The organism is Oscillibacter valericigenes (assembly GCF_021531915.1).
In the GTDB taxonomy this organism is placed as follows: domain Bacteria; phylum Bacillota; class Clostridia; order Oscillospirales; family Oscillospiraceae; genus Oscillibacter; species Oscillibacter valericigenes_A.
Map to the genome: position 1 here is coordinate 1 of NZ_JAFBIV010000004.1, position 55,723 is coordinate 55,723.

At 58.1% G+C, this 55,723-nt stretch carries 57 protein-coding genes, 1 tRNA gene, 1 pseudogene, 1 riboswitch and 1 other annotated feature (1 of these 61 cut by a window edge); of the genes and pseudogenes, 25 read left to right on the forward strand and 34 right to left on the reverse strand.

Annotated features, from left to right (window positions below):
• Window positions 1-456: 456 nt before the first annotated feature.
• On the reverse strand, window positions 457-3,384 hold the full coding sequence (locus tag JQM66_RS04370) for a hybrid sensor histidine kinase/response regulator (RefSeq protein ID WP_235228615.1): 2,928 nt from the start codon (window positions 3,382-3,384) through the stop codon (window positions 457-459).
• Window positions 3,385-4,238: 854 nt separating this feature from the next.
• On the opposite strand from JQM66_RS04370, the gene JQM66_RS12565 reads away from it, so the two are divergent.
• Both JQM66_RS12565 and JQM66_RS04375 read left to right on the forward strand, forming a co-directional pair.
• Window positions 4,239-4,373 (forward strand): hypothetical protein, encoded by a 135-nt coding sequence (locus tag JQM66_RS12565; RefSeq protein ID WP_268824323.1) that lies wholly within the window; start codon window positions 4,239-4,241, stop codon window positions 4,371-4,373.
• Between the two features lie 135 nt (window positions 4,374-4,508).
• Complete coding sequence (locus JQM66_RS04375) at window positions 4,509-5,786, forward strand: lysophospholipid acyltransferase family protein (protein WP_235228617.1); 1,278 nt, start codon at window positions 4,509-4,511, stop codon at window positions 5,784-5,786.
• 93 nt (window positions 5,787-5,879) lie between these two features.
• Here JQM66_RS04375 and JQM66_RS12570 read toward each other — a convergent pair.
• Both JQM66_RS12570 and JQM66_RS04380 read right to left on the reverse strand, forming a co-directional pair.
• Window positions 5,880-6,121, reverse strand: a pseudogene (locus JQM66_RS12570) (hypothetical protein); the annotation flags it as partial.
• 448 nt (window positions 6,122-6,569) lie between these two features.
• Window positions 6,570-6,794, reverse strand: a complete 225-nt coding sequence (locus JQM66_RS04380; RefSeq protein ID WP_235228618.1) for a hypothetical protein — start codon at window positions 6,792-6,794, stop codon at window positions 6,570-6,572.
• A gap of 1,080 nt (window positions 6,795-7,874) precedes the next feature.
• Between JQM66_RS04380 and JQM66_RS04385 the strand changes: the two genes are divergently transcribed.
• Window positions 7,875-8,210: a hypothetical protein gene (locus JQM66_RS04385; protein ID WP_235228619.1), complete on the forward strand. Its 336-nt coding sequence runs from the start codon at window positions 7,875-7,877 to the stop codon at window positions 8,208-8,210.
• 60 nt (window positions 8,211-8,270) lie between these two features.
• Here the strand turns inward: JQM66_RS04385 and JQM66_RS04390 are convergent.
• The 9 genes from JQM66_RS04390 to JQM66_RS04430 form a co-directional block, all read right to left on the reverse strand.
• Window positions 8,271-8,346: transfer RNA gene (locus JQM66_RS04390), tRNA-Pro, on the reverse strand.
• Between the two features lie 269 nt (window positions 8,347-8,615).
• A complete protein-coding gene (locus tag JQM66_RS04395; protein ID WP_235228621.1) occupies window positions 8,616-10,148 on the reverse strand; it encodes an O-antigen ligase family protein in 1,533 nt (510 codons plus the stop codon).
• A gap of 16 nt (window positions 10,149-10,164) precedes the next feature.
• Entirely contained in the window at window positions 10,165-11,181 is a 1,017-nt protein-coding gene (locus tag JQM66_RS04400; RefSeq protein WP_235228622.1) for a glycosyltransferase family 2 protein, read from the reverse strand.
• A gap of 114 nt (window positions 11,182-11,295) precedes the next feature.
• Window positions 11,296-11,499, reverse strand: coding sequence for a hypothetical protein (locus tag JQM66_RS04405; RefSeq protein ID WP_235228624.1), 204 nt, complete (start codon window positions 11,497-11,499; stop codon window positions 11,296-11,298).
• A 90-nt stretch (window positions 11,500-11,589) separates the two neighbouring features.
• Window positions 11,590-12,252, reverse strand: coding sequence for a hypothetical protein (locus JQM66_RS04410; RefSeq protein ID WP_235228626.1), 663 nt, complete (start codon window positions 12,250-12,252; stop codon window positions 11,590-11,592).
• An 88-nt stretch (window positions 12,253-12,340) separates the two neighbouring features.
• Entirely contained in the window at window positions 12,341-12,985 is a 645-nt protein-coding gene (locus tag JQM66_RS04415; protein WP_235228628.1) for a permease prefix domain 1-containing protein, read from the reverse strand.
• A gap of 1 nt (window position 12,986) precedes the next feature.
• Window positions 12,987-13,328 carry a PadR family transcriptional regulator gene (locus JQM66_RS04420; protein ID WP_235228629.1) on the reverse strand — a complete coding sequence of 114 codons (342 nt, stop codon included), beginning with the start codon at window positions 13,326-13,328 and terminating at the stop codon, window positions 12,987-12,989.
• A gap of 116 nt (window positions 13,329-13,444) precedes the next feature.
• Complete coding sequence (locus JQM66_RS04425) at window positions 13,445-14,308, reverse strand: DUF3298 and DUF4163 domain-containing protein (RefSeq protein WP_235228631.1); 864 nt, start codon at window positions 14,306-14,308, stop codon at window positions 13,445-13,447.
• Between the two features lie 18 nt (window positions 14,309-14,326).
• The gene (locus JQM66_RS04430; protein WP_235228633.1) at window positions 14,327-15,535 is read right to left on the reverse strand and encodes a tRNA(Met) cytidine acetate ligase; all 1,209 of its coding nucleotides are present in this window, start codon (window positions 15,533-15,535) and stop codon (window positions 14,327-14,329) included.
• A gap of 183 nt (window positions 15,536-15,718) precedes the next feature.
• Between JQM66_RS04430 and JQM66_RS04435 the strand changes: the two genes are divergently transcribed.
• Window positions 15,719-16,924: an acetate/propionate family kinase gene (locus tag JQM66_RS04435; protein ID WP_235228635.1), complete on the forward strand. Its 1,206-nt coding sequence runs from the start codon at window positions 15,719-15,721 to the stop codon at window positions 16,922-16,924.
• Between the two features lie 277 nt (window positions 16,925-17,201).
• On the opposite strand, the gene JQM66_RS04440 is transcribed toward JQM66_RS04435, so the two are convergent.
• The gene (locus tag JQM66_RS04440; RefSeq protein WP_235228637.1) at window positions 17,202-17,405 is read right to left on the reverse strand and encodes a hypothetical protein; all 204 of its coding nucleotides are present in this window, start codon (window positions 17,403-17,405) and stop codon (window positions 17,202-17,204) included.
• 123 nt (window positions 17,406-17,528) lie between these two features.
• Between JQM66_RS04440 and JQM66_RS04445 the strand changes: the two genes are divergently transcribed.
• From JQM66_RS04445 to JQM66_RS04485, 9 genes are all read left to right on the forward strand, one after another.
• Window positions 17,529-18,215, forward strand: a complete 687-nt coding sequence (locus tag JQM66_RS04445; protein ID WP_235228639.1) for a 5'-methylthioadenosine/S-adenosylhomocysteine nucleosidase — start codon at window positions 17,529-17,531, stop codon at window positions 18,213-18,215.
• A 1-nt stretch (window position 18,216) separates the two neighbouring features.
• On the forward strand, window positions 18,217-18,675 hold the full coding sequence (locus JQM66_RS04450; RefSeq protein ID WP_235228640.1) for an S-ribosylhomocysteine lyase: 459 nt from the start codon (window positions 18,217-18,219) through the stop codon (window positions 18,673-18,675).
• Window positions 18,676-18,755: 80 nt separating this feature from the next.
• A complete protein-coding gene (locus JQM66_RS04455; RefSeq protein ID WP_235228642.1) occupies window positions 18,756-19,676 on the forward strand; it encodes a helix-turn-helix transcriptional regulator in 921 nt (306 codons plus the stop codon).
• Between the two features lie 69 nt (window positions 19,677-19,745).
• Window positions 19,746-20,057 (forward strand): 50S ribosomal protein L21, encoded by a 312-nt coding sequence (gene rplU, locus JQM66_RS04460; protein ID WP_235228644.1) that lies wholly within the window; start codon window positions 19,746-19,748, stop codon window positions 20,055-20,057.
• A 2-nt stretch (window positions 20,058-20,059) separates the two neighbouring features.
• Entirely contained in the window at window positions 20,060-20,392 is a 333-nt protein-coding gene (locus JQM66_RS04465; protein WP_235228646.1) for a ribosomal-processing cysteine protease Prp, read from the forward strand.
• A gap of 43 nt (window positions 20,393-20,435) precedes the next feature.
• Window positions 20,436-20,717 carry a 50S ribosomal protein L27 gene (gene rpmA / locus JQM66_RS04470; RefSeq protein WP_235228647.1) on the forward strand — a complete coding sequence of 94 codons (282 nt, stop codon included), beginning with the start codon at window positions 20,436-20,438 and terminating at the stop codon, window positions 20,715-20,717.
• A gap of 146 nt (window positions 20,718-20,863) precedes the next feature.
• A complete protein-coding gene (gene obgE, locus JQM66_RS04475; protein ID WP_235228650.1) occupies window positions 20,864-22,150 on the forward strand; it encodes a GTPase ObgE in 1,287 nt (428 codons plus the stop codon).
• A gap of 164 nt (window positions 22,151-22,314) precedes the next feature.
• Window positions 22,315-22,565 (forward strand) — a binding site (T-box leader).
• Window positions 22,566-22,646: 81 nt separating this feature from the next.
• Window positions 22,647-24,035: a TrpB-like pyridoxal phosphate-dependent enzyme gene (locus JQM66_RS04480; RefSeq protein WP_235228652.1), complete on the forward strand. Its 1,389-nt coding sequence runs from the start codon at window positions 22,647-22,649 to the stop codon at window positions 24,033-24,035.
• Window positions 24,036-24,162: 127 nt separating this feature from the next.
• The gene (locus JQM66_RS04485; RefSeq protein WP_235228654.1) at window positions 24,163-24,822 is read left to right on the forward strand and encodes a CatA-like O-acetyltransferase; all 660 of its coding nucleotides are present in this window, start codon (window positions 24,163-24,165) and stop codon (window positions 24,820-24,822) included.
• Here JQM66_RS04485 and JQM66_RS04490 read toward each other — a convergent pair.
• Complete coding sequence (locus JQM66_RS04490; protein ID WP_235228656.1) at window positions 24,795-26,132, reverse strand: MATE family efflux transporter; 1,338 nt, start codon at window positions 26,130-26,132, stop codon at window positions 24,795-24,797. The two genes, JQM66_RS04485 and JQM66_RS04490, sit on opposite strands and share 28 nt — an antisense overlap.
• 149 nt (window positions 26,133-26,281) lie before the next feature.
• Window positions 26,282-27,451, reverse strand: a complete 1,170-nt coding sequence (locus tag JQM66_RS04495; protein ID WP_235228657.1) for a DUF2974 domain-containing protein — start codon at window positions 27,449-27,451, stop codon at window positions 26,282-26,284.
• A gap of 144 nt (window positions 27,452-27,595) precedes the next feature.
• Between JQM66_RS04495 and JQM66_RS04500 the strand changes: the two genes are divergently transcribed.
• The 3 genes from JQM66_RS04500 (at window position 27,596) to JQM66_RS04510 (ending at window position 30,363) form a co-directional block, all read left to right on the forward strand.
• Window positions 27,596-28,198, forward strand: a complete 603-nt coding sequence (locus tag JQM66_RS04500) for a single-stranded DNA-binding protein (RefSeq protein WP_235228658.1) — start codon at window positions 27,596-27,598, stop codon at window positions 28,196-28,198.
• A gap of 126 nt (window positions 28,199-28,324) precedes the next feature.
• Window positions 28,325-29,248 carry a PstS family phosphate ABC transporter substrate-binding protein gene (locus JQM66_RS04505; protein WP_235228660.1) on the forward strand — a complete coding sequence of 308 codons (924 nt, stop codon included), beginning with the start codon at window positions 28,325-28,327 and terminating at the stop codon, window positions 29,246-29,248.
• Window positions 29,245-30,363 (forward strand): putative periplasmic lipoprotein, encoded by a 1,119-nt coding sequence (locus tag JQM66_RS04510; RefSeq protein WP_235228662.1) that lies wholly within the window; start codon window positions 29,245-29,247, stop codon window positions 30,361-30,363. The genes JQM66_RS04505 and JQM66_RS04510 overlap by 4 nt, the downstream gene beginning before the upstream one ends.
• Before the next feature lie 43 nt (window positions 30,364-30,406).
• Here the strand turns inward: JQM66_RS04510 and JQM66_RS04515 are convergent, their stop codons facing one another.
• From JQM66_RS04515 to yedF, 5 genes are read right to left on the reverse strand one after another with little or no spacing between them, the layout of a single operon-like run.
• Window positions 30,407-30,925, reverse strand: a complete 519-nt coding sequence (locus JQM66_RS04515) for an NUDIX hydrolase (RefSeq protein ID WP_235228663.1) — start codon at window positions 30,923-30,925, stop codon at window positions 30,407-30,409.
• Between the two features lie 3 nt (window positions 30,926-30,928).
• Window positions 30,929-31,102 carry a DUF6472 family protein gene (locus JQM66_RS04520; RefSeq protein ID WP_235228665.1) on the reverse strand — a complete coding sequence of 58 codons (174 nt, stop codon included), beginning with the start codon at window positions 31,100-31,102 and terminating at the stop codon, window positions 30,929-30,931.
• A gap of 14 nt (window positions 31,103-31,116) precedes the next feature.
• A complete protein-coding gene (locus JQM66_RS04525) occupies window positions 31,117-31,353 on the reverse strand; it encodes a DUF3343 domain-containing protein (protein WP_235228667.1) in 237 nt (78 codons plus the stop codon).
• Between the two features lies 1 nt (window position 31,354).
• Entirely contained in the window at window positions 31,355-32,494 is a 1,140-nt protein-coding gene (locus tag JQM66_RS04530) for an aminotransferase class V-fold PLP-dependent enzyme (RefSeq protein ID WP_235228669.1), read from the reverse strand.
• On the reverse strand, window positions 32,491-33,108 hold the full coding sequence (yedF, locus tag JQM66_RS04535; protein WP_235228671.1) for a sulfurtransferase-like selenium metabolism protein YedF: 618 nt from the start codon (window positions 33,106-33,108) through the stop codon (window positions 32,491-32,493). The genes JQM66_RS04530 and yedF overlap by 4 nt, the downstream gene beginning before the upstream one ends.
• Before the next feature lie 233 nt (window positions 33,109-33,341).
• Between yedF and JQM66_RS04540 the strand changes: the two genes are divergently transcribed.
• The gene (locus tag JQM66_RS04540) at window positions 33,342-34,598 is read left to right on the forward strand and encodes a diaminopimelate decarboxylase (RefSeq protein WP_235228673.1); all 1,257 of its coding nucleotides are present in this window, start codon (window positions 33,342-33,344) and stop codon (window positions 34,596-34,598) included.
• A 242-nt stretch (window positions 34,599-34,840) separates the two neighbouring features.
• On the opposite strand, the gene JQM66_RS04545 is transcribed toward JQM66_RS04540, so the two are convergent.
• The 8 genes from JQM66_RS04545 to JQM66_RS04580 form a co-directional block, all read right to left on the reverse strand.
• Window positions 34,841-35,452, reverse strand: a complete 612-nt coding sequence (locus JQM66_RS04545) for a chromate transporter (protein WP_235228674.1) — start codon at window positions 35,450-35,452, stop codon at window positions 34,841-34,843.
• The gene (locus JQM66_RS04550; protein ID WP_235228675.1) at window positions 35,449-35,991 is read right to left on the reverse strand and encodes a chromate transporter; all 543 of its coding nucleotides are present in this window, start codon (window positions 35,989-35,991) and stop codon (window positions 35,449-35,451) included. Before JQM66_RS04550 ends, JQM66_RS04545 begins: the two co-directional genes overlap by 4 nt.
• 15 nt (window positions 35,992-36,006) lie before the next feature.
• Complete coding sequence (locus JQM66_RS04555) at window positions 36,007-36,807, reverse strand: biotin--[acetyl-CoA-carboxylase] ligase (protein WP_235228676.1); 801 nt, start codon at window positions 36,805-36,807, stop codon at window positions 36,007-36,009.
• A 104-nt stretch (window positions 36,808-36,911) separates the two neighbouring features.
• The gene (locus JQM66_RS04560) at window positions 36,912-38,651 is read right to left on the reverse strand and encodes a Na+/H+ antiporter NhaC family protein (protein ID WP_235228677.1); all 1,740 of its coding nucleotides are present in this window, start codon (window positions 38,649-38,651) and stop codon (window positions 36,912-36,914) included.
• Between the two features lie 72 nt (window positions 38,652-38,723).
• Window positions 38,724-38,899: riboswitch (Lysine riboswitch) on the reverse strand.
• 325 nt (window positions 38,900-39,224) lie between these two features.
• Complete coding sequence (locus tag JQM66_RS04565) at window positions 39,225-40,604, reverse strand: uracil-xanthine permease family protein (protein ID WP_235228678.1); 1,380 nt, start codon at window positions 40,602-40,604, stop codon at window positions 39,225-39,227.
• A 266-nt stretch (window positions 40,605-40,870) separates the two neighbouring features.
• Window positions 40,871-41,302 carry a DUF523 domain-containing protein gene (locus JQM66_RS04570; RefSeq protein WP_235228679.1) on the reverse strand — a complete coding sequence of 144 codons (432 nt, stop codon included), beginning with the start codon at window positions 41,300-41,302 and terminating at the stop codon, window positions 40,871-40,873.
• 6 nt (window positions 41,303-41,308) lie between these two features.
• Entirely contained in the window at window positions 41,309-41,683 is a 375-nt protein-coding gene (locus JQM66_RS04575; protein ID WP_235228680.1) for a DUF3783 domain-containing protein, read from the reverse strand.
• A gap of 12 nt (window positions 41,684-41,695) precedes the next feature.
• Window positions 41,696-42,163: an NUDIX hydrolase gene (locus tag JQM66_RS04580; protein ID WP_235228681.1), complete on the reverse strand. Its 468-nt coding sequence runs from the start codon at window positions 42,161-42,163 to the stop codon at window positions 41,696-41,698.
• A 126-nt stretch (window positions 42,164-42,289) separates the two neighbouring features.
• On the opposite strand from JQM66_RS04580, the gene JQM66_RS04585 reads away from it, so the two are divergent.
• Window positions 42,290-43,054: a MerR family transcriptional regulator gene (locus JQM66_RS04585; RefSeq protein ID WP_235228683.1), complete on the forward strand. Its 765-nt coding sequence runs from the start codon at window positions 42,290-42,292 to the stop codon at window positions 43,052-43,054.
• 140 nt (window positions 43,055-43,194) lie between these two features.
• Here the strand turns inward: JQM66_RS04585 and JQM66_RS04590 are convergent, their stop codons facing one another.
• Window positions 43,195-43,647 (reverse strand): YjbQ family protein, encoded by a 453-nt coding sequence (locus tag JQM66_RS04590; protein WP_235228684.1) that lies wholly within the window; start codon window positions 43,645-43,647, stop codon window positions 43,195-43,197.
• An 86-nt stretch (window positions 43,648-43,733) separates the two neighbouring features.
• On the opposite strand from JQM66_RS04590, the gene JQM66_RS04595 reads away from it, so the two are divergent.
• From JQM66_RS04595 to JQM66_RS04605, 3 genes are read left to right on the forward strand one after another with little or no spacing between them, the layout of a single operon-like run.
• The gene (locus tag JQM66_RS04595) at window positions 43,734-43,982 is read left to right on the forward strand and encodes a Smr/MutS family protein (protein ID WP_235228686.1); all 249 of its coding nucleotides are present in this window, start codon (window positions 43,734-43,736) and stop codon (window positions 43,980-43,982) included.
• A 12-nt stretch (window positions 43,983-43,994) separates the two neighbouring features.
• Window positions 43,995-44,810, forward strand: coding sequence for a carbon-nitrogen hydrolase family protein (locus tag JQM66_RS04600; protein ID WP_235228688.1), 816 nt, complete (start codon window positions 43,995-43,997; stop codon window positions 44,808-44,810).
• Window positions 44,807-45,115: an MGMT family protein gene (locus tag JQM66_RS04605; protein ID WP_235228690.1), complete on the forward strand. Its 309-nt coding sequence runs from the start codon at window positions 44,807-44,809 to the stop codon at window positions 45,113-45,115. The genes JQM66_RS04600 and JQM66_RS04605 overlap by 4 nt, the downstream gene beginning before the upstream one ends.
• Before the next feature lie 3 nt (window positions 45,116-45,118).
• On the opposite strand, the gene JQM66_RS04610 is transcribed toward JQM66_RS04605, so the two are convergent.
• From JQM66_RS04610 to JQM66_RS04630, 5 genes are all read right to left on the reverse strand, one after another.
• Window positions 45,119-45,871 (reverse strand): M15 family metallopeptidase, encoded by a 753-nt coding sequence (locus tag JQM66_RS04610; RefSeq protein ID WP_235228692.1) that lies wholly within the window; start codon window positions 45,869-45,871, stop codon window positions 45,119-45,121.
• Between the two features lie 122 nt (window positions 45,872-45,993).
• On the reverse strand, window positions 45,994-47,007 hold the full coding sequence (locus JQM66_RS04615; RefSeq protein WP_235228693.1) for a Gfo/Idh/MocA family protein: 1,014 nt from the start codon (window positions 47,005-47,007) through the stop codon (window positions 45,994-45,996).
• A 74-nt stretch (window positions 47,008-47,081) separates the two neighbouring features.
• Window positions 47,082-48,110 carry an ABC transporter permease gene (locus JQM66_RS04620; RefSeq protein WP_235228694.1) on the reverse strand — a complete coding sequence of 343 codons (1,029 nt, stop codon included), beginning with the start codon at window positions 48,108-48,110 and terminating at the stop codon, window positions 47,082-47,084.
• 1 nt (window position 48,111) lies between these two features.
• A complete protein-coding gene (locus tag JQM66_RS04625) occupies window positions 48,112-49,614 on the reverse strand; it encodes a sugar ABC transporter ATP-binding protein (protein WP_235228695.1) in 1,503 nt (500 codons plus the stop codon).
• A 164-nt stretch (window positions 49,615-49,778) separates the two neighbouring features.
• The gene (locus tag JQM66_RS04630) at window positions 49,779-50,756 is read right to left on the reverse strand and encodes a sugar ABC transporter substrate-binding protein (RefSeq protein WP_235228696.1); all 978 of its coding nucleotides are present in this window, start codon (window positions 50,754-50,756) and stop codon (window positions 49,779-49,781) included.
• A 525-nt stretch (window positions 50,757-51,281) separates the two neighbouring features.
• Here JQM66_RS04630 and iolE point away from each other — a divergent pair.
• The 4 genes from iolE to JQM66_RS04650 form a co-directional block, all read left to right on the forward strand.
• Window positions 51,282-52,184 (forward strand): myo-inosose-2 dehydratase, encoded by a 903-nt coding sequence (gene iolE, locus JQM66_RS04635; RefSeq protein WP_235228698.1) that lies wholly within the window; start codon window positions 51,282-51,284, stop codon window positions 52,182-52,184.
• Between the two features lie 322 nt (window positions 52,185-52,506).
• Window positions 52,507-53,310, forward strand: a complete 804-nt coding sequence (locus tag JQM66_RS04640) for a 5-deoxy-glucuronate isomerase (RefSeq protein WP_235228700.1) — start codon at window positions 52,507-52,509, stop codon at window positions 53,308-53,310.
• Window positions 53,311-53,327: 17 nt separating this feature from the next.
• On the forward strand, window positions 53,328-55,256 hold the full coding sequence (iolD, locus tag JQM66_RS04645; protein WP_235228701.1) for a 3D-(3,5/4)-trihydroxycyclohexane-1,2-dione acylhydrolase (decyclizing): 1,929 nt from the start codon (window positions 53,328-53,330) through the stop codon (window positions 55,254-55,256).
• Window positions 55,257-55,343: 87 nt separating this feature from the next.
• On the forward strand, window positions 55,344-55,723 hold the 5' end (the start) of the coding sequence (locus tag JQM66_RS04650) for a Gfo/Idh/MocA family protein (RefSeq protein WP_235228702.1). It continues 658 nt past the right edge of the window; 380 of the gene's 1,038 nt are visible here — the first part of the coding sequence; the start codon lies at window positions 55,344-55,346; its stop codon lies off the right edge, out of view.

Genomic DNA, 55,723 nt, shown 5'->3' on the forward strand with positions numbered 1-55,723 from the left:
TTCTCCATGGGCCAGGACATCGCCTTTACCTTCGGCGGCAACGTGGTCCATGTGTTCAGCAAGGAAAACGGCAGGAATCTGGAGGTTTGAACCGAAGTCAAAACCTCCGGCTAAGCCGGAGGCTTGAGTAAGCCCTATAAGGGCTTAATACCGGCACGCGTCTCAAGACGCATCGAAAAATCTTTCGCTCGCATCACTTGCCCCACCGCCCGTAAACGGGCCAAACCTACCGATTGTGAGGCTTTTCAAATCGGTAGCTTTACAATTTGTCATGAATTAGTCTCCGGTTGATGTGAGTTTGGTCGGCAAACCTTTTCTCATTTCAACTCGGGGACTTTTTCTTGTTTACTTTTTCATCGCTATAAGCTCTTTCAGCCCCCCGGCATAGCCGGGGGTTCACTTTGCCAAAGCAAAAGGAAGGCTTTTCATCAAACACGATGAAAAGCCTTCCTCTTTTTAGGTGGTATTGCGTTGACCCGTCAGCTTGGATAAAACGCTCTTTAATATTTTCAAGTCCACAGGTTTTGCAATATGCGCATTCAAGCCTGCCTCCAAAGACTTCTGAACATCCTCCGCAAATGCGTTTGCCGTCATGGCCACAATCGGGATATCCACCGCATCGGAGCGATTCAGTGCCCGAATTGCCCGAGTAGCCTCATAGCCGTTCATCTCCGGCATCTGGATGTCCATCAGCACTCCGTCGTAATAGCCAACAGGCTTGCTCTGAAACATTGACACCGCCTCAAGGCCATTGACCGCCCTCTCGCATGTTACACCCTCCACATCCAAGAGTTCCATAAGAATTTCGGCGTTGATGTCATTGTCTTCTGCCACCAACATCCGAAGGCCTTCCAGAGTAGGCTCATTATTATCAACTGCTTGCTCTTCGAGCTGGCTGCCGCATTCCGAAACTGCCTTCTTTAAGGTAGACATGGCAAAAGGCGCCGGAAGAAAGCCGCTGGCGCCGGCTCGCCGGGCATCTTCCTCCACTGTAATCCAGTTGTTGTCGATGAGGAGTAGCATTGGAAGATTTCCGGACCTGGCACGGATGCTACGGATGGCTTCCAGCACATCCATACCAGGCAGCGTCCGGTCCAGCAGGATCAGGTCAAATGCCTCACTGCCAACCAAGTCCATAGCTGTATGGTCATCTGCGGCATATTGCAATTCCACGCCCGTATTTGCCATCAGGCTTTGGATCGATTGACAGATTTTTTCCTCCGGTCCCAGGATAAGCGCTTTTGAGATGCCCTGTTCCTTCCAGAAGTCCGAAACATTATCTCCCTCCGTTGGGCGCAGCTCCAGCTCCACCTTAAATGTGCTCCCCTGGCCCCGGACACTTTCCACGGAGATGGTGCCGCCCATCAGGTCTGTCAGACTCTTCGTGATGGTCATACCCAGGCCGGCTCCCTGAATACCGCTTACGGTACTGTTGTTTTCGCGGGTAAAGGGATCGAAGATGTGCTGAACGAATTCCTGGCTCATGCCGATGCCGTTGTCCGTGATCTCGAAAAGCAGATGGACATAGCCCGGTGTCGTCTGGGCAAGCCCATGGACAATCAACGCCACATGTCCGCCCTCGGGCGTGTATTTGATTGCGTTGGACAGCAGATTGCCCAGCATCACGCTGAGGCGCAGCTTGTCGCCGATCAGACGATCCAGCGGCACGCCAAAGGCATTGATTTCCAGCGTCTGCGCTTTCTCAAGGGCTTGCGGCTGATATACGGCAGTCAGATCCTCAAGCAGCTCCGAAAGGGAAAACGGAGACAGGTTGAGGGAAGTCTTTCCGCTGTCGATCTTGGACATGTCCAGTACTTCGTTGATCAGCGTCAGCAGGTGCTGCCCGGAAGCATTGATCTTCCGGCTGTAGGAGCGTACTCGCTCCGGGTCATCAGCATCCCGGTCCAGCAAACCGGACAGGCCAATGATAGCATTCATGGGCGTTCGCATATCATGGCTCATGTCGAACAGGAAGGTACGCTTGGCCTCGTTGGCCGCCTTGGCTGACTGATAGGCGTCCTCCAGAGCCTCACGGCTGCGCAGTTCGGCTTCTTTCAGCCCGGTCACATCCTGGGCTGCCAGCAGGACAGAAGTCGCCACTCCGCCCTCCCGCTTCAGACACAGGACGGAGATCTGCCACCATTGGATGCCGTCTCCTTTGATGCGGTTCTCATATTGGAAATAGGGAACATCCTCCGCCAGACGCTCCTGAATATACCGGACGCTGTACTGCTCTTTGAGGGTTCCGTCCCCATCTTCATCCAGGATCCGGGCGAGCCAGTAATCGCGCAGTTCGCTGAACGTACCCTTAGCCGGCAGCTGACCCTCATCAGTCAGGTCATCGTTTGTCAGGATCGTATAGGTATCGTGTTCCAGATTGGCCAGGATGAATCTGCTGAACAGCCGTGAGGTGCTGCTCACGATCTCCCGCATCTGCTGCTTTTCCGAGGTCAGCTTCATCTTCTCTCTGCGGCTTTCCAAAAGCAGCAGAAGGACATAAAGGGCCGACAGGAGCACCAGCCACAGCAGCAGATAGGTTGCAGCAGAGCTGGACTCACTCAGCATCTCGTTGGTGACTTGCATGGGGAAAACCTGGAGCAGCATCCAGTCGCTGTGAGGGAGCTTGGTCACATAGGCCGCGCTGGAGCCATAGGAATTGGTGTAGGTAAAGCTGCCGGAAGTGCCGGTCGACAGAGCATTGGTCAAAAGACCCACGGCTTCCTGGTCTGCGCCATCCTTCTGATCGAGCTCATCCAGGATATTTTTCGGCATTTCTTCTTTAGAACAGGCAATCACGGTTCCGTCTGACAGGCAAAGGTAGGTGTTTGCAGGCTCTCCAAAGTAAGAGGATGTGATGATATTCCGCATCTGCTTCTGCCGGTATCGTCCGGTGAGGACGCCGACCACTTCTCCGTCCTGCCGCATTGGGGCATAGAAAATCACCAGATCCTCACCGCTGACCCGGCCGTTGAAGATCATGTCCATACCGCTGTTGCCCTGCAGTCCATCCCGAACGTAATATCGGTCGGACGCATCAGCCTGCAGGCCCCTGTTATCCGTATAAATACCATCGGCATTTACATAGCCGATATAGTCAAAGACCGTGGACTCCGTCAGTTTATCCAGCATTTCCACATCCGCCTGCGCTGGGTCCATGCTCTGTTCATACATATGGGCGATAGCGCTGATGCTGTTCTCGGCACCTACCAGCAGATCATCGATGCGTTTGGCCGTCTGAGAGGCCGCATCTGCGACATAATTGGCATTTCGCTCCACCGTCATATTGCGGGTCGCATGCAGATAAACGAAAAATCCTGCAAGAATCAAGCAAAGCAGAACACCTGCCAGGATGATTCGCCGCCATAGATTGTGTCTGTCTCTCATATGTGTGCTTCCTTACGTAAGCAGCATAGATTGTGAACGGGTATCCGGCTCAACCCCAAAAATCATGCTTCTTCATAACAGTGTTAGTATATTTATTATACTCCGCTAAAGGTTGATTTCCAAGATTTCTATATCAAAATTTGTCGAAATTTGCGATAGCCTGTCGAATTTTATCAAACCGAACTGTGTTCCGTCTCTCGTTTCATTCAATTTCTGTCATGGGCTTTCCCATTCGGCACAGTGCGTGTCACCGGCGAGATGCCGTATCGGCTACCGCGCTGTTTGGCATGATATGCTCTCCGTGCCTTCTTGTTGGTTCAATATTTAAGGGGGGCTTTCATGATTATTTCCGTTGACCACGGCAACTGCAGCATCAAAGCGCCTGTATTTCTATTCACCTCTGGTATCACGTCGAGCAGAGTTCGACATCAAAAGTAACTATATTTTCTGGGGTGGCAAGTACTATACACGGACAGAGAGGCGCATCTCTTACATGCGTGACAAAGCCAAAGATGGGCGTTTTACATCCTGACCCTGTTCGCCATCGCCTATGAGCCGGAATATCAGAATGTGGAGGAGACTCCGGGTCCGATTGACATCACCCTTCTGGTCGGCCTGCCTCCTGCACACTGCGTCCAGCTCCATCGCCGGTTTATGGACTACTTCTTCCGAGAGCATGAAATCGTTGGTTTCGAGTATAACGAACGGTGTTGCTCCATTCGTACCAATAAAGTCGTAAGCTGCTCGCAGGCTCTGGCAGCAGCTGTGACCCGCTATGACGACGCCAACCACTCGACTATTGAATAACCAAAGCTCCTTGCCTGTTTATCCTGAAGCAGTATCCCAACACGAATTTGCTGACCGGCTTCCACCATGCGGAGACGATAGAGAACACCTGCAAGTCGCCGGGCATTGTCCTCTCCGACGAAGACGCACAGCTCCTCAGCAAGACCGCCAAGCCCGCGCAGGTCATGGAGCTGGACAAGTGATCTGACCACACTATGAAACGAGACGGTTTTCAACGGAAAACCGTCTCGTTTTTTTACAGCCACCGCCAAACATCTTGTTTATCTCTTCTCTTATGGTAAAATACAACATATAAAAATGCTGCAGGAGGACAGAGCATGAAGATCAAGGTCACCGACAAATCCTACGAGGAGGTCATGGCTCTGCCACGGGAAGCGCACAAGAAACCTCTCAAACCTTCTCTCTTCTTCCGCACGCTGCTGAAGCTCCTCTCCGCCGCTGATCTGAAGGCCACCAATTTTCACTGCCGCAGCATCGGCATGGAGCGGCTGGGGGCCGATGAGCCCTGTCTGATCCTGATGAATCACTCCAGCTTCATCGACCTGAAAATTGCCTCCACGATCCTCTACCCCCGACCGTTCAACATTGTCTGCACCTCCGACGGCTTTGTGGGTAAGGAATGGCTGATGCGGCATCTGGGCTGTATCCCGACCCAGAAGTTTGTGTCCGACCTCGGTCTGGTGCGGGATATGCTCTACGCCGTCAAAGAGCTGCGCAGCTCCGTACTGATGTATCCCGAGGCCAGCTACTCCTTTGACGGTACGGCGACGCCCCTGCCGGAGAGCATCGGCAAATGCGTAAAGATGCTGGGCGTGCCGCTGGTGATGATCCGCACCTATGGTGCTTTTGCCCGGGATCCGCTGTATAATGGACTGCAGCTGCGCATGGTAAATGTTTCTGCTGACATGGAATATCTTCTCTCCCCGCAGGAGATCGCCGGGGCCAGCACTGCGGAGATCAACGCACTGCTGGCAGAACGCTTCTCCTTTGACAACTTCCGTGACCAGCAAGAACAGCAGATCCGCATCACCGAGCCGTTCCGAGCCGACGGCTTGAACCGCGTTCTCTACAAATGCCCCCACTGCTACAAAGAAGGCACCATGACCGGCAAAGGAACCACCCTCCGCTGCGGCAGCTGCGGAAAGACGTATCTGCTGACCGAGACGGGTTTCCTGCAGGCGCAGGAGGGTGAAACGGAGTTTTCCCACATTCCGGCGTGGTACCGCTGGGAGCGAAACTGTGTGCGGCAGGAGCTGCTGGACGGCAGCTACCGGTTGGACATTCCTGTGCGCATCTGCATGCTTGTGGATAGCAAATCCATCTACCGGGTGGGCGAAGGGCGGCTGATCCATACCCGGGAAGGTTTTCATCTCAGCGGCTGTGAAGGAAAACTGGATTACAGGCAGAAGCCCAGTTCCTCGTACAGTCTCTACTCCGATTATTTCTGGTACGAGCTTGGCGACATGATCTGCATCGGCAACAGCAAGGTACTCTACTACTGTTTCCCCACCGGACAGCAGGATGTGGTGGCGAAGACCCGCCTTGCGGCCGAAGAACTCTACAAGCTAGCAAAGACAGACCGGCTTCCCGTTTGACCAACGCAAGCTTTTTGCGTATGCTGTCGAATAATGTCACATCTGATGTTCTGAACACTCCGTATCCTCCTTGCCCATAATACGGACAGTTCATCAGCTAATCATGAGCTTGTTTGTTTTCTTGAGGGATTTTGCAGGTATTGATCTATCCAGCTTCCAGGCAATATTCATAGGCCGGAAGCCCTCGTATTTTACATAATTTACAGTGCCCAAATATGTGCGTAATTCGGCAGCGTCGGTCACTCGGTCAGTCTTGAGTTGCGTACAAACAATAGCCCCCCGCTGACGCACTCTGTATGGTTAATATAATGTTGCGCGGTAGGAGTATGCTCGGCATCTCTGCAATCAGCTTGTTGTATTCCATATGGCATTATTTTTCCAGTTTATCGAGTTCGTCGACTCCATCATTACCTTAGCGCAACGGCCCATAGTCGCCGCACCAATCACACTCCCACTGGTCACCCTTCACCATCGCTTGGCTTCCACAGTTTGGACAGCGAATCGTCTTCGGAGCCGGTGTATTATGGCCAGCGGAGTTAGTGTTGCGCGTTCCAACACAAACAACGATCACAATCAAGATTATGATTCCGAGAATAACGAAAGCAAACATAATAATTTCCATCCATTATCTGTGAGGTACTCAGCCCGATTTTTCCCGCTCCTCACGAGTATTGCGGTTTATTAGTCGTCCAAAGGTGACGCCTTTTCTCGACATGATTTTACATCTCTTTTCAAGTCATATCAACTGCACTGCGGATATCTGCCTATTATCGTAACCTACAATCATTCCTGCAGCAGTTGCATTGCCGCATCTATCATCAGAAAATCAGTCACTTCAGGATAGTGAAGTACATACCAAACCAGTCGAATCATCAGGATTGCATATGCAATGGAGTGGTTTTCCAGAAAGAGATATTCCACCTTCTGGAAAACAGCAATAAACCACTCTTCTGCTTCACAGCGCTTCAGCAGAGTTATCTTGGTTTTCCATCCTTTGCAAGGATACATTCATTTTTCTGCATTTAGAATATATCTTGCCCTGATTGCTTTTACTTCAATCCTGCGCCGCAATAAGTCAAAACCTCCGGCTAAGCCGGAGGCTTGAGTAAGCCCTATAAGGGCTTAATACCGGCACGCGTCTCAAGACGCATCGAAAAATCTTTCGCTCGCATCACTTACCCCACCGCCCGTAAACGGGCCAAACCTACCGATTGTGAGGCTTTTCAAATCGGTAGCTTTACAATTTGTCATGAATTAGTCTCCGGTTGATGTGAGTTTGGTCGGCAAACCTTTTCTCATTTCAACTCGGGGACTTTTTCTTGTTTACTTTTTTCATCGCTATAAGCTCTTTCAGCCCCCCGGCATAGCCGGGGGGTTCACTTTGCCAAAGCAACAAAGAAACCCCCTCTGAAATCAACTGATTTCAGAGGGGGTTGGAATTGTTAACAAGTAAGGACACGCTTATAAGGCTACGATTAAAAAAGGTCTCATTTCTTTATATTTCAATAGTTTTGATAGTTATTAAGCGTGTCCACGAAAAATAGTCGGTATAAGTAAATTGGAATTACAAGACTCCCCAAAATAATTATTTTGTCTACCTAATCTGGCAAGATTTCAGAGAGTAGAGACAACGCCTGGCTCCAGATATTTCATCACAGTAGGACGGTAATCCATGCATGAAAATCAAGAATGAAATTTTAAGAGTCTTTGAACGATTGTAAAAGATGCCTTCAAGTCATAACCACCGGCTAAGCCGGTGGCTTGAGTTGGCCCTATAAGTGCCTATTGCCGGCAAGCGTCTCAAGACGCACTGAAATTTATTTCGCTTGCATCACTTGCCCCACAGCCCGTAAACGGGCGATTCCTGTTCTAACGGAAGCTTTCTATTATTGAAAGCTTTCTGTTATAAAATGGAATACCTTGAGTGTTTATATAGCCCCTACATTCATATGTGGGGGCTATATAATCTCAGATAGAATCTCGCGAGTAAATGGCGCTGTTTAGTTGTCCAACTTAAACTCGGTAATTGGCGATGTTTAGGACACCTCAAATCCTGAGCCGCATGAAACAAAGAAAAGGAGAAACTGTATGAGCAATGAAATAGTCAAAAATCCAGCAGAAATTTCTGTTGCTGCTGTGGAAAAATACATCGCATTACAACAGGAAAATTGCAACAAGCACCAAGCAACCATAATCGTCTGCGCTAACGGAAAAGATCTCCGTCCTGGGGTGCGAGATGTATTTGTAAACGTTAGTAAAGATACAGCGGAAATTATAATCGAAGGTCTTTATACTATCTATGGAGATTGTTCAAATAGATTTACTACTGAGGATAGTTCTTTTTCGCTGATTTGCAAAACATTGCAAATCAAGTCAAAGGATGCTTTGGGCTGTCCGATTACTATTGAAATAACAGGAGTCTAAACATTTCTGGAGTTTGAAAATATGAAAACCGCCAGTTTTCTTTAAAAAACTGGCGGTTTTTGGTCCGAGTGGAGCGATTCGAACGCTCGGCCCCGTGAACCCAAATCACGTGCGCTACCAACTGCGCTACACCCGGTTATTTGACTGTCATGATTATAGCACGAAAATCGTGCGATTCAAAGTCTTTTCCTGTCTGTGGTCATTTATGTGGTCAAAGCGGTTTTTGGCCCGGTTTTGCTGCCCGGAAAAATCCCGCAAATGCCCGTGTTGCAAGGGGTTCCGGGCTTTGGCTGTTTCCATCATGGATAGACGGAGGAACGCTCCCAAACCACCCACGCTACCAACTGTGCTAATCCCGGTTATAAGGCAGGGGAAGTTCCTCCCCTGCCCATTTATTTTACAGATTCATTCGGCAAAGTCAAGTTTTTTCTCCGTCAGGCACACCTTTGTACCGGCCAGAGCCATGGCAAACACAAACCAGAAAATGCACATGACCCGGGGATAGTTCCACAGGTAATCTGCAAGTCCGCAGACCATGGCGCCGCAAAGGGCAGACGCCGCGCCGCAGGTGATAGTCCGGGCCGCAGAACTTCCACAGTGGCGGACCGCATGGGCAGACCGCTTGATGTTCCACAGCATAGAACTCACAAAGCCCACCACACCCAGCAGTCCCGCCTGGATCCAGACCTCCAGATAGAAGTTGTGAGAGTGGACAAAGGGTGCCTCTGCATGATAGAGGTTATAGTCCCGGATGTAGGTCTGCGTTGCCGCAGTGCCAAGGCCCGCACCGGAGATGGGTCGATGCAGGATGACCTCCAGCGCCGCCTGGTACAGAGGAACGCGGCTGGCTGTGGAAGAGTCTGCCGGGTTGCCAATGGTCAAAATCCGATTCCAAATGGTAGTGGGCAGGAAAGGCACCGCCAGACAACACAGCAGCGCAAAAGCCGGGATCAGCTTTGGCTTCCACAAAAATACCATGGCCACCATGGCGCAGGCGATGCCTACCCAGCTGGCCCGGGAATAGGTCATGCCCAAAGCCGCCACCCCCACCACGAAGATACCTGCGGCGACAGCCTTACTCACCAAATGCTTGGAGCACAGAATCAGCGCCAGTACCAGAGGCAGCAGCAGGATCAGCACCTCGGCGAAGGTGTTGGGGTTGTCGAAGAAGGACTCCACCCGACCGGGCATGCCGGCGTTCACCTTCAGATCCACGTAGGACTTGTTGACCTCCACGCCCTGAATACGCTGGACGATGCCGTAAAGGCCGGACACCGCCACGCAGACGGCGCCGCCGGCGGTCAGTCGTTTCAAGTCCTCCTCCGTCCGGACGGCGCTGACTGTCACCAGCACGCACAGCGCCGCGGAGATATGATAGAACAGGAACCGCAAAGACAGGTACGGCGCATAGGACAGCAGGACACCCAGAAACACGGCGCCGAAGAAAATCAGGGGATAGAATCCAATGCTGGCCAGGTCCAGCCGCATCTCCTTCCGGTGCATAGCCCCGGCGTGAAACAGCACCAGCAGGAGCACGAAGCCCATGAGACTGTATGCGTTGTTCCACCGGGAAAAGGGGATCACCCACAGCAGCATGATCAGCCACGACTGGGCAATGGCCGTCTCCTCGCCCATGGCAAAGGCCAAGCGGGCGAAAAAGCTGTCCTCAAAGGTCCGCCGCAGAGCGGTATACAGCCGGTGCAGCAGTTCTCCCGGCAGATTGATGATCCAGGTCAACAGGCGGCACAGGCAGCTGTCCGGCCAGGCCCGGGCCACTGCGCCCTCCCGGCACAGCACCCGCAGCACCCGGCTCTCGTCGATCTGCCGGTTACACCAGCCGCCCACAGCGGCCAGGATGCGGTGAACCACGCTGCCGTCGTAGACCGACAACAGCACCGTCCAGAGATGATAGAGATAGCTTTCGCGCAAAAGCGTCATAGATCGGGTCCTCGCTTCAAATCCGGTTTTTCAGGCGGTACATCTGGGTCAGGATGAAGAAGTGTCCGCCCTTCACCAGGTTGGCCACCATCTGCTTGTTGGGCGTCAGCCCCACGGGGGTGATCTCCGCAATGGCCTTGGCCATGTCCGGGCGCTGGCACAGAGCCTGCACGTTCTTCTGGCGCTTACGGGCAGAGATGTCGTTGCCCACAGCGTACTCATTGCCGATGGCGATCAGCAGCCCCGCCCAGTTGGTATTCTCCCGCCACTGGGGCCGGAGCTCCTCCAGCTTGTACTTCTTCACCAGGGCCTCCTTCCGCTCCATAAAACGGTCAAAGACCTTCTGATAATCCTTCATGTACCGGTGGGTGGCGGAGGAGGGATTCAGGAAATAGCGGTACAGGGGCTGTTCCGTCACCGCCAGCTTTTGGGCATTGCAGAAATACTCCATCAGGAACAGCTCGTCCTCCAGATAGGCTCCCTCAAAGGTCAGGCGGGCGGAGCGGATGATGTCGGCGGAAAAGAGATAGCGCCAGATGAAGCCGTTGAACACCGGGGCCGTCAGGCGGTCACCCAGCAGGGGCGCCACGATCTTCTCCCGGATGCCCTCAGCATCGTAGACCCCGGCGGGCAGCAGGGGCTCCACGTACTTTTTGCCGTCGGCATACAGGTTCAGATGGGCACAGCCCACGGTATCGGCGCCGGTCTGCTCCCGCAGGCACCACAGGGTCTCCAGCGCCCGGAACTCAAAGCGGTCATCCACATCCAGGAAGGCAATGTAATCTCCCTTGGCCTCGTTCAATCCCAGGTTCCGGGCGGCGCTGACGCCGCCGTTCTTCCGCTTATGGAACACCCGGATGCGGTCATCCTCCGCCGCGCAGGCATCACAGATGGCGGGAGAATCGTCGGTGCAGCCGTCATCCACCAGCAGCAGTTCCCAATCAGAGAAGGTCTGCTTCACCACGCTCTCCACGCACTTTTTCAAATAGGTCTCCGCCTGATACACGGGGACGATCACAGAAATACTGGGCATAGCACCACTCCTCCAGGATGTCGTAAAATAATATTACATTGTACTCCATTCCGGAAGGAAGGTCAAGGAGGGAAAGGCGCCTTCCCGGCGTCTTTCCCTCCCGGATACGTTCTCCTAAAACACGGACAGGTCTCCCGACAAACCATCCTGGGCCAGATGTCTTGCGTGGGCCTGCAGCTCATCGAAATTTGTGACACCGTCCTCCCGTTTCAGCGCTTCCCGCACATCCGGCGGCAAAGTCTGAAAATACTCATAGGCGGACAGATCCTGGTCCAGCAGGTCCGACAGGCAGAGATAGCCCGGCGTCTGATGCTTCATCTCCATTCACCTCCGGATTTAGCATGTCCGGAAATCATGGAGAAGAGCGGGGAATTTTATGGAAAGCTGTCGAAATATGCTGTCTCTATATCACGGTTCTTCCCAAATCTGATTCTCCATCCACCGCTTGACCAGGACCTTTCCCTGGCTGTCATAAGCGGTGACGGAGCTGCACCAGCTCACGATCTCCGGCGGCAATTGCCCCTGTGGAACAAAAAACCACCGCTCTCCCCTGCTGTCGGTCTCCAGGTTCGCCACGTTCAGGCAAATCGTCTGCCCGTACCATTGCTCTTCCCTATCCATCATCTGCAGGTCGATCTCAAGTTTCTCCACTGCCGGGTCCCAGACGCAACCATAAAAGTAGTCATATCGGCTTGTGGGTTCGCCGTTTTCTCTTCCAAAACCGGAAACATATTCCCGCTCGTAATAATGCCCGGCAGCGAAGGGCCGGCCCTCCTCCCGGTCCACGGCCAGCACACGCTTGCACCGCCAATTCATCCAACCTGCTTTTTGATAGACGCCCAGGCAGACGGCGTCCCGGCTTTGGGCCAGCACCAACCAGTCTCCAAAGGGCGTTACATTCTGATATAACGTCTCAGTGGGCGCCGCCAGCAGGTCCTCCATGGCTCTTTCGTGGACCATCTCCAATGTCAGGTTTCGGGGCAGCAGTACCAAGACCGCCGCCAGCAGCACCATTGCGGTGGCGCACCAGCGGATGGCTTTCTGCCGCCGGGTTGTCACTGGTTTTTTCATGGCAAGGTCCCCCAATCCAGCGGTATGGAAAACGACACATTATAACCATGCTCCTGATAGGACGCCGTCACCGAAGTCTCCTCCGGCCTCACGGGCAGCAAATAATACCAGGTTTGATTCCCCGTAGCGGTCCAGTTGTCCTGTTGGCCAGAAACGGCAAGATACCGCCCCCGGGTGCCCTGCCCAATTCCAGCAGGGACGTTCTGTATGGCCGTACGACCACCACCGCCAGATATCGGTCCCCTGGAAACAGTTCCGCCCAGTTGGTCCCCGGCTGGATCTCCGTCACCCGGGCCGCGCAGACCCGCACTGTGGTCGCGCCGATCTCCACCCGGATGTCGGTATCGTCGCCATTCAGGAATTCGTAGGTCTCCTCGTATGTATACCACTGAGAGGGCCAGAAACGGGTCATCAAATTCTCCTTCACCACGCCCCACTCCACCCGGGTCAGCAGCATCAGCACCAGCGCCGCCGTCAACGCCATGGCGGCCCACTTCAAAATCAGCCATCGCATCGGATACTGCTTATTCAGTTCCCGGCTTACCTCTTCCGGGTCGCCCATGCGCTGCATGGTGCGCTCCTCGGCCAGTTCCTCGTCGTACCCCAGGTCCAGCAGATCGCAGATGTGATCCTCCATGTGGGCGTCCAGCTCCGCCCGGACCGCCTCCCGCTCCGGCCCCGTCAGCCGCCGCAGGCCGGAGAGGACTTGGTCCGTGTATTCCCGCCTGGTCATATCACGCCATGGTCAGGCCTGTGCTGGAACGCAGCACGGCGTTGACAGCCCCGGCATAGCTCTCCCATGCCTCCGTTTCCGTTTTCAGCATGGCACCGCCCTTCCGGGTCAAATGATAGTATTTCCGCATCCGGCCCGTGGGAGCCTCCTGCTGGTAAGCCTCCACGTAGCCATCCTTTTCCAGGCCGTGGAGCACCGGATACAGGGTCCCCTCCTTCATCTCAAAGGTGTGGTCCGATCGGCGGGCCAGTTCCACGATCATCTGGTAGCCGTACATGTCCTCGTTGGACAGCAGGGACAGCACCAGCAGCTGGGTGTGCTCGATGTTCTGCTTCTTTTTCATCAACATCCCTCCACGGAATCTAATACCTAGAAACTCTATGCCTATTATACATAGTAATTCTAGGTATGTCAAATATAAAAACCGGACTGACAGCCCGTCAGTCCGGTTATGTAAATTCATTCACTTTCCAGTCCCAGCAAGGCCCGTCCACGGGCACTGAGATGCGGCTCCAGCCAGTCATAGGAGAGCCGGAAGATCTGCGGTCCCGCCGCGTAAGGCGCCAGCTCGTAAGGGGAAAAGATGACGACCATGCCCTCTTCGTCAAAGCTCACCGTATAGCTGACCCAGTTGGCGATGATGGCCTCATAGTCCTCCCAATACCCCTCCGCCGGGACAGTACCGTCCTCCAGCGGGAGCTGTGCCTGGCGGATGATCTCCCCGCTGACTGCTTCCTGCAGTTCTGTGCCGTCAGTCAGCATCTCCGGTCCGAAGAAGGTCCCTCCCTCCAGGTCGAAGTTCCAGCCCAGCTGCCAGATATTGGGGTGGGCACCGCCGGTATAGCTGTAATAGAGTCCTGCCACGCTGATGATCCGCTCCGTCTGATAAACGGTACAATCCAGAGTCAGCTCATAAGGCATCCACTGGGTATCCCACTCCCGTCTCAGGGCAAGGTCTTCCTCCGCACTGGTCACAAACTCCGGGAACTCCTCCGCCGCGGCCCATTTGCCGAATTTCTCATTGAAGGCCGCCGCAGCAGCCAGAGCCTGCTCCTCTGTTTTGCTCTGGGCATCTGTGATGGGCGTTCCATCCTCTCCGACAACCGTGAGAACCGGAAGCTGAAAGGTATAGGAAGCCAACAGGGTGCCATCCTCCGCCCGGGCTTCCTCGCTCCACGCAGCAAGTTCCACCGTGTATCGGACCATCTCCGACGGCTCCGGGTCGGATGCGGCAGGCGGCTGACTGCCGGTGACCATGGTCATGGCGGAAGCGCCGCAGCCGGTCAGCAGCAGCGTCATCAGCAGCGCGATCAGTGTCCTCATGGGCAGCTCCTTTCAGGTCTATCGGATCACGGGCCCCTCTCTCCACAGGCTGCCGCCCACAGCGGCAGACAATTCGGGAAACGCCAGGGCGTACAGGTCAGCGGCACGGGCTTCCAGTTCAAACAGTTCCTGAGCCTCAGGCCCCAACCGACGGACATCCGCCGGTTTGGTCAGCACAGGCACCAAGGCCGTCTCCCGCATCCGGGCCAGCAGGGTCCGTCCGGTCTCATTGCAGGCCAGCACCCGCAGATAGGGCACCGTCTCCGGGAAGTCGGCGGGAGTTAATCCCAGATACGCCCATAGCACCATCCGCTGCAGCCGGGTATAGGCATACCGCTTCGTCTTGGCGGTCTCCAGAACATTCTCCACAGACACCGCTTTCCGGCTGGCGTCATACAGGCGGTTCCAAAGGCCCTCGCCGCCCTCGTCCAGGGCAGCAAAGTCCGATTCGCTCATGCTCCGCAGCCGGGCCAGAATGGCCCGCTGGCAGGTCTCCCGGAACACCGGGGCCCGTCCCGCCGCTTCTTCCTCCAAATAGGCAGCCTTCATGTCGGGGAGCATCAGGTCCAGGGCCTGCTCCCGCTCTCCGTCCCGCAGCAGGCTTCGGATCAGCGTGGCGGAGGCCAGTCCGCCCTCCAACTCCGTGCCGTGATAGCCTGTCCCCCGCCGGCGGACGGTCAGGGGGCGGATGGTACTCTTCCGGCGCAGCAGGGCCTTGCAATACTCCACCCCCAGAATGTTGTTGGGAGATTCCAGCAAAGCCGCGTCCTCCGACGGCAGCAGGGCCGCCAGAGCCCTCTGCCGGGCAGCGGCATAGCTGTCACCCTTCGCCAGCTCCCGGCGGACCATCTGGTCCAGTTCCGGGCTGAGAAGGGCCTTCGCCATCCGCTGGATGGCATCCACGTCACCGCACTCACTGCCGAAGGCAATATGGCCCACAAGGCCCGTTCCCAGCAGCACCTGGACGCCGCCGTCGGCAAACCGCTCCGCCGAGCCGACAGCCCAGGACAGGGGCAGCTCCAGCACCAGGTCCACGCCGCTTTCCACGGCGGCTTTGGCCCGTGCCTGCCGCCGCAGGATGGCGAAGTCGCCCCGCTGGACGAAATCTCCGCTCATGACGCCGATAAGGGCAGTGTCCGGCCCCAGCAGGCGGCGGGTCTCCTCCAGCAGCCAGAGGTGCCCGTGGTGCAGGGGATTGTATTCTATAATGATACCCGCAGCTTGCACAGATTTCACCCCTAAGTGATGACAAAATAGTGACATTTCGGTAAAAATGGCGGTTGTAACCTGGAAAATCTCTGGTATAATTAAGGTGAGATTTTCCGCCCGAAGGCGGGACCCAGTTTCATTCTATATCATTTACGGAAAAGCCGCAAGGCTTTCCCAACAAAAGAAGAGGAGACGGTAAACATGAACATTCTGGTCATCAACGCTGGCAGCTCTTCCCTGAAGTATCAGCTGCTGAATCCCGAGACCGGCGCCCTGCTGGCCAAGGGCCTGTGCGAGCGCATCGGCATCGACGGCAAGTTCACCTACAAGCCCCAGGTGGAGGGCAAGAAGGTGCTGGACGCCATCGACGTGGCCATGCCCACCCATTCCGAGGCCATCCAGGCCGTGCTGGACGCTCTGGTGGACGCCGAGAACGGCGTCATCGGCTCCATGAAGGAGATCGACGCTGTGGGTCACCGCGTGGTGCACGGCGGCGAGGCCTTCAACAAGTCCGTCCTGATCACCGACGAGGTCATGAAGGCTCTGGAGGACTGCATCCCCCTGGCCCCCCTGCACAACCCCGCCAACATCACCGGCATCAACGCCTGCACCGCCGTCATGGGCAAGGACGTGCCCCAGGTCGCCGTGTTCGATACCGCCTTCCATCAGACCATGCCCGCCAAGGCCTATATGTATGCTCTGCCCTATGAGTACTACGAGAACGACAAGGTCCGCCGCTACGGCTTCCACGGCACCTCTCACAAGTATGTCGCCGGCCGCGCCGCCGCCATGCTGGGCAAGAAGCCTGAGGAGCTGAAGCTGATCTCCTGCCACCTGGGCAACGGCTCCTCCGTCACCGCCGTCGATGGTGGCAAGTCCGTGGATACCTCCATGGGCTTCACCCCCCTGGCCGGTCTGCCCATGGGCACCCGCGCCGGTGACCTGGACGCCGGTATCCTGCAGTATGTGATGAACAAGTACGGCATGAACATCGACGAGATGTTGAACGTGCTGAACAAGAAGTCCGGCGTGCAGGGCGTGTCCGGTGTTTCCTCTGACTTCCGCGACTTGGAGAATGCCCACAAGGAGGGCAACGAGCGCGCCGGTCTGGCCGTGGATATGTTTAACTACGGCGTGAAGAAGCTCATCGGCGCTTATGCCGCCGCCATGGGCGGCGTGGACGCCATCATCTTCACCGCCGGCGTGGGCGAGAACTCCGCTTCTCAGCGTCTGGCCATCGCCAGCGGCCTGGAGTTCATGGGCGTCAAGATGGATGCCGAGGCCAACAACGTCCGCGGCAAGGAGACCGTCATCTCCGCCGCCGACTCCAAGGTGAAGGTCCTGCTGATCCCCACCAACGAGGAACTCATGATCGCCATGGATACCGCCGCCATCGTCAAGGGCTGAGCAGTTTCCTGATTCGAACGCAGCCTTGCTCCTCCGGGGCCCCACAGTGTGGGACAGCGCTTGCGCTGTACAAGCGTTTTGCACTTGTGCAAAACCTTGGCGGAGGGCGAATTCAGTTCGCCCGAGCAGTGAAATCCTATGGGGTCCCCGCGGGGCCTGCCCCGTGGGGAAGCTCATGATCGCCATGGACACCGCTGCCATCGTGAAGGGTTGATTTCTAATCACATGAAAAGGTCCTCTCTGAATTTCAGAGAGGACCTTTTTGCAGTTCTGCCGGTCACGGCTTTGTATTGCCGACCGAGTTATCACCTTTCAGATCATGGTAAACCTTCATGTCCGCGCCGCCGGTGCCGGGGATAATGGGCTTCGCCTTTTCCTTACCGTGTTTGGCCTTACCCTGGATCAGCGGGACAGGCTCCTGATCGTTGCGGGGATGAGTTTGGGTCCAGTCCGGCCGGGCCATGCCCTGTTTCGCCATCATAATCACCTCATCCACAGGGTTCCCTCGAATCACACGGGATATGCGCAAGGCCTCTTGCCCCGGCTCTCCCGCCGTGTTATACTGGGTGCGAACATTTTCCCGCCACAGATGGAGGTATCATCTATGAAAATCGGATTACAATTTGCCATGCCTGCGGAGCTGCACGCGCTGCCCGGGGCCAGGGACCTGACTCCCATGGAGACCATTTCCGGGGTCCCCTTTTTTGAGATTGCGCCGGGCATCCCCGCCTGCGTGGGCGGCGTCAGCAAGGTCAACGCCGCCATGGCCGCCGAGATCCTCTGCCTGCGCTTCGGCGTGGACATGATCCTGAACGCCGGCGTGGCCGGCTGCGCCACGGACCTGCCCACCGGCAGTCTGGTGGTGGCCTCTGAATTCGTTCAGCACGATGTGGACACCACCGCCGTGGGCGACCCCATCGGCCTGGTCTCCACCGTGAACCAGGTGGCCTTCCCCACCTGGGAGCCGGAGAAATGCGTGGATATTTTAAAATCCCTGGGTACCCCCGCTGTCACGGGACGGGTGGCCACCGGTGACTGGTTTGCCGTCAAGGGCGACCGCTCCCGCTGGATCGCCAACACCTTCCATCCCACCCTGGTGGAGATGGAGGGCGGCGCCATCGCTCAGGTGTGCCTGCGGAACGGCGTGAAGTTCGCGGCACTGAAATCCGTCTCCGACCACCTGTTTGCCGACAATCAGGCGGAGGAATATTTTGATTTCGGACACGCGCTGGAGGAACTGGGCAAGGTCGTCCTGCCCTTCGCCCTGGCGCTGCAGAAGGAGGAGCTTTGATATGGAACGCATTGCCAGCTTTACCGTGGACCACAACAAGCTGGTCCCCGGCCTGTATTATTCCCGCCGGGACGGGGACATCGTGACCTTTGACCTGCGGTTCAAGAAGCCCAATACCGGGGACCTGCTGACCAACAGCGAGATGCACTCCGTGGAGCACCTGATCGCCACGCTGCTGCGGAACTCCGAGGACAAGGAGGCCGTCATCTACTTCGGCCCCATGGGCTGCCAGACAGGCTTCTACTTCCTCTTCGACAACCGGCTGCTGTCCCTGGAGGGTGCCATTGAGCTGCTGAAAGAGGTATTCACCGCCGCTGCGGGCTTTGAGGGTGAGATGCCCGGTAAAAGTGCCGTCGAGTGCGGAAATTATGTGAACCTCGATGTGGACACCGGCAAGGCCGTCTGCAAATGGTACGCGGACCTGATCGCCGGTTGGACGGTGGAAAAGCTGAGCTATTGAGCCGCGCAAATACCCTTTGCATTACATTTGGCCCCAGCCTGTGGTAGGCTGGGGCCAAAGTTTTGAGGGGAGGGCTGTCTATGGCATCCGTTGGGACACACATCAAACGCCTGCGCGCCGCCAGACACATGACCCAGGAAGATTTGGCGGAGCGCCTGTTCGTCACCCGGCAGGCCGTGTCCGCCTGGGAGACGGGAAAGGCATTGCCGGACGTGGAGATGCTGGAGCGTATCGCAGCGGCGCTGGACGCGGATGTAGCGGAGATCATCTATGGCACGCCCCAGTCCCCGGACCTCCGCCGGGTAAAACGCCGCTGGGCGTTGATCGGCAGCAGTTTTGCCATTATAATATCCGTTTTATTTTTTATATTACTCAAAAGCGGAACTTATGGTACATACCGCCACGGCCTGGCTTTTCAATTTCACGACTCCAACTACGGCATCTCCTATCAAGACATCCCGGGCAGCTGGTCCGTGGAACTGAATCTGGCGGACCTGGAGAGCAATGTGGGAAAGGTGCTGTACGAGGACGAAAGCGGCTGCCGCATCGCTGTCCAGAAAGTCGATTTTAACGGCAAAACACGCGAGGACGGTTACCGGGTCTGGTTCCGCGCCTACGGTGTCTATGACCGCACCGGCGGACAGCTGGTATCCGGCTGCCAGTCCATTCCTGTGGAGAAAACCACATATACACTGTCCTCCTCCGCCTCCATGACAGCCACCCTGGATGGTATACCCTATCTCTGCACCGAAGCCGGTGCAAGCGGACTGATCTACAAAGACGGCAACATGTTCGGTTTTCATTTGAACCCCCGAACTCTGAACGACTTTCAGCATATTTCCATCAGCAATCCGGAAACAATCACCGTCACAGTGTCCGGACTCACCCACTTTTCTGCCACCGCATTTCCTATTGGGATATTTATTGATTTTTCCGTATTTTTCTTTCAAAAACCGTTGACAAACCGAAAATCCGTTGATATACTTGATAAGCCGCTTTGAATGGGTCTACAAGTGCGCCCCGGCGCCGCCCCCGACAGCGAGCCCGTAATGAAGGAGTTGAAACAAGTAATGAACGCAATCATCGTGACTGGCGGCAAGCAGTACAAGGTGGCTGAGGGCGACATCGTTTTCATCGAGAAGCTGCCCGTGGAGGCCGGCGACACTGTGAAGTTCGACCAGGTCCTGGCTATCATCGACGGCGAGAACGCCACCTTCGGCACCCCCGTGGTGGAGGGCGCTTCCGTGGAGGCCAAGATCGTCAAGAACGGCAAGGGTAAGAAGATCCGCATCTTCAAGTACAATGCCAAGAAGGGTTACCGCAAGCGTCAGGGCCATCGTCAGCCTTACACCAAGGTTGAGATCGCCAAGATCTCTGTCTGAGTATGACCACCGTTACATTCCGCACCGAGGGTGAACGGATCACCGGATTCGACTCTCAGGGCCACAGCGGCTATGCCGAGGAGGGCAGCGACATTGTCTGCGCGGCCATCACCAGCGCCATTCGCCTGGTGGACGCCACCGTCAACGATGTGCTGGGCCTGGCGGCATCGGTCAAGGTCCGGGAGAGCGACGCATCCATTTCCTTCCGTCTGCCCGGGGGCCTGAGCCCCATGGCGGAGAGCGCCTGCCAGTCTCTGCTGACTGGCCTGATGGTCTACTTTGTACAGTTGCGGGACGAGTATCCCGACAACATTGAAGTTTTGGAGGAAGAATGATTCCTCCCCATTCTAAAATTCTTCAGAAAGGATGGTCCGTATCATGATTCGTATTGGTCTTCAGTTCTTCGCCCACAAGAAGGGCGGCGGCTCCACCAAGAATGGCCGTGACTCTGAGTCCAAGCGCCTGGGTCCCAAGCGCGCCGACGGTCAGTTCGTCAAGGCTGGCAACATCCTGGTCCGCCAGCGCGGCACCCGCATCCATCCCGGCACCAACGTCGGTATCGGCACTGACGATACCCTGTTTGCCAAGGTGGACGGCGTGCTCCGTTTCGAGCGCCTGGGCAAGGATCGTAAGCAGGCTTCTGTTTACGCTGCCGAGTAATCGGATTTCTTGTAAAGAGCCCCGAACAAAGAGTTCGGGGCTCTTTTTCAAGAGCAGGCGTCTGCATCCGAGGGCATGACCCTTCGTGCTCCGGGATGCACACGCCTCAACGGGAAATACTATCAAGAACAACGGAGGTGTGTTCCATGGCAACTTCTTTCATCGACAAGGCCCGGATCACCGTCAAGGCCGGCAACGGCGGCAACGGCGTGGTCTCCTTCCACCGGGAAAAATATGTGGCGGCCGGCGGCCCTGACGGCGGCGACGGCGGCAAGGGCGGCTCTATTGTGCTGCAGGTGGACGACAACCTGTCCACCCTGATGGACTTCCGCTACAAGCGCAAATACGTGGCCCCCAGCGGCGCGGACGGCCAGGGCGGCCGCCGCAGCGGCAAGGACGGCCAGGACCTCATCATCCGGGTGCCCCGGGGCACCCTGGTCCGGGACGCCGAGACCAATGAGATCATCAAGGACATGAGCGGCACGGAGCCCTACGTCCTGTGCAAGGGCGGCCGGGGCGGCTGGGGCAACAGCCACTTCGCCACTCCCACCCGTCAGGTGCCCCGCTTCGCCAAGGGCGGCCTGCCCGGCGAGAGCCACGACGTGATCCTGGAGCTGAAGCTGCTGGCGGACGTGGGCCTCATCGGCTTCCCCAACGTGGGCAAATCCACCCTGCTGAGCGTGGTCTCCAAGGCCCAGCCCAAGATCGCCAACTACCACTTCACCACCCTGTTCCCCAACCTGGGCGTGGTCTGGGTGGAGGACGGCGTCAGCTTCGTCATGGCGGACATCCCCGGCATCATCGAAGGCGCCAGCGAGGGCGCCGGCCTGGGCCACGACTTCCTGCGGCACATTGACCGCTGCCGCCTGCTGGTCCATGTGGTGGATGTGTCCGGCAGCGAGGGCCGGGACCCGGTGGCCGACTTCGACGCCATCAACGAGGAGCTGAAGCAGTACAGTCCCGAGCTGGCCACCCGACCTCAGATCGTGGCCGCCAACAAGACGGACATCATGGAGGACCCCGAGAATCTGGAGCGCCTGCGGGCCCACGTGGAGGGCCTGGGCTACACCCTGCTGGAGATCTCCGCCGCCGCCCATCAGGGCACTCGCCAGCTGGTGGGCAAGGTGGCCGGGATGCTGTCTATGCTGCCTCCCGTCACGGTGTACGAGCCGGAGTACGTCCCCAAGCCCCCCGTCATCGACACCTCCGCCCCTCTGGACATCCGGCGGGCCGACGACGGCCACACGTGGCTGGTGGAGGGTCCCTGGCTCCAGCGGCTCATGAGCAACACCAACTTCGGCGACTACGAGAGCCGCATGTGGTTCGACCGGCAGCTGCGGGAGTCCGGTCTCTACCAGCGGTTAGAGGAGATGGGCATCCAGGACGGCGACACCGTGTCCCTGTACGACTTCGAATTCGAATATCAGCGCTGAGATATTTGGCGGACAGGCTGCAGCCTGTCCGCCTCTTATTTTTCCGTCAGCCTTGTGAGAAAATTTGTTGCTTTTTATCGCAGTTTTTGTGCATTTTGAGAAAATATTTTTTTACCCCTTGACAACGCCGGCGAAGGGGCGTACACTTGCGCCAAGTTCAAAAGAACAAACCAATGACGCAGACGAGTAAGCATTGCGGGTTTTTCTCAGAGAGCCGCCGATGGTGGGATGGCGGCAGAAACGCCTTTGCCGAATGGACTGCGGAGGGCGGGCTGAACGGAGCTTTTTTCTCAGTAAGTACCGACGGGCTTTTCCCCCGTTACCAAGGAAAGGCGTGTGATGGCACGTCGCCGAGCGGGCGCGCAAGCGTCAATTTGGGTGGCACCGCAGAAGTTTTCAGACTTTTGTCCCAAAGGAACCTATTGAAAATGGGTCCTTGTGGAACAAAGGTCTTTTTTGTTTCCCCAGACCCGCAAGCATGAAAGGAGCAAACATCATGGCAACCGAAAAGAACAACATCCCCTATAAGATCTACCTCGCTGAAGACGAGATGCCGAAAGCCTGGTACAATGTCCGAGCCGATATGAAGACCAAGCCCGCCCCCCTGCTGAATCCCGGCACCGGCGCCCCCATGGGTTTCGATGACCTGCGCCCGGTCTTCTGCGATGAACTGATCAAGCAGGAGTTGGACAATGACACCGCCTATATCCCCATCCCCCAGGAGATCCGGGACTTCTACAAGATGTACCGCCCCTCTCCCCTGGTCCGGGCCTACTGCCTGGAGGAAAAGCTCCAGACTCCCGCCAAAATCTACTACAAGTTTGAGGGCAACAACACCTCCGGCTCCCACAAGCTGAACAGCGCCATCGCCCAGGCCTACTACGCCAAGCAGCAGGGCCTCAAGGGCGTCACCACCGAGACCGGCGCCGGTCAGTGGGGCACGGCCCTCTCCATGGCCTGCGCCTACCTGGGTCTGGACTGCAAGGTCTACATGGTGAAGGTCAGCTACGAGCAGAAACCCTTCCGCCGGGAGGTCATGCGGACCTACGGCGCCTCTGTCACCCCGTCCCCCTCCATGGAGACCAACATCGGCAAGGCCATCCTGGCGGAGCACCCCGGCACCACCGGCTCTCTGGGCTGCGCCATCTCCGAGGCAGTTGAAGTTGCCACCTCCACCCCCGGCTACCGCTACGTGCTGGGCAGCGTGCTGAACCAGGTCCTGCTGCACCAGAGCGTCATCGGCCTGGAGACCAAGGCGGCCCTGGATAAATACGGCATTGTCCCCGATATCATCATTGGCTGCGCCGGCGGCGGCAGCAACCTGGGCGGCCTGATCTCCCCCTTCATGGGTGAGAAGCTCCGGGGCGAAAAGGATTACCGCATCATCGCCGTGGAGCCCGCCTCCTGCCCCAGCTTCACCCGCGGCAAGTTCGCCTACGACTTCTGCGACACCGGCAAGGTCTGCCCCCTGGCCAAGATGTACACCCTGGGCAGCGGCTTCATCCCCTCTCCCAACCACGCCGGCGGCCTGCGGTATCACGGCATGAGCAGCATCCTGAGCCAGCTCTACCACGACGGCTACATGGAGGCCACCTCCGTGGAGCAGACCAAGGTCTTTGAGGCCGCCGAGATGTTCGCCCGGGTGGAGGGCATCCTCCCCGCCCCCGAGTCCAGCCACGCCATCCGCGTTGCCATCGACGAGGCGCTCAAGTGCAAGGAGACCGGCGAGGAGAAGACCATCGTCTTCGGTCTGACGGGCACCGGCTACTTCGACATGGTGGCCTATGAAAAGTTCCACAACGGCGAGATGAGCGACTATATCCCCACCGACGCCGAGCTGGAAGCCAGCTTCGCAAGCCTTCCCAAGGTCCCCGGTCAGGAATAATTTCATCAAAACAGCCTCCTGCGGCACTGCCGCAGGAGGCTGTTTTTCTTCACTCAACGGAGCGTTGCTTGCGCTTTTTCGTGGACGGACTTACCATAAAAGCATCCATTTTCAGGAGGTGCTTCCCATGACCTTTACCCCCATTGACCCCGCCGCCTGGCCCCGAATGCAGACCTTTTACTACTTTTCCCGGATGGCTCCCATCGGATATTCCCTGACGGTGGAGCTGGATGTGACCGCCCTGCGGCGGACACTGAAAGAGCGTGGGTTGAAATTCTATCCCGCCTATCTGTGGCTGGTGACAAAAATCTTAAACGCTGACCCGGCCTTTCGTCTGGCGAAGCAGGGAGAGCAGATCGGCACCTACGACACCCTGACGCCCCTGTACGCCGTGTTCCATGAGGATGACAAGTCCTTTTCCATGATGTGGACGGAATTTGACCCGGACTTCTCCGCCTTTTATCACGCTTTTACGGAAAACCAGACCCGATACGGCGCCAACCACGGCTTCCTGGCCCAACCGGAGACGCCGCCCCCCGCCAATGCCTATACGGTCTCCTGCGTACCCTGGGTCTCCTTCCAGCACTTCGCCGTCCACAGCTACGGTCTGAATGACTACTTCTTCCCTTCGGTGGAGGCAGGAAGGTTCGTGCTTCGGGACGGCAAGTGCTTCCTGCCGCTCTCCCTCACTTGCCACCATGCTGCCACGGACGGCTATCACATCAGCCAATTTCTGGAGCGGCTTCAGGCGGATATGGATCACTTCTGCCGTTTCCTGCCAGCGTAGAGGAAGACAGCCAGGCACAGCAGGATCTGCACCACGGTGGAGGCCGGTGTGGCCAGGCCCAGGTGGAACAGGGACCCCGGTGACACATGGCTCATGAGAAAGGCCACCGGCAAACGGACTCCCAGCGCTCCCACGAAGCCCTGGATCATGACAAACAATGTGCGCCCGGATCCGTTGAAATACCCGATGAAGCAGAACAGGAAAGAAGTCAGCAGGCAGTCAATGGCATAGGCCTTCAGGTACTCCCAGGCAGCGGCGATGACAGCGCCATCCTCCGCGAACAGCCCCGCCAGTACATCTCCGTGGAAAAAAGCCATCCAGCCCATCAGAATGCCCGCCGCCAGCGAGGACAGGATGCCGCACAGCAGCGCATTTCCCGCCCGGTCTTCCCGTCCAGCTCCGATATTCTGGGCCACAAAGGCAGACATGGACTGCATATAGGCAGAGGGCACCAGCATAACGAAGGCGCACAGCTTTTCCGCCACGCCCACTCCTGCGGAGGTGATGGTACCCATGGCGTTGGCAATGGCGATGACGACCAGGAAGGACAGGCTCACCAGCAGGTCCTGGAGAGCTACCGGAGTACCCAGCTTCAGAATTTTCCCGGTCACCGCCCGGTCAAAGCGAATATCTGCCCTGGTCAGTGCGAAAGGCAGTTCCCGGCGGCGAATGATAATCAGGGACAGGAACACACTGATGGCCTGGGCAGACACCGTGGCGATAGCGGCTCCCGTCACCCCCATGCCAAATCCGCCCACCAGCAGCAGATCCCCGGCGATGTTGCATACACAGGCGATGGCCACAGTCAGCAGAGGCATTTTGGAATCTCCCAGTCCCCGGAATACGCTGCCCAGAATATTGTAGGCCACAATGAACACGGCACCGGCGGAGCAAATGCGGACGTATATGACCGTGCCGTCGAAGGCGTCCGCAGGGGCTTGCATCAAAGATGACATTTGCGGCGCCGTCAGCAGCATGGCGGCAGTTATGGCCAGCGCTACAACCCCGAACAGACAGATGCCGCAGCCCACAGTCCGGCCCGCTTCATCGGGCTTTCCCTCGCCGATCTTCTGGCCCAGCAGCACCGTCACGCCCATGGCAAGGCCGGTGATGACCACGGTGACGGTGTGCATCACCTGGCTTCCGGTGGAGACAGCGGAAATATCCGCCGCCGTGCCGAATTTCCCCACCACCTGCAGGTCCACCGCACCGTACATAGCCTGGAGCAGCAATGCCAGCAGTACCGGCAGGGCGAAACGCAGCAGGGATGACAAAATAGGTCCCTTGGTAAAATCGTGTTTCTGTTTCATAGTCTCCTCCTCAACCCGGGCACGCAAAAAAAGCCGGATAAGACCCCGGGCGCACCCGGCATCTTATCCAGCTTTGCGATTGCGATCACAAGCCCTCCAATGAACGTCACTCAATCTAACACAGGGCGGAAAAAATGTCAAGAGAAGATTTACGCCTCTTTTTCTTTCTTTTTGATCAGCCGCCGGGGACCACGCTTCTTCTCTGTTTCCTCCTGAATGCCTTCCAGCACCATCCGCAGGTTGCTCTTGAAAAGAATGGCCAGAAAATCCCACAGGCCGTCCCGGGTCTCCTTGTCCAGGTCCTTCATGGCACGGATCATAGCACCCACAGCCTTAAAGCTGTCGTCCTTCAAATCCGTCAGGGTCACGGCGCCGGAGGCAGCCAGCACATCAAACATGGCATTGACGAAGTTCTCCCGCTGTTCCACAGACAATCCGTGGACCCACTTCCGCAGCTCCTGGTCGCTGAGATGTGCCTGCTGAGTCACCTGCCGCAGGGTGATGAAGTGGTCACCCATGACCTGCCAGGAAAAGCCGTCGTGCTGCATAAAGCCCAGCTGGTCGCTGTCCACCACGGTGTAATCCTCCTCATGCTCCAGCAGCATCCCCACCACGGAGGATTTGGGCACGATGGAGTAGATACGCTCCGCCACCCGCCGGTGCTCCGGCAGGTCCAGCAGGTCGTTGTGGAAGCCGGGGCCGTCATTGGACCAGACGGCGATGATGCGCTTCTGGACGCTCTCCGGGCAGAACACTCCGGCATACACCGCCAGGTTGCCGCCCTTGGAGTGTCCGCCCAGCCGCAGCTTTTTCCGGGGAAACTGCTTGGCCACAGCCCAGGTGTAGGCCACCGCCTTTTTCTGGGCGGGGACCTCCGGCATGCAGGCCAGCTCGAAGTCCTCTTTCCACCCCGCCAAGGTGTCGTCAGTGCCCCGGAAGGAGAGATACAGCGTTTTATCCCCGGTCTCAATGGCAAGGGCCGCGAACTGCTCACCCTTTCCCACATCCAGATGGTCCACGAAGCAGTTCAGCTTCATGTCCCCAAACCGGCGGGAATCCGCCATCTTCCGCAACATCTCCGGGATAGCAGCGGGCACCAGGACGCCCATGTCGATCTTCTCGCCCTTCGGGAACCGGGATAAAAATTGCTCCGCCGCCTCCCGCAGCACCACGCTATCCCCCTCGCCGGGGCCGGGAACGATGTCCTTGAAGTCCACAAAGGACAGCTCCGCCAGGATCAGATTATCCACCTCGTTGAAGGGTGCCTGTTCCAGGGTCAGGTCCCCCCGCCAATCCAGGTAATCCAACAGATTCGCCATGGTCATCCTCCTTGTACGATCATTGCATTGCGCTCATTATACCCAGATTTTTTTGCTTTCACAAGAGCGCCGCCCGGAAATTCACAGTCATTTTACAAGCTCTGTCCTCATAGGATGTCTCATCACGACCGAGGGGTGGACAACATGATGACACACAGCCAAAATGACGTGCTGCTGGAGGGCCATCCGGCTAACAGGCCGGAGTGGTCCCATGAGAACCACGGCACCCAGTTCTACCGTTTTTCCCTGGAGGTACCCCGCCTGTCCGGTACGCCGGACGTTCTTCCGGTGCTCCTGCCGGGAGCACTGCTGGATCGGATCGATAGTCAGGGGTCTCTCCGCATCCGGGGACAGTTCCGTTCCTTCAACAACCGCAGCGGCGTGGGCAACAAGCTGGTGCTGACAGTCTACGCCACAGACATCCAGCCGGGCACCGGGGAGCCCTGTAACCAGATCCTGCTGACCGGCTCTCTCTGCAAGCCGCCCATCTTCCGGCGAACGCCCTTGGGCCGGAGCATCTGCGACCTGATGCTGGCAGTCCCCCGTCGGTACGGCCGGGCGGACTACCTGCCGGTCATCGCCTGGGGCCAGCTGGCGGTGCGGGCCAGCAACCTGGGGGTGGGCGACAGTCTCTCCCTGGAGGGCCGGGTCCAGAGCCGTGCCTATCATAAGGTCACCGACAGCGGGACCGAGGAGCGCACTGCCTACGAGGTCTCCATGATGCACCTTCTGTCCCCTGATCCTTGAAACCGCCTCGGGAGCCTGCCAAAGCAGGCTCCCGTTTTTGTTCTTCTTTTGTAATCATTTGTTTGTAAAATGTAGAGATTTTTTTAAATTTTATGATATATTGATGGCAGAAAGGAGTGTTGTCCTATGAAATGGTCCTGCCTGTTCGCTCCCCTGCTGGCACTCATTTTGCTGGCAGGCTGCAGCAAAGTCCCGGAAGCCCCGGCCCCCGCGCCGGAACCTCAGCCGAATCAGTTCGTCTTCACCCGGGAAAACTTCCCCCGCCTCAACGGCTCCACTTCCACGGTTCCCTTGGGCCAGGCCATTGCCAGCGTCCTGCTGGGCGAGAGTCGGGAGGATGTCAGCGACCTCACCCAATTTTCCAAGACCACCCAGTCCTACCGGGACCTGATGTGGGGCAACGCCGACCTGCTCATCGCCGCCGAACCGGCGGAGGTCATCTGGCAGGAAAAAGCGGAGCAGAATTTTGACTGGAACATGGAGCCCTTTGCCGTGGACGCTCTGGTATTCGTGGTGAACGCGGACAACCCGGTAGACTGCCTCACCACAGAGCAGGTGCAGAAGATCTACATTGGAGAGATCACCAACTGGTCGGAGGTGGGCGGTGACGACCTTCCCATCGTCCCCTTCCAGCGGAACGCCGAGGCCGGCAGCCAGACCGCCATGTTGAAGCTGGTGATGAAGGACCTGCCCATGATGGATGCCCCGGCGGACTACGTCCGGGGAGAGATGGGCGACCTCATTGAAGCCGTGGCCGCCTATGACGGCACCCCCGCCGCCATCGGCTATACAGTTTACTACTACGCCAATGACATGAAGATGGCCGACGGCCTGAAGATCCTCTCCATCGACGGAGTGGAGCCCTGCGCCGATACCATCCGCAGCGGCGCATACCCGTTCCTGAATAACTACTATGTCCTCACCGCCGCAGGCCTTTCCGACGACGCCCCGGCCAGGATCCTTTATGACTGGATCTTAAGCGAGGAGGGCCAGAAGCTGGTGGCACATGAGGGCTATGTCTCCGTGCTGGATGTGGGGGATGGCGCATGAAGCGGCTGACGATTTCCCTGCTGGCGCTTATCCTGCTAACAGGCTGCGCATCTCCTGCCCTGGAACCCATCCCTGATTCGAAACCTGTCTCCCCGGTCTATACCGACTGGTCCAAGCTGACGCCCTACGAGCCGGTGAAAGAACAGTATACCTACGCCGATACCTACCGCGATGACGGCATACTCCAGCCCAGCGGTGATTACGATTTTCTGCTGCCCTACATCGGCAGCTATCTGGACACCGACAGCTACATGGGTCCCCTCACCACCCTGGGCCTCGTCACCGCCGACGGGCGGCTGGTGACGCCTCCGGTCTACGCGGAGATCGAACGGGTGAAGGATTGGCAAACACAAACCTATGCTCCGTTTCTCCTGCTCTACCGGGGCGAGGTCACAGGCCGGTATGAGAACGAGTGGGGTTCTTGGGTGGTAGGCGATTTTAATTTGACGGTGGCCGCCCCGGACGGGAACTGGGCCCGGGAGCTGCCGCCCTGCTACGGCGGCGGCCAGCTTCTCAGCGGTGACCGGCTTGCCCTGGCGTTAACGGACGGCTCCGTCCTCATTCTGAATACCGACGGAAGCACCGCCATGTCCTTCCCCGCCTCGGCGCTGGAGCCGTATCTGGGCAAGGGCTTCATCTGGCAGTGGGACGGCGGTCCCAGCCTAGATTGGGTAAACAATGTGGGCCGGGTCTGGAAATACGATGAAAACAGCCCGGACAACAGCCACTTCGCCTGCTGGCTGGACCCGGATACCGGGGCCGTCACAGCAGACCCTCCGCCGGGGTTCGTGGAGCCGGAGTATGACTATCAGGAAGGCCCGGAGCTGGCCTTTCCCGGATACAAGAACTGCACCACCCTCACCGACCCCGTCACCGGAAAGCTGTATTGCCACGGTACCCGGACAGACGGCAGCAACATCCGCAATCTGCTGGACGAACAGGGGCAGATCATTCGGAAAAACTGCGAGCTGCCCTACCCGGTCATGGGCATTGGCTGGGGAAGCCCCTGGGTCTGGGACGACCGCATCGCCTGCTCCGAAGACGGCGTTTTCTGTTACTACGATCTGAACGGAACCTGCGTGTTCCGACGGACCATCCAAAGGAATCTGGACTGAAAAAGCAGTGCCGTGGGCAGCCGCCCACGGCACCGTTTTTGCTTCATTTCGTTGGGAAATCAAAGCTCCCATGGGCCTCGAACAAAAACCGCAGGAAGCTGGGCGGATAGGGGATGAATGCTCCGCTGTCCAGCATGGCCATTGCATCCTCCAGCGTCACCCAGCGGACATCGCTGACCTCCTCCTGCTGGAGCCGCAGGTCCCTGATGTCCAGGTCCCGGGTCACCACGAAGAAATCGTCAAAGCCGCCCTCGAAGTTCACCGTCACGGCGGGCCGCAGGCCGGTCAGGTCCAGGTCATAGCCCAGTTCCTCCAGAACCTCCCGCTCCGCTCCCTGACGGCTGGTCTCTCCGGCGTCCACACCGCCGCCGACGGATACGTCCCACAGCTCCGGCCAGACTCTCTTTTCCGGAGAACGCCGCTGGATCAGCAGCTGGCCCAGGCTGTTGAACACGCAGACATGGACCACCATGCGGTACTCCCCCGGAGCCTTTTTCGCGTGGCGCTCCGCCACCCGGCCCAGGGGCACCCGGTTTTCATCGTACAGATCCACAAGCTCCATATCTCACTGCCTCCTGGCCGTCATATAGTCGTCGCCCCGCCGGTAGAAGGGGCAGGCGTCATTGGCGCTGCGCAGGAACCGCTCCATTTCATCCTCGTCCAGGTCCATGGTGCAGTAATACGCCTCCGCCTCATCGTCATAATCGTAGTGGACGCACTCTTCACAATTTGCCGCCATCAAACTCACCTCAATTATAGGATGATAGCATAGATGCCGTCGATCATCAAGTGCCGCGCCATCACCAGCTCCTCCACAGTCTCTCGGGCTGATGGGGGTGCCGCCCAGCACATGCCGCAGCCAGCGGTGATGGTCCGGGGCACGGGGATCAGCCGTCCCGGCACCCCGGCGGCCTTGCAGGCCCGCTCCATCTCCATGGCGGCTGCGGTGGTGCGGAAGGTCACCACGCACTTTTTCTCTTTTTGGCGCATGTCAGTCCTCCGTGGCCAGGATGCGGACGGCATCCGCCGCCGCGTCGGTCTCTTCCTCCGTGTTGAAATACGACCAGGAGAACCGGACCGCCCCCTGCCCGGTGGTACCCAGCGCCCGGTGCATCCGGGGTGCGCAGTGGGCGCCGGGACGGGTGGCGATGCCGAAGCGCTCCGCCAGCTCGTCCGCCACCTCTCCGGACTCATAGTCCCCGATGTTCAGCGCCACCACGGGAGCCCGCTCCGCCTTGCTGTGGTCGCCGTACACCGTAACGCCGGGGATCTGCCGCACCGTCTCATAAAATCGATGGGCCAGGGCGGTCTCGTGGGCCCGGATGGCGTCAATGCCGATCTTCTCCAGAAACTCCAGCGCCGCCCCCAGGCCCGCCAACCCGTGGCTATTGAGGGTCCCGGCCTCCAGGCGGGTGGGGTATTCCATGGGCTGGGTCTCCAGATAGCTCTGGACTCCGGTGCCGCCCACGGCGAAGGGACGGATGTCCACCCCCTCCCGGATACACAGGCCTCCGGTGCCCTGGGGGCCCAGCAGGCTCTTGTGTCCGGTGAAGCACACCACGTCAATGTGCTGCTGTTCCATATCAATGGGGAACACGCCCGCCGTCTGGCTGGCATCCAGGATAAACAGCAGCCCATGGGCGCAGCAGAATTCCCCCACCCGGCCGATGTCGACCATGTCGCCGGTCAGGTTGGAGGCATGGGTGCAGACCACAGCCTTTGTGTCGGGCCGCAGCAGCCGTTCAAAGTCATCATAGTCGATCTGTCCCCGCCGGTCCGCCGGAACGAAATCCACCGCTGCCCCCTGCTGCCGCAGGCGGTACAGGGGCCGCAGGACGGAATTGTGCTCCAGGTCCGTGGAGATCACATGGTCTCCCGGCCCTAACAGTCCGCTGATGGCAATGTTCAGGGCCTGGGTGGAATTGGGGGTGAAGCACACATGGTCCGCCCGCGGGCAGCCCAGGAGCCGAGCCATCTGTTCCCGGACGGAGAATACCGCCCGGGCGGAGGCCAGTGCCTCCTCATGGGCACCCCGGCCGCAGTTGCCCCAGGACATCATGGCCGCCGTCATCGCCTCCGCCACGCCGGGGGGCTTGGGCCGGGTGGTGGCCGCGTTATCCAGATAGATCATGGCTTGATGACCTTCCCGGCCCCGGCCAGCGTTTCCACAATGGTGTACATGTTGGTGACAGACCCCACCGCCAGCTTGTCTGTCAGGCCGTAGAAATTCAGGCAGGTGCCGCAGGTCAGGATCTCCACCCCCTGGGCCTCCATCTTTTTTAGGTCCTCCAGGGAATCGGAGCCCTCGGTGGTCAGCTTTGCGCCGCCGTTATAGAACAGGATGGTCCTGGGCAGCTCCGGCAGCTGGCTGACCGCGAACAGGAAGCCCTTCATCAGCGTCCGGCCCAGTTCCTCGCTGCCCCGGCCCATAGCATCGGTATCCATCGCTACCACCAAGCTGCCCCGCTGGTCGGGGATGCAGGTCAGCTCGGGTTCCTCCGTGGGAGCATCGCCCATGGGCTCCCGGACCTCCATGGTAACGGCAAAAACACCGCCGTCCCGCTTTTCTGCTCTGGCTTCCAGGTGGTGGCCGGAGGCCATGCGGGTCAGGTTCTGCACCGCGATCTCGTTGTCCACCAGCACCTCCAGCACACCGGGCTCTGTCATAGCCCGCAGGGCACGGGTGGCCTTCACCACGGGAATGGGGCACTGCTCGCCCACGGCGTTCACTGTCACAGTTGCCATCGTCATCTCTCCTCATTTCTTGTGATGTGATATCCGTTTCTATTTTACCGCCGCCGCGCCGCAAATACAAGGGCTGTTTTTTGCAAAGAATAGCCGTGCAGATGCACATGATGGAAGCCGCAGCCGCCCGGATTCCCGTGCAAATCGCCGTTTCTCGCCGGGTTTCTTGACAAATCATCACTTTACATCGTAAAATAATAATCACTTTATGAACGATTCGAGGTTATGCACCTATGAAAACGCCCTTTGTGACAAAAGATCAGCTGGAGGCCATAGCCGCCCGGTATCCCACGCCCTTCCACATCTACGACGAAAAGGGCATCCGTGAGAATGCCCGCCGTCTGAAAGCTGCCTTCGCCTGGAATCCCGGCTACCGGGAGTACTTCGCCGTGAAGGCCACCCCCACCCCTGCCATTCTGAAGCTGCTGAAGGAGGAGGGCTGCGGCTGCGACTGTTCTTCCATGGCGGAGCTGGTGATGGCCGAGAAGTGCGGCGTCACCGGCGAGGGCATCATGTTCTCCTCCAACGAGACTCCGCCCGAGGAGTTCCAGAAGGCATATCAGCTGGGCGGCATCATCAACCTGGATGACATCACCCTGATCCCCGAGCTGGTGGAGGCCCTGGGCGGCGTTCCTGAAAAGGTCTGCTGCCGCTACAATCCCGGCGGCGTCTTCACCCTGGGTGAGACCCGGGAGGGCTTCCAGGTCATGGACAACCCCGGCGACGCCAAGTACGGCATGACCCGTCCCCAGATCGCCGAGGCCTACAAAATTCTTGCCGCCAAGGGCGTCAAGGAGTTCGGTATCCACAGCTTCCTGGCCTCCAACACGCTGTCCAATGAATACTACCCCGCTCTGGCCCGCATCCTGTTCCAGCTGGCGGTGGACCTGAAAAACGAGACCGGCGCCCATATCACCTTCATCAACCTCTCCGGCGGCGTGGGCATCCCCTATCTGCCGGACCAGCCCGCCAACGACATCGCCGCCATCGGCGAGGGCGTCCGGAAGGCCTACGAGGAGATTTTGGTACCCGCCGGGATGGACGACGTGGCCCTGTACACGGAGCTGGGCCGCTTCATGCTTGCTCCCTACGGCCATCTGGTGACCCGGGCCACCCATGAGAAGCACATCTACAAGGAGTATATCGGCGTGGACGCCTGCGCCTGCAACCTGATGCGCCCCGCCATGTACGGCTCCTACCACCACATTACCGTCATGGGCAAGGAGAACGCCCCCTGCGACCACAAGTACGACGTGGTGGGTTCTCTCTGCGAGAACAACGACAAGTTCGCTATTGACCGGATGCTGCCCAAAATCGACATGGGCGACCTGCTGGTGATCCACGACGCCGGCGCCCACGGCCACGCCATGGGCTATAATTACAATGGCAAGCTCCGCTCCGCCGAGCTGCTGCTGAAAGAGGACGGCTCCGTGGAACTGATCCGCCGTGCCGAAACTCTGGAGGACTATTTCGCCACTTTGGTGTGGTAAATAAAACCAGACTTCTCTGCCGTATAGGCAGGCGACACAAATAAACGCGCCGCGGCGCTGTTCGAGCCGCGGCGTATCAAACGGGCAAATAATTATCCGATCAATTTTCACGGCCGGCAGCTTACGCTGCCGGCCGTTTTCTGGTAGTGCTCCAAGAGAATATGGTCTGCCTGCTTCTCCTGATTTTATGCTCTGATTGCGTATAAAATGCTGTTTTTTCGATAAGCGCATCCCAGCGCCTGTCAGACACCGGCGAACCGGAACAGGATGCCCACCACGGCGGAGAACGCGATGAACACAATGGGGTGCCAGTTCTTCACCGGCTTGACGAAGTTGGTCAGTACGATCAGCAATGCCCCCAGAAGCACACCGGGCCATTTGATCAGTGTCTCCCCCGCAAGCCGGAAGGTATTCACCAACGCACCGTCGGCAGCCAACGTCCGGATGCCCGTCATCACCTCCAGCACCACCGCGACGCAGGCGGCGCCGATGAGCCCCGTGGAGGCGGGCCGCAGGCCATAAAAAGCCATGTTCACATAGCGGTTATCCCGGAACTTTTTCAGCATCATGGCCACAATGAGGATCACGATGATAGAGGGCGTCACCTCGCCCAGGGTGGCGATGACCGCCCCGGGGATACCGCCCACGGTGAAGCCCACGTAAGTGGCCATATTGATGCCGATGGGGCCGGGAGTAGACTCCGACACCGCCAGCATATTCATCAGGTCCGTATAGGTATACCAGCCCGTGGACTGGCCAATGTCCTTCAGGAAGGGCAGGGTGGCCATACCGCCGCCCACGGCAAACAAGCCGGTCTTGAAAAACTCCCAGTAAAGCCGCAGATAGACGCTCATTTTCCCTTCACCTCCAGGTTTTTCAGAAGGATGCCAGTCACTGCGGCGGCAATGACGAACCAGGCGGGAGAGATGCGCAGAAAAACACTGCCCACCAGCACCACCGCAAAAATGGCCGCTGTCCGCTTATCCACCACAGACTTTTTCAGCAGCTTCATCACCGCATTAAAAATCAGCACGCAAACACACACCTGGATGCTGGCAAAGGCGTTCTGCACCCATACCAGATGGGAAAAATTCGTGATAAGTCCGGCCAGAACGGAGATGATGACCACCGACGGGAACACCACTCCCAGGGTCGCCATGATACCTCCGGCGATCCCCTGCTTTTTCTGGCCGATAAATGTGGCGGTATTTACCGCGATGATGCCCGGCGTACACTGGCCGATGGCATAGTAATCCATGATTTCTTCTTCCGTGACCCAGCGCTTGCTCTCCACCACCTCACGCTGGAGGATGGGCAGCATGGCGTAACCGCCGCCAAAGGTCATGACCCCCATTTTCGCAAAGGTCCAGAACAATTCCCAAAGTATTTTCAAGTTGATTCGCCTCTTTCACTCTGTATATCCGTACAGGCCCCGCACCGAAACCTCACCGGAGCGAACGGTCTTTTCCCCGCCGTCCGGGGTGCGGACCACCAGCCCGAAGTCCCGGTCGATATCCACTGCCCGGGCCTCTTCCTGACCGCCGGGGCCCATCAGACGCACCGGCTTGCCCAAGTTCACGCAGTCCCGCCGGTAACGGGTCCGGTATTCCTCCAGGTCTCCCTGCTTCAGTGCCTCGTAGGCCCGGTCCAGTTCCTCCAGCAATGCCGCTGCCAGTGCCGGACGGGAGACCGGCTTTTCCAGGAGCATTTCCAGAGAAGCAGCCATTTCCGCCACTTCCGGCGTGAAGTCCTCCCGCCGCTGGGCCACGTTGATGCCGATGCCCACCACCAGGCACAGCCCACCATTTCGATCTGTCACCAGCTCCGTCAGGATGCCGCACACCTTCTTGCCGCTCAGCACCGGGTCATTGGGCCATTTCAGCCCAGGCCGCACACCGCAGACCCGCTCCACGGCGCCGCACACGGCAATGCCCGCCAGCGCTGTCACCTGCGCCAGACGCTCCGGCGGAAGCTGCGGCCTGAGAAGCACCGTAAGGTAGAGCCCCTTCCCCTTAGGTGACTGGAAGCTCCGGTTCATGCGGCCCCGACCCGCCGTCTGGCAATCAGCGATGACCACCGTTCCCTCCGGGGCGCCCGTCAGAGCCAGTTCCTTGGCATAGGTGTTGGTAGAATCCAACTCCTCAAAATACAATATATTCCGGCCCATCACAGCTGTGTTTTCCAGCAGCCAGCGAATCTCCTGTTCCATGACGGACACCTCCTTTTTTACGCGAGGTCCAGTGTATCACGTTCTCCCTGAAATGTAAACCGTCCGGCTGATAGCCGGACGGTTTTATCAGATCTAATAGTGAATCAGGCCTTCTGTCCCTCGCGCTTCTTGATGACAAAGAGGGTTGCCAGCATCAGCACGATACCAACGGGCAGGCCCAGAATACCGGGCGCACCGGCAGACACCAGGATACCGGCAATCAGGTAGGTGACGCCGGACACGGCCGCGCAGGTGATGGCGTAGGGCAGCTGAGTGGACACATGGTTCACATGATCGCACTGGGCGCCGGCGGAGGCCATGATGGTGGTATCGGAGATGGGAGAGCAGTGGTCGCCACAGACAGCGCCGGCCATGCAGGCGGAGATGCAGATGATGGCCATGGGGTTGTCCATGGAGAACACATTCTGCACGATGGGGATCAGGATACCAAAGGTACCCCAGGAGGTACCGGTGGCAAAGGCCAGCAGGCAGCCGATGACAAACACGATCACAGGCAGCAGTAGCTGGATGCCGGTAGCGGAGGTACGGACAAAGTCACGGACGAAATACTTGGCGCCCAGAGAGTCGGTCATCGCCTTCAGGCTCCAGGCAAAGGTCAGGATCATGATAGCAGGCACCATGGCCTTGAAGCCCTCGGGGATGCAGCCCATCATGTCCTTGAAGCTCATGGAGCGGCGGATCAGGAAATAGATGAAGCTGAACACCAGTGCAAAGGCAGAGCCCAGCATCAGGCCCACGGAGGCGTCGGAGTTGGAGAAGGCGGTGATGAAGCCCTCGCCCTCGAAGAAGCCGCCGGAGTAGATCATACCGATGACGCAGCAGATGATCAGCATCACCACAGGCAGCACCAGGTCCAGCACCCGGCCCTTGTCCTCAGGAACATCCTCCTCAGCGGAGGCATAAGGGTTCACACCGGAGAACAGGTCATTGTTCTCCACGGCGTTGCGCTCAAAGTTGCGCATCGTGCCGAAGTCCACCTTCATGACTACCAGACCCACCATCATCACGATGGTCAGCAGGGCGTAGTAATTATAGGGAATGGCACGCAGGAACAGGTTGAAGCCCTGGCCGTCCTCGGCGAAACCGGCAACGGCAGCCGCCCAGGAGCTGATGGGGGCGATGATGCAGATGGGGGCAGCAGTGGCATCAATGATGTAGGCCAGCTTGGCACGGGAGATGTTGTGCTTGTCAGTGATAGGACGCATGACGCTGCCCACGGTCAGGCAGTTGAAATAGTCATCGATAAAGATCAGGCAGCCCAGCAGAATAGAGGCCAGCTGCGCACCCACACGGCTCTTGATGTTCTTCTCCGCCCAGCGGCCGAAGGCAGCGGAACCGCCAGCCTTGTTCATCAGGCACACCATGGCGCCCAGGATCACCAGGAAGATCAAGATGCCCATGTTGTAGCTGTCGGTGACAGAGGCCACGATGCCGTCGTTGAACACATGGAGCACCGTCGTCTCAAAGGCGAAGTTGGAGTACAGCAGGCCGCCCACCAGAATACCGATGAACAGGGAGCTGTATACCTCCTTGGTGATCAGCGCCAGGGCAATGGCGATGATGGGAGGCAGCAAAGACCAGAAGGTGTTATAAAACTGGCTGGGGGATTCCACATAGCCGGTACCGCCACAGGTTTCGCACTCGGCAGCAGTTCCCTCGTCAGTGAGGACAATGCCGACAGCTCCGCAGTCAGTGCACTCGATCATCTTGGTGCCGCTTTCCTCAGTGGGGTCATCCGCCGCAAAGGCAGTGACGGTCATGGCGCTGCACAGGAGCAGCAGCACTGCCAGAAGGGGCAGCAGCCGTCTTCTCAGGTTTCTCATGTTTTCTCTCTCCTAACAAAAAATGAAGTCATGACAGCGTCATGACTTCATACAGCACATAAAAGCGTATGGAACCACGACAGCGCTCCGCCCCTTTCAGGGCGACAGTCCGGGGGATGTTCTCCCGCGGCCCGGCTCCGTGTTCCACAGGCTGATCCACGAAACCTCGGCAAATGTCCCTTTTACCCACCCCGGTGCCTGTCCGTAAAGGGTGGATGACTCATGACATTCGCGCCTCTATCATGCTTAGCGTCTCCATTATATAAAAGTTTTGGAAAAAGTCAACAGATTTCTCCTGTTTTTATAAAATCTCTGTTTTTCGAACGCAGAAGCAAAAAGGGGAGCGCCGCTTTGCGGCGCTCCCGCGGGCTGTCGATAAACCCGGAAAACTTGCGCGACGGGAAGGAAGGGTGTGCGCGGGGAACCCAGGAAGGGTGCCCTGCGCCATTTAAATCCAAGATTTCAGAGCTTTTTGAAAGTTCTCAAAGCTAAAGCAGCTTGTCGAAAAGACTTTTTCGACAAGCTGGGGGAGCGCCGCAAAGCGGCGCTCCCGGAAAGGTGATGGATGTCGTATCAATACTGGCCCAGATTGCCGGAGGCCTTGGAGTTGGTGTTCTCGCCGAAGTTGAAGTCATTGCCGGGCAGGATGGCGTTGAGGATGATGCCCGCAATGGCGGCGATGGCCAGGGAGGTCAGGGTGATGGAGGCACTACCCACCTGGAAGGTCAGGCCGCCGGTGAAGCCCAGGCCGCAGACCATAATGACGGCCGCAATAATCAGGTTGCGGGAGTTGGTGAAGTCCACCTGATTCTCCACCACGTTGCGCACACCGATGGCAGAGATCATACCGTAGAGGATGAAGCTGACGCCGCCCACGATGGCTGCGGGAATGGTGTTGACAATGTAAGCAAAAGCGGGAGAGAAGGACAGCACGATGGCATACACGGCAGCCAGACGGATGACCCGGGGATCATAGACCTTGGACAGCACCAGAACGCCGGTGTTCTCGCCGTAGGTGGTGTTGGAGGGGCCGCCGAAGAAGCCCGCCATGGCGGTGGCGATACCGTCGCCGATCAGGGTGCGGTGCAGACCGGGATCTTCAATGAAGTTCTCGCTCACCGTAGCGGAAATGGCGGACATATCGCCGATGTGCTCCATCATGGAGGCAATGGCAATGGGAGCCATCACCAGAATGGCGGAAACATCAAACTTGGCAACGCTGCCGCCGAAGTTGGTAACAAAGGGCTGGAAGCCCAGCAGGGGGTTCGTGCCGGTGAACAGACCCATATTGGCCAGGCCGCTGAAGTCCACCTTGCCGGCCAGCAGCGCCACCACATAGGAGCCCACAACACCCAGCAGGATGGGGATGATCTTAATCATGCCCTTGCCCCAGATGTTGGCCACGATGATAATGGCCATGGCCAGCAGTGCCAGCCACCAGCAGGTAGAAGCGTTGTTCACCGCAGAGGGCGCCAGATTCAAGCCGATCAGAATGACGATGGGGCCGGTGACCACCGGAGGCAGGAAGCGCATCACCTTGTGCACGCCCACCGCCTTGATGATGGCAGCCAGCACCACATACAAAAGGCCTGCCACAACGATGCCGCCGCAGGCATACTGCAGCTTTTCGGAGGCCTCCATGGTGGCGTACATGCCATCGCTCATGTTGGCCATGGCAGCAAAGCCGCCCAGATAAGCAAAGGAAGAGCCCAGGAATGCAGGCACCTTCATCTTGCTGCAGACATGGAAAAACAGCGTGCCGATACCGGCGAAGAACAGCGTGGTCTGGATGCTCAGGGGCAGGCCGTAGCTCTGGACCAGGATGGGCACCAGAACAGTGGCGCCGAACATAGCGAACATGTGCTGCAGGCCCAGGATCAGCATCTTGGGGATGCCCAGGGTCCGGGCGTCCCGGATAGGCTGCTGACCGATGTTGGATTTCTTCTCGTTCATATCAGTTCTCCTCTCATTTCATGGTTTCACACACGGGCAAAAAAAATACCGGCACCAATAGCCGGTCAAACAAAAGGAACGGGAAAAAGAGAAGAAGCCGCCGCAGCTTTCAGACCCATCAAATACAGCATGCCGTTTCCCTCTCTTTCGTTCTTTTTCGCCTCATTATACATGAAAGGTATGACGTATTGCAAGATTTCTTTTCCATGAGCGAGAGATAAAAACTGTATTAAAAATTGTAAAAAATGACGGTGGGTGCTCCACCGTCATTTCAGCAATCGTTCTATTTGGGATTCGCCATACACGGGGATACCGTTGGCGTACAATAGCGCCGCCGTCACGCCGTTCCCGTCAGTCAGGATGCCGGAGTGGGTCCCGTCATAGACCTCCCCATAACCGCAGGAGGGGCTCCGCTCCTTGAGGACCGCCGCCTCACAGCCCAGGAGCCTGCATAAGCGCAGAGTCTCCTCCGCTCCCCGGCGGTACGCCTCCGTCACATCCGCTCCGTCCTTCGTGACCACACGGTCACCTCGCCGCTCCGCAGGCGGGCGCGGGGTAGCCAGTCCCCCCAGCTGCTCCGGACAGACGGGCACAAGAGTATGCCGCTCCGCCAGCCTTTCCACCAGCGGATGCCCTTTGGACGCCCCGTCATACCGGCAGCGGGCCCCCAACAAACAGGCGGAGATCAAAATTTTCATCAGCCCTCACCTGCCTCCCAGGGCCTGGTGTTCCCGCTGTAGTTCACCGTACAGCTTCAGGGCGCTCCAGTTCCGGTTGGAGGGCGTCAGCACCGCCTTCAGGCACTCCGGACCGGCACCCGCCCTTCGCAGCGCCGGGAGCAGAGCATCCAGCCGGTCCTCCAACTCACAGAATACGATCATCCGGCCCCCCAGAGGGCCGCCGGAGTAGGGCATCACCGGGGCCACATCCGCGTCCAGTCCCGCCAGGACCGCCAGCGTTTTGTTGTAGTCCATCCGGGCCACCGGGACGATCTCCGCGCCGCAGGAGCCCACGGCCGCCTCCAGCGCCAGCACATTCAACAGGGAATCAAACCCAAACAGCAGCAGTTTTCCGCTCATACCGGTCCCTCCTCAAACAATGCGCACCCCATTCAGCACCGCCAGCACCAGCTTTTCCCCCGCATATTTCAGCTTCAGAGAGAAAAAGGGGGCGTCCGTGTCCAACAGCTTCAAAAAGACCTTGTCCCCTTCCCAGAGCGGCAGAGACAGCAGGTCCGCTTTTTTGATCCAGGCCAGCTCTCCCTCGTTACATTCATGGGGTTCTCCTGTCCAGCCTGTGGCGGTGAACAGGTGCATATACTCCGTAGGATACCGGTCCGACACGAAGGTCACCAGTCCCCGGTAACGATAGTCAGTCAGGGTCAGCCCGGTCTCCTCAAGGGTCTCCCGCAGGATGCAGTCCTCCGGGCTCTCCCCCTCCTGAAATTTGCCGCCCACGCCGATCCATTTGTCGTGGTTCATGTCGTTGACCTTTTTTACCCGGTGGAGCATGAGGTATTCTTCCCCCCGCTCCAGATAGCACAATGTGGAGTTGATCATGGGACATCTCTCCTTTTTTCCAATTATAAACAGTGTGATGAAAAAAGAAAACAATTTTTTTATAAAATCCTCTTGACCTTGCCGTAACGTCATAGATTATAGTAGGGATTGTCAGGAGGGATGCACATGGAATACACCATCAAGGCGCTGGCGGAGCTGGCCGGCGTCACGCCCCGCACCCTGCGCTGGTACGACAGTCAGGGGCTGCTGAAGCCCCTGCGGACCACCGAAGCAGGCTACCGCATCTACGGTCCCGAACAGGTGGACCAGCTCCAAACCATCCTCTTTTACCGGGAGTTGGGCTTGGAATTACAGGCCATCCGGACCATTCTGGAGGATCCGGCCTTTGACCGCCAGAAGGCGCTGCAGAGCCATCTGGCAGAACTGGAGACCCGCCGGGAACGGCTGGACGGACTGATCCTGACCGTTAAAAATGCTATTATAGAAGCAAAGGGAGGCAATAAAATGTCCGATTCTCAGAAATTTGAGGCGTTCAAGCGCCAGATCGTGGAAACCAACGAAGCCCGCTACGGCAAAGAGATCCGGGAGAAATACGGCGATGAGACCGTGGATCAGTCCAACACCAAGGTGCTGTCCATGAGTCCGGAGGACCACGCCCGGTGGCAGGCCCTGGGGGATGAGATCCTGTCCGCCCTCTCCGCCGCTGTCCGGGCCGGGGAAGCCCCCGCCGGGGCGGAGGGCCGCCGCATTGCGGAGCTGCACCGCCAGTGGCTCTCCTTTTCCTGGGCAAGCTACACGCCCCAGGCCCATGCCGGCGTGGCCCAGATGTACGTGGCCGATCCCCGGTTCACCGCCTACTATGACAAGGAGCAGCCCGGCTGCGCCGCCTTCCTGCGGGACGCCATCCTGGCCTATACCGCCGCGCAATAAGCAAAACAAGGTCCGTGGAGCACCGCCCCACGGACCTTGTTTTGCTTTCCCATATAGCTGCCGCGCCGCCAGACATTCTGTCATTTCGCTCAAATGCCGAAGTACAATATCTCGGGAATTTCTCTGAGAGTGGGGGAACCTTATTCCCCCATCACTTGGAACACAATATCCCGCACGCGGTTTCTCGTATCGCACTCCACCAGGGTCAGGTTCTGCCAAGGGCCGATGGTGATCTTTCCGGCTACAAAGGGAATGGTGATGAAGGGGGACAGCAGAGCCGCCTTGATGTGGGAGGAGCCATTGTCGTCGTGCCAGGTCTCATGGTGCCAATAGGGCACCACCCGGCCCTTTTCATCCAGGTAGGGGGAAAACACGTCCAGTGCCGCCTTCAAGTCGTGATTCACCATGCCCGGCTCAAACTCCAATGTAGTCAGGCCCGCCACGCCGCCGGTGGTGAAGCCGGTGATGGTCCCTGCGGAAATGTTGTATTTCTTGCAGGCCTCCGTCACCGCGTGCTGAAAGTCCTCCGTTACATCGATCATGCCCATGTGGGCCTTGGTGTGGTACGTTTTGGTTTCCGTATAAACTGCCATGGAAGGGGCCTCCTTTGTGATTTTCTTCCTGATTGTATCATAAGCCCGCCCGTGATACAATAGATGGAAAGAAGGAGGTACCTGCTATGGACAACGCCATTATCACTCTGGACCTCCACGGTAAAAACACCTATCAGGCCAAAGTGGCCATCGACGCCCAGCTGCGGCGGGCCGGGACCGGGGCCTACCGCATCCGGCTCATCCACGGCAGCCACAGCGGCACCGCCCTGCGGGAGCTCATCCGGACGGAGTATGCCCATCATCCCAAAGTCAAGCGGCTCATTCTCTCCGCCGACGGCGGCGCCACAGAGCTGGTGCTGCGGGAATATGTTTAGGAGGTTGTTTTCATGCGCGTGGCACTGATCCAAATGCCGGTGACGGCAGAGAAAGACATCAACATCAAAACCGCCTGCCGGAAAATTCGGGAGGCGGCGGAAAACGGCGCGGACTTTGCCGTTCTGCCGGAGATGTTCTGCTGCCCCTATGAAAACAGCTGCTTCCGGGCTTACGGTGAGGAAGCAGACGGCCCCGCCCAGCAGGCCCTGTCCGCCCTGGCATCAGAGCTGGGTATCTACATCGTGGGTGGTTCTCTCCCGGAGCTGGCAGACGGAAATGTTTACAATACCAGCTATGTCTATGGCCGCCAGGGCGAGCTGCTGGCAAAGCACCGGAAGGCCCATCTGTTCGACATCGACGTGGCGGGCGGGCAGCGGTTCAGGGAATCGGATACCCTTTCCCCGGGAAATGCCATCACTACCTTCGAGACGGAATTTGGCACCATGGGTCTGTGCATCTGCTTCGATCTGCGATTTGAGGAACTGGCCCGGTGCATGTGCCTGCGGGGTGCTAAGGTCATCTTTGTTCCCGCCGCCTTCAACATGACCACCGGCCCCGCCCACTGGGAACTGCTGTTCCGGCAGCGGGCGGTGGATAACCAGTGCTTCACTGTGGGCGTCTCTCCTGCCCGGGACGAATTGGCCAGCTATGTGGCCTACGGAAATTCCATCGCCGTAGACCCCTGGGGCACCGTTCTCTGTCGGGCCGGCGGGGAGGAAGATACGCTGTACGCCGATCTGGATGTTGCCCGCCTGGAGGCCGTCCGGGCGCAGCTTCCCATCCTCTCCGCCCGAAGGACGGACCTGTACGAGGTACGGGAAACATGAGCGGCCAAGTCTTTGAGGTCTTTTACCGGGTGGTCCGAGCTATCCCTGCCGGAAAAGTGGCCACCTACGGGCAGATAGCCCGGCTGGCCGGGATGCCCCGCTGCGCCCGGACAGTTGGCTACGCCATGGCAGGCTGCCAGGACCCGTCTGTCCCCTGTCATCGGGTGGTGGACCGCTATGGTGGCACAAAAGCCTGCTTCGACACCCTTGCTCCCGGCACCCAGCGGGCCATGCTGGAGGCGGAAGGGGTCCCCTTCCGGCCGGACGGCACCGTGGACCTGGCGCAGTGCCGGTGGGAACCATAAAAATCAGGAGACGGCTTCCACCGTCTCCTGAATCGTTTCTGTATGTATGTTCATTGCCTCCGCCAGCCGCCGAATCACCACATACTCCTCCAAACACAGGCCGCTGTCCCGCATGGCCAGGGCGGCTTCCCGCCCTACATAGCGGTAATGCCAGGGCTCATAGCCAACGCCGGTGATCTCGCTCTTGTCGGTGGGGTACCGCAGGATGAAGCCATATTCCCAGCAGTGCTCCATGAGCCACTTCTGCTCAGCGGTCTTTTCCTGCTGGTGGGTCAGCTTCTGATAGGAGGCCGACACGATATCCACCGCCATACCGGTGTGGTGCTCACTGGTACCCGGTGCCGCCACCCAGCGGATGGCTTCCTCCTCCGCTGCCGACTGTGAATAGCCTGCCGCCCGCAGACGGGCGATCTTATTTTTGTGCAGCCGGGTCTGGGTCGCCACGTCCCGATAGGCCGAGCAGACGATGGGATGCAAGCCGGCCTTGCCGCAGTCCGTCAGCATGGCGGTCAGGTCCTCATAGGCCCGCTCATCCACCTGCAGCCCCCCCGGCAGCTTCTTCAGCGTCACCGCATATTCTTCGGGCATGGGATTCCAGCGGTTCACCAGCAGCAGGCGCCAATCCTCCGTCTGCTCCTGCACCTGTTGGCACTCCTGGACAGTCTCCCGGACCTGGTCTTCGGCAACCTCCGCCACGGAAGTGACCGGCAGCAGAAACAAGGTCAGCAGCAGAGAGACCGATGAAAGCAGATTCATTTTGTCAACTCCTCCACAAGGGCTTGTCCTTATGGTACAACCCATTTCCCGCGAAAGCAAGTCCAATTTGTAAACAAAGCCGCCGCTTATAAGGAGCGGCGGCTTTGTTATGGACGATATTCTCAGAGCTTGACAATCTTCCCCGTCTTCCACGCCTCCGTGGCGGCATAGCCGATGATGGTGGACTTGGTGCCGTCGTACACGGTAGTACCGGGCTGCCTACCCTCCAGAGCGCAGTCCACAAATTCCTGCAGCTCATTGAGGTACGCCTCGGCAAACCGCTCCGGGAAGGAACCTACACATTCGGTGCAGGCACCGTGCACGTTATAGACCATGGCCAGGTTCTTCTCCGGCACGGCAGAGATACGAAGGATGCCGTCGGTACCCACGATCTCCGTCTCCACATGGTAGCCGTGGGGAGCGGCACGTCCTACATGCATCATGCCCATGGCACCGTTCTCAAACTTGAACATGGCAGCGCCGGTCTCGGCATCTCCCGCCTCCCGGAAGCCGGGATATTTGAAGGTGGCGCCCATGGCATAGACTTCCGTGACCTCGCTGCCCAGGAACCAGCGCATCAGGTCCATATCGTGGATACCCAGATCCAGGAAAATGCCGCTGGAGGTCTTGGCATACCGGAGTGTCTCCTGTACAGAGGACTCCGGGTCCATGCCGGTGGCCTTCACCAGATAAGGCGTGCCGATGGCGCCTTCCTCGATCTTTTTCTTGGCATAGGCGTAGGACTTGTCATACCGGCGCATAAAGCCCAGCATGAAGGTCCGGTCCGGGTGGCGCTCCACAGCGGCCTCTGCCAGTTTGCACTGGGCCACATCCACGCCCAGGGGCTTTTCGCAGAACACGTGCTTTCCCGCATCCAGGGCAGCCTCGATCTGCCAGCAGTGCTCGGAGGAGGTGGTGACGATCACCACCGCGTCGATATCGGCTTTTGCCAGCATCTCCCGGTAGTCCGCATAAACATGCTCCATCCCCAACTCCCGCCGGGCGTATTCCACGCCCCCGTCATGGCTGGAGCAGACGGCCACCAGCTCCGCATTTGGGATTCTATACGCAATATTCCAGGCATGGACCTTGCCCAGACGGCCCAGGCCCACGACGCCTACACGCAGCTTTTTCACAGTTTCTTCCTCCATGTATGAAAGAGCATGGGGCTGCGGAGCCCCATGCTCTTTGGTAAGTATCTTGCTCAGGATCAGGCAGCAGCCATCTTGCGGGCCTTGGCCTCCATCTTGTTACGGACAACGTCGATGGTAACAGCCAGGATGATGACGGCACCGATGACGATGTACTGAACGTCGTTGGAAGCGCCCATCAGGTTCAGGCCGTTACGGATCACAGCCATGATCATGGCGCCGATCAGAGTGCCCCAGATGGTACCCTTGCCGCCGGTGAAGGAGGCACCGCCCACGATACAGGCAGCGATGGCATCGTTATCATAGGTGGTACCGGCATTGCCGTTAGCGGAAGCCAGACGGCCGACGGAGACCACGCCGGCCATACCGGCCATGAAGCCGGACAGGGCATAGACGAAGGTCAGCACGTTCTTGGAGGGAATACCGGACAGGCGGGCAGCCTCAGGGTTGCCGCCGCAGCAGTAGATCTGACGGCCCAGAGCGGTCTTCTTCAGGAACACATCAAAGATGCAGAACACAATGATAACCAGAATGAAGCTGACGGGGATGCCGGGGAAGGTGACCTTGCCGGAGGCATCGGTCATTCTGCCGATGGAGCCGCCGCCCAGCCACATCAGGGAATCCACACCGGTGTTGGTGAAGCCGATGGACTTGGAACCGGTGATGACCAGTGCCAGGCCCCACAGGATGTTCTTCATGCCCATGGTGGACACGAAGGGATGGGGCAGGTCCAGACGGGTCAGCAGGGTGCCGTTGATGAAACCGGCCAGGGTGCTGACTGCCATACCGCAGACGGCCAGCAGGATGGGGTTCGTCTGACCGAAGTTCTGGACCAGCACGCCGATGGTGCAGGTGCACAGCACGCAGTTGGAACCCACGGACAGGTCGATACCGGCGGTGATCAGCGCGCACAGCATACCGGAAGCGATCAGGCAGTTGATGGATGCCTGCTTCAGGATGTTCATGACGTTGCCGATCTTCGGGAACTTATCGGGCATGGTGATGCAGAAAATGGCGATCAGGATCACCAGAGCCAGCAGAGTGCCCAGCTTCTGCAGAAGCTCTTTCGCAGAACTATTCTTTTTCATATCAGTCTAACTCTCCTCCCCAGGCCGCTTTCATGATGTCTTCGGAATTGAAATGCTTGGTATCGCGGTCGATATCTGCCATGACACGGCCGCCGCGCATGACCACCACGTGATCGCTCATTGCCAGGATCTCCGGCAACTCGGAAGAGACCATGATAACGCACTTACCGGCCTTGACCAGATCGTTCATAACACGGTAGACTTCGATCTTGGCACCCACGTCGATACCGCGGGTAGGCTCATCAAAAATGAAGATATCGGCGTCAATGTTGACCCACTTGCCGATAACCACCTTCTGCTGGTTACCACCGGAAAGCTGGGCGGTGACCTCATCCAGAGAGGGAGTCTTGATCTTCAGGGCCTGCACATTCTCCTGACCGGACTTCTCGATCCGCGCTTTATCCAGGAACGGACCATTGCTGAAGCCCTTCATGTTGGCCAGGATCAGGTTGGTACGCACATCCAGACTCAGCACCAGACCCTGACCCTTGCGGTCTTCGGTCAGGAACGCGATCTTTCTCTTGATGGCGTCCTTGGGATTTCTTATGGTAACTTTTTCACCCTTGACGTACACCTCGCCACTGTCCAGACGGTCAGCGCCGAAGACAGCGCGCATCGTTTCCGTACGGCCGGCGCCAACCAGACCGGCAAAGCCGGTGATCTGTCCGGCATGGGCCTTGAAGCTGACGTCGTGGAGCACACCGGCCTCGTTGAGGTGCCGGCCCTCCAGCCACACATCACCCTTCACGCCGAATTCCTTGGGATACAGGTTATCCAGCGTCCGGCCCACCATGGCGGTGATCAGAGAATCCTCGGTCAGATCGCCGATATCCTTGGTGATGATGTGCTCGCCGTCACGCATGACGGTCACGCGGTCACAGAGTTCAAAGAGTTCTTCCAACTTATGAGAAACAAACAGGATGGCCACGCCCTTGGCCTTCAGGCCACGGACCGTTTCCATCAGCTGGGCGATCTCCTCCTTACCCAGAGAGGAGGTCGGCTCATCCATGATGATGAGCTTCGCGTCCAGAGAAACGGCCTTTGCGATCTCCACCATCTGCTGAAGACCGGTACCCAGCTTGCCGCACTCCATTTTTACATCGATTTCAGGATGGCCCAGAGAAGCCAGGGCTTCAGCAGCCTCCTGATGCATTCTGGGATAATCCAGAAGCAAGCCCTTTTTCACGGCACGTCCCATGAAAACATTGTCCGTAACAGGAAGCTGCTTGACGATGTTCAGTTCCTGGTACACGCAGGCAATACCCGCCTCACGGGACTGAACAGGATTTCTGAAGACGACCTTTTTGCCGTCAACGAAGATGTCTCCCTCTTCCGGATTGTGAACGCCGGTCAGCACCTTGATCAGGGTGGACTTACCGGCGCCATTTTCGCCGATCAGACCGTGGATCTCACCGGGTCTGATACCAATGGACATGTTTTTCAATGCAACGACACCAGGAAAACGTTTGGTAATATTTTTCAGTTCGACGACATATTCGCTCATGGAATTACCTCGTTTCTTTCCTGATTCATGCCCGCAGCTGTCGCTTCCGCGGATTTGTTATACTTGAAATTTGGCGACAGGGTTCCTGTCGCCAAATTTCAGTTTAACTCATTTGCTTAAGTAGAAATAAGGATGCTTTGGGATAATTGGTTCAGACTTGCCAATTAGCCGTTGACGTTAGAAGCATCGATGACCTTGACGGGAGCGGGGATGACTTCATCAACGGTCTCACCCTGCAGGGTCTTGTAGGCAGCCATGACCGCCTCATAACCCATGGAAGTGGGCTGCTGAGCAACGGTAGCCTTCACATACTCGTCGCCAGCCTTGATCAGGTCCAGAGCGGAGGCGTTGCCGTCGAAGCCCACGATGGTGACGTCGCTCAGGCCGGCGTTCTTGCAGGCGTTCATGGCGCCGATAGCGGTATCGTCATTGTGGCAGAACACAACGTCGATCTGATCGCCGAAGGAGCTGATCATATCTTCCATGGTCTTGGTAGCGCCGTCGGTGGTGTTCTGACCGGACAGAGCAGCCAGGACCGTAACGCCCTTCTCCTCACAGGCCTTCTCATAACCGGAGCGACGCAGGTTGGAGGTGTTGTCGCCTTCCTGGCCATAGATGATCACAGCGTTGATGTCAGAGCCCAGCTTCTCAACGGCCCAGAGGCCACCCTGATAGGCAGCCTCGTCGTTCATGGTGCCGACGAAAGAGGTCTGGCCGGCGATACCAACGTTGGTGTCAACAGACAGGACGGGGATACCCTGATCCAGAGCGGCCTGCAGAGCGTTGGCGGCAGCGCCGGCATCGTTGGGAGCGCAGATGATGGCGTCAACGCCAGCACCGATCTGCTGCTCGATCATAGCGACCTGCTGCTCGATCTCGGACTCAGCGCCGGGGCCGACAACGGTAACCTTGATGCCCAGCTCAGCGGCAGCCTGGTCACAGCCGTCCTTCACATAGCCCCAATACTCGGAGGCCAGGGTCTTCAGGACGACAGCGATCTCGATGTCGTCGGCGGGAGTCTCAGCGGGGGTCTCGGTCTCAGCGGGCTTCTCGGCGGGCTTCTCCTCAGTCTTGCTGCCGCCGCAGGCGACCAGAGACAGGGACATGACCAGTGCGAGGATCAGTGCGAGGAACTTCTTCATACTTCTTTTCTCCTTTTCGAATAATTTCCGGGATTCTGCTACATAAAAGAAATCGATTAAATAAACAGTATACCCCGGTGAATGCGAACTTATCCTAGCATAAAAATCACCTCTGCGTCAATAGAAGTCGCAAAGTCTGTAACTTCCCCCGAAGTGCTCCTTTTCTTTTTGTGCAAATTCAACAATTCATTTCATGTAACCGAACAAAACTGTCAAAAAAGTTAACCTGTCTCTTACAAAAATTTTACATTTTCTCTTTCTTCCGTCACAGCCGCCACTTTCGACAGTCCAGACTGCATTTATTAAGGGGAATTCTTCTGTCACATACATATAAAAACAGAAGAGCTCTTTGGGCAAATCGGAAAAAATCCGTTTTTATACAGGAAAGCCGTTGATTTTTAGGCAAATTGATGGTACTTTTATTGTTGGCAAAAACGATTGCGTCTGCGGGTTGTTGTTAATGTATCTGTGGGCGCACACAGACAGCCAGTTTTCACTATTTATTATTGAAGGAGGACGTTTCCTATGTTTGATCCCAAGTCCGTTTCCCTGGGCATCGCCCCTATCGGCTGGTGCAACGACGATATGCCTGAGCTGGGCGGCGAGAACACCTTCCAGCAGATCGTCAGCGAAATGGCTCTGGCCGGCTTTACCGGCTGCGAAATTGGCAACAAGTATCCCTCTGACCCCGCTGAGCTGAAGAAGGCCCTGGACCTGCGCGGTATGCGCATCGCCAGCCGCTGGTATTCTTCCTTCATCCTGACCCGTCCCATCGAGGAGGAGATCGCCGACTTCACCGCCAACCTGGACTTCCTGGCCGCCGTCGGTGCCAACCGCATCAACGTCAGTGAGCAGAGCTATTCCATCCAGGGCCAGATGGACACCCCCGTCCTCACCGGCGGCCACAAGCACGTCATGAATGACGAGGAGTGGGACCGCTTCTGCGCCGGTCTGAACACCCTGGGCAAGATCGCCGCCGACCGCGGCTTCAAGCTGTGCTTCCATCATCACATGGGCACTGTGGTCCAGACCTCCGAGGAGACGGACCGCATGATGGCCAACACCGATCCCCGCTACGTCTTCCTGTGCTATGATACCGGTCACTTCACCTTCGCCGGTGAGGACCCCCTGGCCATGCTGAAGAAGTATGTGGACCGCGTGGGCCACGTCCATCTGAAGGACATGCGTCTGAGCGTGGTGGAAGAGGTCCGCAAGAACAACTGGAGCTTCCTGCAGGCCGTCCGCAACGGCTCCTTCACCGTCCCCGGCGACGGCGACGTGGACTTCGACCCCGTGTTCAAGGTGCTGTCCGACGCCGGCTACCAGGGCTGGCTGCTGGTGGAGGCCGAGCAGGACCCCGCCAAGGCCAATCCTCTGGAGTACGCTATGAAGGGCCGTAAGTACATCCGCGAGCACACCGGGCTTTAAGCCCTCAAGGGGGAGCAAGCTCCCCCTTGAGAATCCCCTGCCACCAGTGACATCGGTCACTGGTGAACGCCGCCCCCGGCGGCTGCCCCGACATCATACCGCCGGGTCTGCCGAGGCCCGTTCCTTTGGGCCGAGGCTGGAGCAATGTATTTTCGCCACGTACAGAAGGTAAATTGCCCCGAAGGGGCAAGAGAATCCCCCCGGAGGGCGCCGCAGCGAAAATAATTTCATTTTCTTCATTCGCCGCTGGCGAATGAACTGGGGAAACCAGCGCTTTCCCCCAGCCCTTTCCCAATGCTATTCAAAATAGGAGATGGTTCCGATGACCTATTTTAACAAAAATTCCGAACTGAAGAACGGCTACAACGCCTATATCGACGCCAACACCGACGATATGGGCACCCAGATGGACGTAGGCCTGCTGCTGATGGAGGACGGCGACGTCTTTACCTTCGACGAGGCCAACAAGGAGATCGCAGTCCTTCTGTTCTCCGGCAAGGTCACCTATGAGTGGGATGGCAAAAAGGTCGAAGCCGACCGCCCCGACTGCTTCCACCATGAGGCCTACTGCCTGCTGGCCGGCAAGGGCACCAAAATCACTCTGACCGCCCACGCCCACAGCGAACTGTATATCCAGAAGACCCTGAATGACAAGCCCTATGAGGCTGTCATGTACACCCCCGAGACCGTGCAGACCGAGTACAAGGGCTCCGCCGGCGAGCTGATGGGCTGCATGGAGCGGGAGATCAAGACCTTCTTCGACCTGGACAACGCCCCCTTCTCCAACATGGTCCTGGGCGAGGTGTTGAACCATCCCGGCAAGTGGTCCTCCTATCCCCCTCATCACCATCCCCAGCCCGAGGTCTATTTCTACCGCTTTGACTATCCCGACGGCTTCGGCGCGGGCTTTGCCAACGGTGAGATCTTCAAGACCGGCCACAATGGCCTGGCTGTCATCAACCACGGCTTCCACTCCCAGACCGCCGCGCCCGGCTACGCCATGTGCTACGCCTGGGGCATCCGTCATCTGGACGGCGATCCCTGGGACAAGACCCGCATTGACGATCCCGAGCACGCCTGGCTGTGGAAGGCCGACGCCAATGACCACATCTATCCCAATCATTGACAGGAGGTAAGATTCCCATGAAAACCGTACGTTTGACCATGGCTCAGGCCCTGGTCCGGTTCCTGGAGAACCAGTACATCGAAGTGGACGGCGTCCAGACTCCCTTTGTCCACGGCGTGTTCATCATCCCCGGCCACGGTAACGTGGTTGGTCTCGGTCAGGCTCTGACCCAGGAAGCCAAGAAGATGAAGATCTATCATGGCCAGAACGAGCAGGGCATGGCTCAGGCAGCCGTTGCTTTTGCAGCACAGACCAAGCGTAAGCAGATCTGCGTGGCTACCTCTTCTGTGGGCCCCGGCGCTGCCAACATGGTCACCGCCTGCGGTACCGCTACCGCCAACAATCTGCCTCTGCTGGTTCTGCCCGGCGACACCTATGCCTGCCGTCAGCCCGATCCCGTTCTGCAGCAGGTCGAGCACACCAACTCTCTGGCTACCACCACCAATGATGCTTTCAAGGCTGTCTGCCGTTACTGGGATCGTATCGTCCGCCCCGAGCAGCTGATGAGCGCCATGCTCTCCGCTTTCCGCGTGCTGACCGATCCCGCCAACACCGGCGCTGTCTGCATTGCCCTGCCTCAGGATGTTGAGGGCGAGGCTTATGATTATCCCGTTTCCTTCCTGGCCAAGCGTGTCTGGCGTCTGGAGCGCCGTCCCGCAACCGAGGTTGCCCTGGACGAGGCTGCTGAGGCCATCAAGAAGGCTAAGCGCCCCCTGATGATCTGCGGCGGCGGCGTTCGCTACTCCGAGGCTCATGCCGAGTTCCTGCACTTCGCAGAGACTCTGGGCATCCCCTACGGCGAGACCCAGTCCGGCAAGTCCGCTACCGACTGGATGAATCCTCTGAATCTGGGCGGTCTGGGTACCACCGGCTGCTCCGCTGCCAACGAGATCGCCCGCAAGGCTGACCTGGTCATCGGTGTCGGCACCCGCTACACCGACTTCACCACCGCTTCCCGCTGGCTGTTCAAGGACACCTGCAAGTTCGTCAACATCAATGTGTCTGAGTTCCAGGCTCTGAAGCTGGATGCCGTTCCCGTGGTTGCCGACGCCAAGGAAGCTCTGCCCCGTCTGGAGGCTAAGCTGGCCGGCTACAAACCCGCTTACAAGGACGAGGTCAAGGTCGCCAAGGAAAAGTGGCTGGAGGAGCTGAATCGTCTGGACAGCATTGTCTATTCTGAGAAGAAGTCCTGGAAGCCCGAGATCAACGACGCGAACCGCAGTTCCGTTGAGCGTTATGCCAAGGATGTGAAGTCCACTCTGTGCCAGACCACCGTTCTGGGTGCCATCAACCACTTCATGAGCGAGGGTGACGTGGCTATCGGTGCTGCCGGCTCTCTGCCCGGCGATATGCAGCGTATGTGGCGTCCCACCGGCATCGACACCTATAACATGGAATATGGCTACTCCACCATGGGTTACGAGATCGCCGGCGCTCTGGGCGTGAAGCTGGCCATCGGTGACAAGCGCGAAGTCTACGCATTCTGCGGCGACGGCAGCTTCAATATGCTGCACGGTGAGATCATCACCGCTCTGATGGAGCACAAGAAGATCAATATCTGCCTGTTCGACAACGCCTCCTTCGGCTGCATCAACAACCTGCAGGTCGGTCACGGCAACCTGACTCTGTGCACGGAGCTGCGTCAGCGCAACAAGGACGGCCTGTTCGGTGACTTCCTGAACATTGACTACGCCAAGGTTGCCGAGGGCTACGGCTGCAAGGGTTACACCATCCGCACCATGGACGAGCTGATGGCTGCTCTGGAAGACGCCAAGAAGGTCAAGAATGTTCCCGTGCTGTTCGACATCAAGGTTCTGCCCAAGACCATGACCGATGGTTACAGCTCCTGGTGGCGCGTGGGCGATACCGAGGTTTCCGAGCGCGAGGAGAACGTCGCCTGCTACAACGACATGTTGGCTCACCTGAAGGACGCCCGCAAGTATTGATCCCCGCAGGGGCGGTGTCCTCACCGCCCCTAGCTGAAATATGAAAATCCTACCATTTTAATATAAGAGAAAAGGAAGGTAATTATCATGGATAAGGTTCTGAAAATCGGTATCATCGGCTGCGGTGCCATCGGCAAGGATCATTGCCGCCGCATCATTGAGACTGTCCCCGGCGCCACCGTCGTGGCTGTCTCTGACTATGTGGCCGCCGCCGCTGACGACACCGCTGCCAAGTACGGCATCAAGTCCTACGGCAACGACTGCGACGGCATGATCAAGGACCCCGACGTTGAGGCCGTTGTCATCACCTCCATCGACCCCACCCATCATGACTACGTCATGAAGACCCTGGCCGAGGAGAAGTGGTGCTTCTGCGAGAAGCCCCTGTCCCAGAACGCCAAGGACTGCGAGGAGATCATCAACCGCGAGCTGGAGATCGGCAAGCGTCTGGTCCAGGTGGGCTTCAT

Bases quoted from the DNA above. Each gene is read 5' to 3' on its own strand.
- JQM66_RS04370 (WP_235228615.1), bottom strand. From the start codon at position 3,384: ATGAGAGACAGACACAATCTATGGCGGCGAATCATCCTGGCAGGTGTT.
- JQM66_RS04375 (WP_235228617.1), top strand. From the start codon at position 4,509: ATGAAGATCAAGGTCACCGACAAATCCTACGAGGAGGTCATGGCTCTG.
- JQM66_RS04380 (WP_235228618.1), bottom strand. From the start codon at position 6,794: ATGTATCCTTGCAAAGGATGGAAAACCAAGATAACTCTGCTGAAGCGC.
- JQM66_RS04385 (WP_235228619.1), top strand. From the start codon at position 7,875: ATGAGCAATGAAATAGTCAAAAATCCAGCAGAAATTTCTGTTGCTGCT.
- JQM66_RS04395 (WP_235228621.1), bottom strand. From the start codon at position 10,148: ATGACGCTTTTGCGCGAAAGCTATCTCTATCATCTCTGGACGGTGCTG.
- JQM66_RS04400 (WP_235228622.1), bottom strand. From the start codon at position 11,181: ATGCCCAGTATTTCTGTGATCGTCCCCGTGTATCAGGCGGAGACCTAT.
- JQM66_RS04405 (WP_235228624.1), bottom strand. From the start codon at position 11,499: ATGAAGCATCAGACGCCGGGCTATCTCTGCCTGTCGGACCTGCTGGAC.
- JQM66_RS04410 (WP_235228626.1), bottom strand. From the start codon at position 12,252: ATGAAAAAACCAGTGACAACCCGGCGGCAGAAAGCCATCCGCTGGTGC.
- JQM66_RS04415 (WP_235228628.1), bottom strand. From the start codon at position 12,985: ATGACCAGGCGGGAATACACGGACCAAGTCCTCTCCGGCCTGCGGCGG.
- JQM66_RS04420 (WP_235228629.1), bottom strand. From the start codon at position 13,328: ATGAAAAAGAAGCAGAACATCGAGCACACCCAGCTGCTGGTGCTGTCC.
- JQM66_RS04425 (WP_235228631.1), bottom strand. From the start codon at position 14,308: ATGAGGACACTGATCGCGCTGCTGATGACGCTGCTGCTGACCGGCTGC.
- JQM66_RS04435 (WP_235228635.1), top strand. From the start codon at position 15,719: ATGAACATTCTGGTCATCAACGCTGGCAGCTCTTCCCTGAAGTATCAG.
- JQM66_RS04440 (WP_235228637.1), bottom strand. From the start codon at position 17,405: ATGATGGCGAAACAGGGCATGGCCCGGCCGGACTGGACCCAAACTCAT.
- JQM66_RS04445 (WP_235228639.1), top strand. From the start codon at position 17,529: ATGAAAATCGGATTACAATTTGCCATGCCTGCGGAGCTGCACGCGCTG.
- JQM66_RS04450 (WP_235228640.1), top strand. From the start codon at position 18,217: ATGGAACGCATTGCCAGCTTTACCGTGGACCACAACAAGCTGGTCCCC.
- JQM66_RS04455 (WP_235228642.1), top strand. From the start codon at position 18,756: ATGGCATCCGTTGGGACACACATCAAACGCCTGCGCGCCGCCAGACAC.
- rplU (WP_235228644.1), top strand. From the start codon at position 19,746: ATGAACGCAATCATCGTGACTGGCGGCAAGCAGTACAAGGTGGCTGAG.
- JQM66_RS04465 (WP_235228646.1), top strand. From the start codon at position 20,060: ATGACCACCGTTACATTCCGCACCGAGGGTGAACGGATCACCGGATTC.
- rpmA (WP_235228647.1), top strand. From the start codon at position 20,436: ATGATTCGTATTGGTCTTCAGTTCTTCGCCCACAAGAAGGGCGGCGGC.
- obgE (WP_235228650.1), top strand. From the start codon at position 20,864: ATGGCAACTTCTTTCATCGACAAGGCCCGGATCACCGTCAAGGCCGGC.
- JQM66_RS04480 (WP_235228652.1), top strand. From the start codon at position 22,647: ATGGCAACCGAAAAGAACAACATCCCCTATAAGATCTACCTCGCTGAA.
- JQM66_RS04485 (WP_235228654.1), top strand. From the start codon at position 24,163: ATGACCTTTACCCCCATTGACCCCGCCGCCTGGCCCCGAATGCAGACC.
- JQM66_RS04490 (WP_235228656.1), bottom strand. From the start codon at position 26,132: ATGAAACAGAAACACGATTTTACCAAGGGACCTATTTTGTCATCCCTG.
- JQM66_RS04495 (WP_235228657.1), bottom strand. From the start codon at position 27,451: ATGGCGAATCTGTTGGATTACCTGGATTGGCGGGGGGACCTGACCCTG.
- JQM66_RS04500 (WP_235228658.1), top strand. From the start codon at position 27,596: ATGATGACACACAGCCAAAATGACGTGCTGCTGGAGGGCCATCCGGCT.
- JQM66_RS04505 (WP_235228660.1), top strand. From the start codon at position 28,325: ATGAAATGGTCCTGCCTGTTCGCTCCCCTGCTGGCACTCATTTTGCTG.
- JQM66_RS04510 (WP_235228662.1), top strand. From the start codon at position 29,245: ATGAAGCGGCTGACGATTTCCCTGCTGGCGCTTATCCTGCTAACAGGC.
- JQM66_RS04515 (WP_235228663.1), bottom strand. From the start codon at position 30,925: ATGGAGCTTGTGGATCTGTACGATGAAAACCGGGTGCCCCTGGGCCGG.
- JQM66_RS04520 (WP_235228665.1), bottom strand. From the start codon at position 31,102: ATGGCGGCAAATTGTGAAGAGTGCGTCCACTACGATTATGACGATGAG.
- JQM66_RS04525 (WP_235228667.1), bottom strand. From the start codon at position 31,353: ATGCGCCAAAAAGAGAAAAAGTGCGTGGTGACCTTCCGCACCACCGCA.
- JQM66_RS04530 (WP_235228669.1), bottom strand. From the start codon at position 32,494: ATGATCTATCTGGATAACGCGGCCACCACCCGGCCCAAGCCCCCCGGC.
- yedF (WP_235228671.1), bottom strand. From the start codon at position 33,108: ATGGCAACTGTGACAGTGAACGCCGTGGGCGAGCAGTGCCCCATTCCC.
- JQM66_RS04540 (WP_235228673.1), top strand. From the start codon at position 33,342: ATGAAAACGCCCTTTGTGACAAAAGATCAGCTGGAGGCCATAGCCGCC.
- JQM66_RS04545 (WP_235228674.1), bottom strand. From the start codon at position 35,452: ATGAGCGTCTATCTGCGGCTTTACTGGGAGTTTTTCAAGACCGGCTTG.
- JQM66_RS04555 (WP_235228676.1), bottom strand. From the start codon at position 36,807: ATGGAACAGGAGATTCGCTGGCTGCTGGAAAACACAGCTGTGATGGGC.
- JQM66_RS04560 (WP_235228677.1), bottom strand. From the start codon at position 38,651: ATGAGAAACCTGAGAAGACGGCTGCTGCCCCTTCTGGCAGTGCTGCTG.
- JQM66_RS04565 (WP_235228678.1), bottom strand. From the start codon at position 40,604: ATGAACGAGAAGAAATCCAACATCGGTCAGCAGCCTATCCGGGACGCC.
- JQM66_RS04570 (WP_235228679.1), bottom strand. From the start codon at position 41,302: ATGAAAATTTTGATCTCCGCCTGTTTGTTGGGGGCCCGCTGCCGGTAT.
- JQM66_RS04575 (WP_235228680.1), bottom strand. From the start codon at position 41,683: ATGAGCGGAAAACTGCTGCTGTTTGGGTTTGATTCCCTGTTGAATGTG.
- JQM66_RS04580 (WP_235228681.1), bottom strand. From the start codon at position 42,163: ATGATCAACTCCACATTGTGCTATCTGGAGCGGGGGGAAGAATACCTC.
- JQM66_RS04585 (WP_235228683.1), top strand. From the start codon at position 42,290: ATGGAATACACCATCAAGGCGCTGGCGGAGCTGGCCGGCGTCACGCCC.
- JQM66_RS04590 (WP_235228684.1), bottom strand. From the start codon at position 43,647: ATGGCAGTTTATACGGAAACCAAAACGTACCACACCAAGGCCCACATG.
- JQM66_RS04595 (WP_235228686.1), top strand. From the start codon at position 43,734: ATGGACAACGCCATTATCACTCTGGACCTCCACGGTAAAAACACCTAT.
- JQM66_RS04600 (WP_235228688.1), top strand. From the start codon at position 43,995: ATGCGCGTGGCACTGATCCAAATGCCGGTGACGGCAGAGAAAGACATC.
- JQM66_RS04605 (WP_235228690.1), top strand. From the start codon at position 44,807: ATGAGCGGCCAAGTCTTTGAGGTCTTTTACCGGGTGGTCCGAGCTATC.
- JQM66_RS04610 (WP_235228692.1), bottom strand. From the start codon at position 45,871: ATGAATCTGCTTTCATCGGTCTCTCTGCTGCTGACCTTGTTTCTGCTG.
- JQM66_RS04620 (WP_235228694.1), bottom strand. From the start codon at position 48,110: ATGAAAAAGAATAGTTCTGCGAAAGAGCTTCTGCAGAAGCTGGGCACT.
- JQM66_RS04625 (WP_235228695.1), bottom strand. From the start codon at position 49,614: ATGAGCGAATATGTCGTCGAACTGAAAAATATTACCAAACGTTTTCCT.
- JQM66_RS04630 (WP_235228696.1), bottom strand. From the start codon at position 50,756: ATGAAGAAGTTCCTCGCACTGATCCTCGCACTGGTCATGTCCCTGTCT.
- iolE (WP_235228698.1), top strand. From the start codon at position 51,282: ATGTTTGATCCCAAGTCCGTTTCCCTGGGCATCGCCCCTATCGGCTGG.
- JQM66_RS04640 (WP_235228700.1), top strand. From the start codon at position 52,507: ATGACCTATTTTAACAAAAATTCCGAACTGAAGAACGGCTACAACGCC.
- iolD (WP_235228701.1), top strand. From the start codon at position 53,328: ATGAAAACCGTACGTTTGACCATGGCTCAGGCCCTGGTCCGGTTCCTG.